The sequence below is a fragment of the Streptomyces sp. SID12488 genome (assembly GCF_010548275.1).
Lineage (GTDB): Bacteria > Actinomycetota > Actinomycetes > Streptomycetales > Streptomycetaceae > Streptomyces.
Genome location: NZ_JAAGLT010000014.1, coordinates 112,665 through 169,952, shown reverse-complemented (window position 1 = coordinate 169,952; position 57,288 = coordinate 112,665). Strand labels below are relative to the sequence as shown.

The 57,288-nt window shown below is 70.1% G+C and carries 49 protein-coding genes and 5 pseudogenes (2 of these 54 running past the window's edge); 22 read left to right on the top strand and 32 right to left on the bottom strand.

The genetic code is table 11. From position 1 onward, the window contains the following. Window positions 1-125, bottom strand: the start of a protein-coding gene (locus G3I56_RS22295) for a MarR family transcriptional regulator (protein ID WP_164411584.1). The gene continues 346 nt to the left of window position 1, outside the view; only the first 125 of its 471 coding nucleotides appear in the window; it begins with the start codon at window positions 123-125; its stop codon lies beyond the left edge, outside the window. 93 nt (window positions 126-218) lie between these two features. Here G3I56_RS22295 and G3I56_RS22290 point away from each other — a divergent pair, with 93 nt between their 5' ends. Both G3I56_RS22290 and mltG read left to right on the top strand, forming a co-directional pair. Then, on the top strand, window positions 219-2,021 hold the full coding sequence (locus tag G3I56_RS22290; RefSeq protein WP_164411582.1) for an ABC transporter ATP-binding protein: 1,803 nt from the start codon (window positions 219-221) through the stop codon (window positions 2,019-2,021). Window positions 2,022-2,086: 65 nt separating this feature from the next. After that, the gene (gene mltG / locus G3I56_RS22285) at window positions 2,087-2,983 is read left to right on the top strand and encodes an endolytic transglycosylase MltG (RefSeq protein ID WP_164411580.1); all 897 of its coding nucleotides are present in this window, start codon (window positions 2,087-2,089) and stop codon (window positions 2,981-2,983) included. A 29-nt stretch (window positions 2,984-3,012) separates the two neighbouring features. Here mltG and G3I56_RS22280 read toward each other — a convergent pair whose 3' ends face one another. The 4 genes and pseudogenes from G3I56_RS22280 to G3I56_RS22265 form a co-directional block, all read right to left on the bottom strand. Next, a complete protein-coding gene (locus tag G3I56_RS22280; RefSeq protein WP_164411578.1) occupies window positions 3,013-4,110 on the bottom strand; it encodes an NAD(P)-binding domain-containing protein in 1,098 nt (365 codons plus the stop codon). A 169-nt stretch (window positions 4,111-4,279) separates the two neighbouring features. Then, window positions 4,280-4,811: pseudogene (locus G3I56_RS22275) on the bottom strand (LLM class flavin-dependent oxidoreductase); the annotation flags it as partial. A 31-nt stretch (window positions 4,812-4,842) separates the two neighbouring features. Continuing rightward, window positions 4,843-5,880, bottom strand: a complete 1,038-nt coding sequence (locus G3I56_RS22270; protein ID WP_164411576.1) for an ABC transporter substrate-binding protein — start codon at window positions 5,878-5,880, stop codon at window positions 4,843-4,845. A 73-nt stretch (window positions 5,881-5,953) separates the two neighbouring features. Further along, entirely contained in the window at window positions 5,954-6,691 is a 738-nt protein-coding gene (locus G3I56_RS22265; protein WP_164411665.1) for an ABC transporter ATP-binding protein, read from the bottom strand. A gap of 700 nt (window positions 6,692-7,391) precedes the next feature. On the opposite strand from G3I56_RS22265, the pseudogene G3I56_RS22255 reads away from it, so the two are divergent. Together G3I56_RS22255 and G3I56_RS22250 are read left to right on the top strand one after the other, a co-directional pair. Continuing rightward, a pseudogene (locus G3I56_RS22255) lies at window positions 7,392-7,815 on the top strand (YjbQ family protein). Between the two features lie 945 nt (window positions 7,816-8,760). Next, entirely contained in the window at window positions 8,761-9,162 is a 402-nt protein-coding gene (locus G3I56_RS22250; RefSeq protein WP_164411574.1) for an AfsA-related hotdog domain-containing protein, read from the top strand. 33 nt (window positions 9,163-9,195) lie between these two features. On the opposite strand, the gene G3I56_RS22245 is transcribed toward G3I56_RS22250, so the two are convergent. After that, entirely contained in the window at window positions 9,196-10,200 is a 1,005-nt protein-coding gene (locus G3I56_RS22245) for a LysR family transcriptional regulator (RefSeq protein WP_164411572.1), read from the bottom strand. Between the two features lie 149 nt (window positions 10,201-10,349). On the opposite strand from G3I56_RS22245, the gene G3I56_RS22240 reads away from it, so the two are divergent. The 3 genes and pseudogenes from G3I56_RS22240 to G3I56_RS22235 all read left to right on the top strand — a co-directional run bounded on the left by G3I56_RS22240 (window position 10,350) and on the right by G3I56_RS22235 (window position 12,003). Continuing rightward, window positions 10,350-11,327: a DMT family transporter gene (locus G3I56_RS22240; protein WP_343240024.1), complete on the top strand. Its 978-nt coding sequence runs from the start codon at window positions 10,350-10,352 to the stop codon at window positions 11,325-11,327. 172 nt (window positions 11,328-11,499) lie between these two features. Further along, window positions 11,500-11,622: pseudogene (locus G3I56_RS45100) on the top strand (cyclase family protein); the annotation flags it as partial. Next, on the top strand, window positions 11,623-12,003 hold the full coding sequence (locus tag G3I56_RS22235) for a hypothetical protein (RefSeq protein WP_343240028.1): 381 nt from the start codon (window positions 11,623-11,625) through the stop codon (window positions 12,001-12,003). A 170-nt stretch (window positions 12,004-12,173) separates the two neighbouring features. Here the strand turns inward: G3I56_RS22235 and G3I56_RS22230 are convergent. From G3I56_RS22230 to G3I56_RS44005, 4 genes and pseudogenes are all read right to left on the bottom strand, one after another. After that, a pseudogene (locus G3I56_RS22230) lies at window positions 12,174-12,700 on the bottom strand (HAMP domain-containing sensor histidine kinase); the annotation flags it as partial. A 112-nt stretch (window positions 12,701-12,812) separates the two neighbouring features. Then, the gene (locus G3I56_RS22225; RefSeq protein WP_164411570.1) at window positions 12,813-13,136 is read right to left on the bottom strand and encodes a hypothetical protein; all 324 of its coding nucleotides are present in this window, start codon (window positions 13,134-13,136) and stop codon (window positions 12,813-12,815) included. 407 nt (window positions 13,137-13,543) lie between these two features. After that, the gene (locus tag G3I56_RS22220) at window positions 13,544-15,502 is read right to left on the bottom strand and encodes an SMI1/KNR4 family protein (RefSeq protein ID WP_164411568.1); all 1,959 of its coding nucleotides are present in this window, start codon (window positions 15,500-15,502) and stop codon (window positions 13,544-13,546) included. 80 nt (window positions 15,503-15,582) lie between these two features. Continuing rightward, window positions 15,583-15,845 (bottom strand): annotated as a pseudogene (locus tag G3I56_RS44005) (IS5/IS1182 family transposase); the annotation flags it as partial. A gap of 17 nt (window positions 15,846-15,862) precedes the next feature. Between G3I56_RS44005 and G3I56_RS22215 the strand changes: the two are divergent. Next, complete coding sequence (locus tag G3I56_RS22215) at window positions 15,863-16,138, top strand: hypothetical protein (protein ID WP_239135020.1); 276 nt, start codon at window positions 15,863-15,865, stop codon at window positions 16,136-16,138. A gap of 9 nt (window positions 16,139-16,147) precedes the next feature. Here G3I56_RS22215 and G3I56_RS22210 read toward each other — a convergent pair whose 3' ends face one another. The 3 genes from G3I56_RS22210 to G3I56_RS22200 are packed head-to-tail and all read right to left on the bottom strand — an operon-like array spanning window position 16,148 to window position 19,366. After that, window positions 16,148-17,170 (bottom strand): PD40 domain-containing protein, encoded by a 1,023-nt coding sequence (locus G3I56_RS22210; RefSeq protein ID WP_164411566.1) that lies wholly within the window; start codon window positions 17,168-17,170, stop codon window positions 16,148-16,150. A gap of 31 nt (window positions 17,171-17,201) precedes the next feature. Further along, a complete protein-coding gene (locus G3I56_RS22205) occupies window positions 17,202-18,473 on the bottom strand; it encodes an MFS transporter (protein WP_203690395.1) in 1,272 nt (423 codons plus the stop codon). 26 nt (window positions 18,474-18,499) lie between these two features. Then, entirely contained in the window at window positions 18,500-19,366 is an 867-nt protein-coding gene (locus tag G3I56_RS22200; protein WP_164411564.1) for a glycosyltransferase family A protein, read from the bottom strand. 286 nt (window positions 19,367-19,652) lie between these two features. On the opposite strand from G3I56_RS22200, the gene G3I56_RS22195 reads away from it, so the two are divergent. The 8 genes from G3I56_RS22195 (at window position 19,653) to G3I56_RS22160 (ending at window position 30,950) form a co-directional block, all read left to right on the top strand. Then, a complete protein-coding gene (locus G3I56_RS22195; protein WP_164411562.1) occupies window positions 19,653-21,092 on the top strand; it encodes a sugar transferase in 1,440 nt (479 codons plus the stop codon). 23 nt (window positions 21,093-21,115) lie between these two features. After that, window positions 21,116-22,171, top strand: a complete 1,056-nt coding sequence (locus tag G3I56_RS22190) for a Gfo/Idh/MocA family oxidoreductase (RefSeq protein WP_343240023.1) — start codon at window positions 21,116-21,118, stop codon at window positions 22,169-22,171. Window positions 22,172-22,200: 29 nt separating this feature from the next. Next, window positions 22,201-23,196, top strand: a complete 996-nt coding sequence (locus G3I56_RS22185; RefSeq protein ID WP_164411560.1) for an NAD-dependent epimerase/dehydratase family protein — start codon at window positions 22,201-22,203, stop codon at window positions 23,194-23,196. Next, window positions 23,193-24,332, top strand: coding sequence for a DegT/DnrJ/EryC1/StrS family aminotransferase (locus G3I56_RS22180; protein WP_164411559.1), 1,140 nt, complete (start codon window positions 23,193-23,195; stop codon window positions 24,330-24,332). The genes G3I56_RS22185 and G3I56_RS22180 overlap by 4 nt, the downstream gene beginning before the upstream one ends. After that, a complete protein-coding gene (locus G3I56_RS22175) occupies window positions 24,329-25,033 on the top strand; it encodes an acetyltransferase (protein WP_164411558.1) in 705 nt (234 codons plus the stop codon). Before G3I56_RS22180 ends, G3I56_RS22175 begins: the two co-directional genes overlap by 4 nt. Next, complete coding sequence (locus tag G3I56_RS22170) at window positions 25,030-26,148, top strand: DegT/DnrJ/EryC1/StrS family aminotransferase (RefSeq protein WP_164411557.1); 1,119 nt, start codon at window positions 25,030-25,032, stop codon at window positions 26,146-26,148. Before G3I56_RS22175 ends, G3I56_RS22170 begins: the two co-directional genes overlap by 4 nt. A 77-nt stretch (window positions 26,149-26,225) precedes the next feature. Next, the gene (locus tag G3I56_RS44775) at window positions 26,226-29,828 is read left to right on the top strand and encodes a DUF4082 domain-containing protein (RefSeq protein ID WP_164411556.1); all 3,603 of its coding nucleotides are present in this window, start codon (window positions 26,226-26,228) and stop codon (window positions 29,826-29,828) included. A gap of 75 nt (window positions 29,829-29,903) precedes the next feature. Beyond that, on the top strand, window positions 29,904-30,950 hold the full coding sequence (locus tag G3I56_RS22160) for a glycosyltransferase (protein WP_164411555.1): 1,047 nt from the start codon (window positions 29,904-29,906) through the stop codon (window positions 30,948-30,950). Between the two features lie 62 nt (window positions 30,951-31,012). On the opposite strand, the gene G3I56_RS22155 is transcribed toward G3I56_RS22160, so the two are convergent. Continuing rightward, window positions 31,013-31,684 carry a hypothetical protein gene (locus G3I56_RS22155; protein WP_164411553.1) on the bottom strand — a complete coding sequence of 224 codons (672 nt, stop codon included), beginning with the start codon at window positions 31,682-31,684 and terminating at the stop codon, window positions 31,013-31,015. 125 nt (window positions 31,685-31,809) lie between these two features. Here G3I56_RS22155 and G3I56_RS22150 point away from each other — a divergent pair, with 125 nt between their 5' ends. Together G3I56_RS22150 and G3I56_RS22145 are read left to right on the top strand one after the other, a co-directional pair. After that, window positions 31,810-33,867, top strand: coding sequence for an O-antigen ligase family protein (locus G3I56_RS22150; protein ID WP_164411551.1), 2,058 nt, complete (start codon window positions 31,810-31,812; stop codon window positions 33,865-33,867). Further along, window positions 33,864-34,772 (top strand): glycosyltransferase family 2 protein, encoded by a 909-nt coding sequence (locus G3I56_RS22145; RefSeq protein ID WP_164411549.1) that lies wholly within the window; start codon window positions 33,864-33,866, stop codon window positions 34,770-34,772. The genes G3I56_RS22150 and G3I56_RS22145 overlap by 4 nt, the downstream gene beginning before the upstream one ends. Window positions 34,773-34,844: 72 nt before the next feature. Here the strand turns inward: G3I56_RS22145 and G3I56_RS22140 are convergent, their stop codons facing one another. The 11 genes from G3I56_RS22140 to G3I56_RS22090 form a co-directional block, all read right to left on the bottom strand. After that, the gene (locus G3I56_RS22140) at window positions 34,845-35,828 is read right to left on the bottom strand and encodes a class I SAM-dependent methyltransferase (protein ID WP_164411547.1); all 984 of its coding nucleotides are present in this window, start codon (window positions 35,826-35,828) and stop codon (window positions 34,845-34,847) included. Further along, window positions 35,822-36,499 carry a class I SAM-dependent methyltransferase gene (locus tag G3I56_RS22135; protein ID WP_164411545.1) on the bottom strand — a complete coding sequence of 226 codons (678 nt, stop codon included), beginning with the start codon at window positions 36,497-36,499 and terminating at the stop codon, window positions 35,822-35,824. Before G3I56_RS22135 ends, G3I56_RS22140 begins: the two co-directional genes overlap by 7 nt. A gap of 127 nt (window positions 36,500-36,626) precedes the next feature. After that, window positions 36,627-37,424 carry a glycosyltransferase family 2 protein gene (locus G3I56_RS22130; RefSeq protein WP_164411543.1) on the bottom strand — a complete coding sequence of 266 codons (798 nt, stop codon included), beginning with the start codon at window positions 37,422-37,424 and terminating at the stop codon, window positions 36,627-36,629. Next, window positions 37,421-38,569, bottom strand: coding sequence for a hypothetical protein (locus G3I56_RS22125; RefSeq protein ID WP_203690391.1), 1,149 nt, complete (start codon window positions 38,567-38,569; stop codon window positions 37,421-37,423). Before G3I56_RS22125 ends, G3I56_RS22130 begins: the two co-directional genes overlap by 4 nt. A 5-nt stretch (window positions 38,570-38,574) precedes the next feature. Continuing rightward, window positions 38,575-40,128 carry a lipopolysaccharide biosynthesis protein gene (locus G3I56_RS22120; RefSeq protein WP_164411539.1) on the bottom strand — a complete coding sequence of 518 codons (1,554 nt, stop codon included), beginning with the start codon at window positions 40,126-40,128 and terminating at the stop codon, window positions 38,575-38,577. Then, window positions 40,091-40,972, bottom strand: a complete 882-nt coding sequence (locus G3I56_RS22115; RefSeq protein ID WP_164411537.1) for a chain length determinant protein — start codon at window positions 40,970-40,972, stop codon at window positions 40,091-40,093. Before G3I56_RS22115 ends, G3I56_RS22120 begins: the two co-directional genes overlap by 38 nt. Before the next feature lie 51 nt (window positions 40,973-41,023). Continuing rightward, a complete protein-coding gene (gene wecB, locus G3I56_RS22110; RefSeq protein WP_164411535.1) occupies window positions 41,024-42,157 on the bottom strand; it encodes a UDP-N-acetylglucosamine 2-epimerase (non-hydrolyzing) in 1,134 nt (377 codons plus the stop codon). Window positions 42,158-42,160: 3 nt separating this feature from the next. Beyond that, a complete protein-coding gene (locus tag G3I56_RS22105; protein WP_164411533.1) occupies window positions 42,161-43,420 on the bottom strand; it encodes a nucleotide sugar dehydrogenase in 1,260 nt (419 codons plus the stop codon). Beyond that, on the bottom strand, window positions 43,420-44,190 hold the full coding sequence (locus G3I56_RS22100; RefSeq protein ID WP_164411531.1) for a WecB/TagA/CpsF family glycosyltransferase: 771 nt from the start codon (window positions 44,188-44,190) through the stop codon (window positions 43,420-43,422). The genes G3I56_RS22105 and G3I56_RS22100 overlap by 1 nt, the downstream gene beginning before the upstream one ends. Further along, window positions 44,187-45,353 carry a hypothetical protein gene (locus G3I56_RS22095; protein WP_164411529.1) on the bottom strand — a complete coding sequence of 389 codons (1,167 nt, stop codon included), beginning with the start codon at window positions 45,351-45,353 and terminating at the stop codon, window positions 44,187-44,189. Before G3I56_RS22095 ends, G3I56_RS22100 begins: the two co-directional genes overlap by 4 nt. A gap of 311 nt (window positions 45,354-45,664) precedes the next feature. Beyond that, window positions 45,665-46,264, bottom strand: coding sequence for an acyltransferase (locus tag G3I56_RS22090; protein WP_164411527.1), 600 nt, complete (start codon window positions 46,262-46,264; stop codon window positions 45,665-45,667). Between the two features lie 303 nt (window positions 46,265-46,567). Here G3I56_RS22090 and G3I56_RS22085 point away from each other — a divergent pair, with 303 nt between their 5' ends. Both G3I56_RS22085 and G3I56_RS22080 read left to right on the top strand, forming a co-directional pair. Beyond that, window positions 46,568-47,794, top strand: coding sequence for an FAD-dependent oxidoreductase (locus tag G3I56_RS22085; RefSeq protein WP_343240022.1), 1,227 nt, complete (start codon window positions 46,568-46,570; stop codon window positions 47,792-47,794). Between the two features lie 69 nt (window positions 47,795-47,863). Continuing rightward, window positions 47,864-49,264, top strand: coding sequence for a cytochrome P450 (locus G3I56_RS22080; RefSeq protein WP_164411525.1), 1,401 nt, complete (start codon window positions 47,864-47,866; stop codon window positions 49,262-49,264). Window positions 49,265-49,392: 128 nt separating this feature from the next. On the opposite strand, the gene G3I56_RS22075 is transcribed toward G3I56_RS22080, so the two are convergent. From G3I56_RS22075 to G3I56_RS22050, 6 genes are read right to left on the bottom strand one after another with little or no spacing between them, the layout of a single operon-like run. Further along, a complete protein-coding gene (locus tag G3I56_RS22075; RefSeq protein ID WP_164411523.1) occupies window positions 49,393-50,274 on the bottom strand; it encodes an SDR family oxidoreductase in 882 nt (293 codons plus the stop codon). Next, a complete protein-coding gene (locus G3I56_RS22070) occupies window positions 50,271-50,480 on the bottom strand; it encodes a hypothetical protein (protein ID WP_164411520.1) in 210 nt (69 codons plus the stop codon). The genes G3I56_RS22075 and G3I56_RS22070 overlap by 4 nt, the downstream gene beginning before the upstream one ends. After that, window positions 50,477-51,529: an acyl-CoA dehydrogenase family protein gene (locus tag G3I56_RS22065; protein WP_164411519.1), complete on the bottom strand. Its 1,053-nt coding sequence runs from the start codon at window positions 51,527-51,529 to the stop codon at window positions 50,477-50,479. The genes G3I56_RS22070 and G3I56_RS22065 overlap by 4 nt, the downstream gene beginning before the upstream one ends. A gap of 9 nt (window positions 51,530-51,538) precedes the next feature. After that, on the bottom strand, window positions 51,539-52,669 hold the full coding sequence (locus G3I56_RS22060) for an acyl-CoA dehydrogenase family protein (RefSeq protein ID WP_164411517.1): 1,131 nt from the start codon (window positions 52,667-52,669) through the stop codon (window positions 51,539-51,541). A gap of 3 nt (window positions 52,670-52,672) precedes the next feature. Then, entirely contained in the window at window positions 52,673-53,437 is a 765-nt protein-coding gene (locus G3I56_RS22055) for an enoyl-CoA hydratase family protein (RefSeq protein WP_164411515.1), read from the bottom strand. A gap of 56 nt (window positions 53,438-53,493) precedes the next feature. Further along, window positions 53,494-54,585, bottom strand: coding sequence for a nitronate monooxygenase (locus tag G3I56_RS22050; RefSeq protein ID WP_164411513.1), 1,092 nt, complete (start codon window positions 54,583-54,585; stop codon window positions 53,494-53,496). Between the two features lie 146 nt (window positions 54,586-54,731). On the opposite strand from G3I56_RS22050, the gene G3I56_RS22045 reads away from it, so the two are divergent. Then, complete coding sequence (locus tag G3I56_RS22045) at window positions 54,732-55,610, top strand: CoA transferase subunit A (protein WP_164411511.1); 879 nt, start codon at window positions 54,732-54,734, stop codon at window positions 55,608-55,610. Further along, a complete protein-coding gene (locus G3I56_RS22040; protein ID WP_164411509.1) occupies window positions 55,607-56,371 on the top strand; it encodes a CoA-transferase in 765 nt (254 codons plus the stop codon). The genes G3I56_RS22045 and G3I56_RS22040 overlap by 4 nt, the downstream gene beginning before the upstream one ends. Window positions 56,372-56,515: 144 nt before the next feature. On the opposite strand, the gene G3I56_RS22035 is transcribed toward G3I56_RS22040, so the two are convergent. After that, window positions 56,516-57,288, bottom strand: the final stretch of a protein-coding gene (locus G3I56_RS22035) for a glycoside hydrolase 43 family protein (protein ID WP_164411508.1). Its footprint extends 832 nt past the window's final position; the window shows 773 of its 1,605 coding nt (coding positions 833-1,605); its start codon lies off the right edge, out of view — the gene reads right to left on this strand; the stop codon is at window positions 56,516-56,518.

Genomic DNA, 57,288 nt, shown 5'->3' with positions numbered 1-57,288 from the left:
CGGGACTGGGCCGGGGTGATGCCGACTCCGCGCTCTTCCAGCTGATGTTTGTGGCTGCGGTGCAGACGGCGGGTCAGACTCAGCAACTGGTCGGCGAGCGGACCGTCGGCGTCGGGGGAACTCATACGGGAACAATATCAGGATGCGATTCATTGTGAGTATAGGTAACAATGAGCTATGCTCCGCAAGTCGTCACAGCGAGTCTCCCGAAGGAGCCCATGAAACCCGACCGCCAACCCGCCTGGACCCCGTCCGCCGACTCGGCGGACCAGCCGCGCCAGGTCCGCCGCATCCTGAAACTCTTCCGCCCCTACCGCGGTCGGCTCGCCGTCGTCGGCCTGCTCGTCGCCGCGGCGTCCCTCGTCTCGGTCGCGACGCCCTTCCTCCTGAAGGAGATCCTCGACGTCGCGATCCCCGAGGGCCGCACCGGACTGCTCAGCCTGCTCGCCCTCGGCATGATCGTCAGCGCGGTCCTCGGCGGCGTCCTCGGTGTGCTGCAGACGCTCATCTCCACGACCGTCGGCCAGCGCGTCATGCACGACCTGCGTACCGCCGTATACGGCCGGCTGCAGAACATGTCGCTCGCTTTCTTCACCCGTACCCGCACGGGTGAGGTCCAGTCGCGCATCGCCAACGACATCGGCGGTATGCAGGCCACCGTCACCTCCACCGCGACCTCCCTGGTCTCCAACTTCACCAGCGTCGTCGCCACGATCGTCGCGATGGTAGCCCTCGACTGGCGCCTGACCGTCGTCTCGCTGCTCCTGCTGCCTGTGTTCGTCTGGATCAGCCGCCGTGTCGGAAACGAACGCAAGCGGATCACCACTCAGCGACAGAAGCAGATGGCCGCGATGGCCGCCACGGTCACCGAGTCGCTGTCGGTCAGCGGCATCCTGCTCGGCCGCACGATGGGCCGCTCCGATTCGCTCACGCAGTCCTTCGCCGCGGAGTCCGAAAGCCTGGTCGACCTCGAAGTGCGCGCCAGCATGGCCGGCCGCTGGCGGATGGCCGTCATCGGCATCGTCATGTCCGCCATGCCCGCCGTCATCTACTGGGCTGCGGGTCTCGCCTTCCAGTTCGGCGGCCCGACCGTCTCGATCGGCACACTCGTCGCCTTCGTCTCGCTCCAGCAGGGACTGTTCCGGCCTGCCGTCAGCCTGCTGAGCACCGGCGTCCAGATCCAGGCCTCGCTCGCGCTCTTCCAGCGCATCTTCGAGTATCTCGACCTGCCCATCGACATCACCGAGCCGGAGAACCCGGTCCACCTCGACACAATCAAGGGTGAAGTCCGGCTGGAGGACGTCGAGTTCCGCTACGACGACAAGAGCCGCCCGATCCTCGACGGCGTCGACATCACCGTCCCGGCGGGCGGCAGCCTGGCGATCGTCGGCCCCACCGGCGCCGGCAAGTCCACGCTGGGCCACCTCGTGCCCCGCCTGTACGACGTGACGGGCGGCCGGGTCACCATCGACGGCGTCGACGTCCGCAACCTCGACTTCGACACGCTCGCCCGTGCGGTCGGCGTCGTCTCCCAGGAGACGTACCTCTTCCACGCCACGGTCGCCGACAACCTGCGCTTCGCCAAACCGGACGCCACCGACGAGGAACTGCACGCTGCGGCGCGGGCGGCCCAGATCCACGACCACATCTCGTCCCTGGCCGACGGGTACGACACGGTCGTCGGCGAGCGTGGCCACCGCTTCTCCGGCGGCGAGAAACAGCGACTCGCCATCGCCCGTACGATTCTGCGCGACCCGCCGGTCCTCATCCTGGACGAAGCGACCAGCGCCCTGGACACGCGCACCGAACACGCCGTCCAGGAAGCCATCGACGCCCTGTCGGCCAACCGCACCACGCTCACCATCGCTCACCGGCTGTCCACCGTCCGGGGCGCCGACCAGATCGTGGTCCTGGACTCCGGACGCGCGGTCGAACGGGGTACCCACGAGGAACTGCTGCGGAAGGACGGGCGGTACGCGGCCCTTGTGCGCAGGGATGCCCAGCTGGAGCCGACCGGGTGACATATGCGGTCGGACAAGATGAAAATATGTCGGGTTTGTGAGGTTTTGCAGGTTACCGTGCCCGCATGCAGATGAACACTCCGTCACGGAGAACGATTCGCCTGACGCGCCGTGGCCGGGCCGTCCTCATCGCGACCGGTGCGGTTGTCGCGGCCACCGCCGTGGCGGTGCCGCTGCTGAGCGTCGACAGCGAAGGGGACCCCCGGCCGACCTCCCTCCTGATCCTGGAGGGCTGGCGCTCCATCCAGGTGTACGAAGCGGTCGACAAGGCCCTCGCCCTGCCGGCCGGGAGCACGAAGAAGTCGCTCGGCAAGGCCCGGCTGAAACTCCCCGCCGACGCCGAGGGCAACCCCGAGGGCTATCTCTTCCCGGCGACCTATCCGCTGAAGGAGAAGGCCACCCCGGAATCCCTGCTGTCGTTCATGGTCGACACCGCCAACCAGAAGTTCGGCGGTCCACCGGTCACCGCCGGGGCGCAGCGCAACGCCATGAACGTCTACCAGGCCGTCACCATCGCGAGCATCGTCCAGGCCGAGGCCGCCGGCAAGCAGGACATGGGGAAGGTGGCCCGGGTCGTCTTCAACCGGCTCGAACGCGGGATGCCGCTGCAGATGGACTCGACCATCAACTACGCGCTGAACAGGTCCACGCTGAAGACGACGACCGACGACACCCGTCTGAACAGCCCGTACAACTCCTACCAGCGCATGGGCCTGCCGCCCACGCCGATCGCCAACCCCGGCGAGGAGGCGATGCGCGCCGCCATCAACCCGACCCCGGGTGACTGGTTGTACTTCGTCACGGTGAAGCCCGGCGACACACGCTTCACGGCGGACTACGCCGAACATCAGCGCAACGTCGCCGAGTTCAACCAGAACCAGAAGAACCAGAAAAACCAGAAGAACGCGAAGGACCAGCAGAGCCCGGCTCAGGGGCGGCAGAGCGGGCAGCCCGTCAAGTGACCTGACGGGCCACGCGGCCCTACGGGACGTCAGACAGCGGCCGGTTCCTGGTCGAGCAGCCGCCTGATGTCCCGTACGGCCGCCCGCCCGGCCCGGTTGGCGCCGATCGTGCTCGCGGAGGGTCCATAGCCGACCAGATGGACGCGCGGATCGGCGACCGCGCGCGTCCCCTCGACGCGGATGCCGCCGCCGGGCTCGCGCAGCCTGAGGGGCGCGAGATGGTCGATCGCGGCCCGGAATCCGGTCGCCCAGAGGATCACCTCTGCGTCGACGCGCTCGCCGTCGGCCCACTCGACCCCGTCCGGGGTGATCCGGTCGAACATGGGCCGCGGGTCGAGGACTCCGTCGGCCAGTGCCTGCCGGATCGCGTCGTTGAGGGGCAGGCCGGTGACCGAGACGACACTCTTCGGCGGCAGCCCCTGGCGTACCCGCTCCTCGACGAGGGCGACGGCCTCCCGCCCGAACTCCTCGGTGAAGGGCCCCTCGCGGAAGACCGGCGGTCGCCGGGTCACCCACGTGGTTCCGGCGGCGTACGGAGCGATCTCCATCAGATGCTGGGTACCGGACGCGCCCCCGCCCACCACGACCACCCGCTGCCCGGCGAACTCCTCGGGCCCGGGGTACTGAGCGGTGTGCAACTGCCGCCCCCGGAAGGTCTCCTGGCCCGGATAGCGCGGCCAGAACGGCCGGTCCCAGGTACCGGTGGCGTTGATCAGCGCCCGCGCGGACCAGTCACCGTCCGAGGTCTCGACGAGCAGCCGCCCGTCTCCGTCGCCCTCGCGCACCGCCCGCACCTCCACCGGACGGCGCACCCTCAGGTCGAACGTGCGCTCGTACGTGTCGAAGTACTTGCCGATGACCTCGGCGGACGGCCGTGCAGGATCGGCGTTCGTGAGCTCCATGCCGGGCAGCGCGTGCATCCCGTGGACCTTGCCGTACGTGAGCGTCGGCCAGCGGAACTGCCAGGCACCACCGGGGTGCGGGGCGTGATCGAGCACGACGAAGTCGCGCTCCGGCACGAAGCCGGTGCGCTGCAGGTGATAGGCGCCGGCCAGACCGGCCTGGCCGGCGCCTATGACGACGACATCGACTTCTCGTACGCCATCGCGTGTCCCGGTATCGTTCACGCTTCTACTAACCGGGGGAGGGGCGAGGATCTTCCCGCGACGGTCGTCGCGCGTACAGTGACCGCTCGCCACCAGCGGCGACGAACCCCCGGTCGCCCTCGGCGTGCGCTCCAGCAGCCCGTGAGCCGTCAGCTCGGGAATGACGCCCTCGCCGAACCAGCTCGCCTCCGACCGATCCTGCGGCGGGGGAAGCCCCGCCGAAGAAGAGTGGTGACACCGGGTCCGGCGGCAGCGCCGTCAGCCCGTCCTGGATCTGGGGGTGGACACCGTCGAAGTCGTACAGCTGACCGCGCCACGCCTGTAGTACGACGGACAGGAACTCGTCGGTACGGGCATACCACCGGTCGTGGTCGAGGTGGTCGCGGAAGCGCCCCTGCTCGGAGGAGTCGCCACCGGTGACGACGATCAGCAGCAACCGCCCGCGGGTGACGCGCTGGTAGGTCGCCGCCATCTGGGCGGCGGGCGCCGGTGAGATCACACCGAGCCCGATCGCCACCGGAACTTCAGCCGACCGGTGTGCTGGGCGAGTGCCATGGTCGTCAGCCATGCGTCGTCGCACCAGGTACCGGTCGGCATCCGCACGTCTTCGAAGCCCAACTGCTCGGCGGTCCTACGCCCTTGACAGCGCGGTTCGCGCCGACGGTGCTGGAGGCGTAAGCGTGCCGGTCCACGGGGGTGCGGCCGTCGCCGCCCGTAGCCAGGGGCCAGGGGAGACGGACGGTCGTCGCGCGCTCAGGACTCCTTGCTGGGCCGCGGGGCGGTGGTGGACGGGGGCAGGTCGTCGTTGAAGCGCCGGTCCACGTACTTCGCGAAGTCGACCTTGTTCGGGATGAGTTTGAGGCTGGTGAAGGTGTCCGCGATTCTCTGCTCCGAGGCGACGAGCGCGTCGTCGATCGCCACCGGGACACGGGTCGCGTTGGACCGGTTCACCGACGCGAGCGCCACGTCGTACGGCAGCCCGGTGTCCTTCGCCCACTCCTTGGCCCATGTGCCGGGATGTGCGTACACCCAGTCCTGAGCCCGCCGCAGCCGCTCCACGAAGTCCTTGATGGCAGCCGCCTTCTTGCTGTCTCCCAGAGCGGAGGGCGCCGCCACCTGGAAGTTGAGCCCGTTGACCACGCCCTCGCCGTCGGCCAGGACGCTCCCCTGCCCGCCCTTGAGTACCTGGGAGGTGTACGGGTCCCACACCACCCACGCGTCGACGCTGCCGCTGGTGTACGCGGCCAGCGCGTCGGCCGGCTGGAGGTACTTGACCTTGATGTCGTCGAGGGTGAGCCCGGCCTGTTTGAGGGAGGCGATCAACTGGTAGTGCGCGGACGAACCCTGGGCCACGGCAACGGACTTGCCCTTGAGGTCGGCGGCCTTCTTCAGCTTCGAGTCCTTGGGGACAAGGATGGCCTCGCCCTGGGATCCGCCGCGCAGGGCGCCCACCACGGTGACTCTGGAACCGGCGCCGGCCGCGAAGACCGGCGGGGTGTTGCCGACGCTGCCGATGTCGACCGCCTTGGCGTTGACGGCTTCGAGGAGGGGTGGGCCGGAGGTGAAGCTGGACCACTTGATTTTGTAGTCAAGGTTCTTGAGTTCTCCGGCGGCCCGCAGCACGGCCTCCGAACCGCCCTTCTGGTCACCGACGTTGAGTGTCAGGGATCCCTTGCCGTCGGTACCGCTGCCGAAGCCGATGGAGGAGTCGGCGGCCGAGTTCCCGCGGCAGGCCGAGGCGAGAACGGCGAGGGGGAGGAGCAGAGCGGCGGGGACGAGGTGTCGTCGCATGGTCGTTCGTTCCGATCGTTTCTGTGCGGCCGAGGGGGTGAACCAGGGTGCGGGGGAGGGGAGTTGTGAGGGCTCAGGCGGCTTCGGCGGCGGTGTCGACGCCCAGGCGCTCCAGGATTCCGGCGCGCAGTTCGGCGAAGCGCGGGTCGGTGATGTCACGCGGGCGGTCCAGGTGGACCTTCGTCTCGTACGCGATGACGCCCTCGTCCATCACGAGGACGCGGTCGGCGAGCAGCACTGCCTCCTCGACGTCGTGCGTCACCAACAGGACTGCGCAGCCCCGGCGTTGCCAGAGTTCGCCGACCAGCCGCTGGGCCTTGATGCGGGTGAGCGCGTCCAGCGCGCCGAACGGCTCGTCGAGCAGCAGGAGATCGGGCTCGCGTACCAACGCCCTTGCCAGCGAGGCGCGTTGGGCCTCACCGCCGGAGAGGGTCTTGGGCCAGGCGTCGGAACGCTGGCTGAGGCCGACCTCGGTGAGCGCCTTCTCCGCGACCTCGCGTCCGGGGTTGCCGGGCAGCCCGAGCAGGACGTTGCGCCACACCTTCTTCCACGGCATCAGCCGGGGTGCCTGGAAGGCGACGGCCTTGCGGCGCGGCACGAGGACAGTGCCGGTGATGTCGCGGTCGAGACCGGCGAGGATACGCAGCAGCGTGGACTTGCCACAGCCGCTGCGGCCGAGCAGGGCCACGAACTCGCCCGTCTGGACGTCGAGTTGGAGGTTGTCGATGACGGCATGGCCGTCGAAGGACCGGGTCAGCCCGTCGACCCGTACGGCTGGTGAGGTCACCGTCCGGTGAACGTGGGTCGCCATTGCAACAGCAGCCTTTCGAGGGAGCGGACGACGAAGTCGGCCAGCAGGCCGAGGTGAGCCGTCGGCGATCAGATCGCTGCCGACCTGGGCGATCCGCCCGGGTGAGGCGAGGATGTCGGCCGTCAACGCGCCTGTACTGCTAAGGAGTTGCCAGAGCGCGAGGAGCAGCAGCGGGCCCGAGCTGCGGCGCAGCCAACGGGGGACGCGGGTGCGGCGCGTGGAGCTGGGGACGATGGGTTCGAGGTCGGGGAGGGCGCGCTCGTGGGTGTCGCCGGAGGCGGCTTCGGACATACCAGGACCGGATTTAGGTGGTATGTCGGGCTTGGGGGAGCTGGGTGGGGCATGGCTGATGCTCATGAGTGCTCAACGAGGAGGAGAGCGACCGGGGAGGGGATGCACCTCGGCGCCGCCGCGTCCGAAACGGATCAGGGCAGATCGCGGACGTGCGGGTGGGGCGGTGCTCAGGCGGGCGTGCGAGGAGCGGAAAAGGGCGTCAGCAGCCGCGGCGATACGCGGCGGAGGCCACCCGCAGCAGGTCGATGTGACCGCGCGTGGTGAGCATGGCTGAACGCAACATGCCGCTGAAAGTAGCCAGGTGACGCGACCACGGTCAATGGTGTCTCGCGGAATGGACTGCTCGTATCAAGGGATGGAAACCGGACCAGGAGCGGATCCCGGTGGCCGGGTGATGATGGGGCACATGTCCAACGTCTTCACCACGCGCGTCCTGAACATCGCCTCCGGCACCGAGGAGGCGGTCGTCGACCTCACCCGCGACTGCGAGACCTTCCTGCGGGAGGTGGCGGGCGGCCGGGACGGCCTCCTCAACGTCTTCGTCCCGCACGCCACCGCCGGAGTCGCGGTCATCGAAACGGGGGCGGGCAGCGACCGCGACCTCCTCGCCGCGCTGCACACCCTGCTCCCCTCCGACGACCGGTGGCGGCACCGTCACGGCACCCCCGGCCACGGCCGCGACCACGTAGTCCCGGCCATCGTCCCCCCCGCACGCAACGCTGCCGGTTCTGGGCGGGCGACTGGAGTTGGGGACATGGCAGTCGGTCTGCCTGGTGGATACGAACACCCAGAACACGGACCGTCTGGTCCGGTTGAGCTTCCTCGGTTAGGTGTCCTGGCGGAACCGTGCGGGCAAAGTCCGGCCGCACCGAATGGGGCAAGGAGCGGGGCCGGGGAGCTGTTCCCCCGGGTTTGGCGCGCCTGCAGAATCCCGCGGTAGGTCTGTCAGCAGTTTCATGGTCGACCGGCTGCATGCCGACGACCGGGAAGCCTGGAGGGAGCGAGTTCCGGCGTGGCTCAGGGCAGCGGACTCATAATCCGTCGGCCGTGGGTTCGAGTCCCACCCGCCCCACCATGCACCCCTGTGACCTGCGGAAACGTCTCATCAGGCGTTCGGATTCAGGAGTTTGGGCTGCGGGGCTGAATCTGCTGCTCGTGAGTTCGACTCCGTTGCCGTCAGCGATAGTTGAGGTCACTCTGACCTGCGCGGACGTATCAGCCCACGGCTGGAGGATGGCGTCGTTGGTGGGCTGTGCGAGCGTCTGGACGTCGAATTCTGGACGCTGGCTGGACGCGAGGATCCGGAAGTGGTGTCGCCTGGTGACCCCTGGGTGTCGGGAGACGGCCCAGGCCGCAGCGGACTGACCGCCAGGCGGCCGGGTCGGTCAGAAGTTCGGTGCCCGTCGGCACCGCGCGAGCTTTACTGCCTGAGGTCGATCGTGCGGACCGGCTGCCCTGTTCGCCTACCGGGTGCCGCTCGGCCACCAGCTGCTGTGGAAGGACTTCAGCTGGGTCGTCGACCCCGAGGCCATGCACGCCGACGGCGGTCCGGTCGAGCTCGACCTGCGCATCAGCTGCCGCGACGTGAAGTACCGCCGCGACCGCGCCGCCGCGATATCCATGACGGTCGACGTCGAACGCGCGGGCCGCCTCATGGCCACCGCCCGTTCGAGCTTCTCCAAACAGGACCGTGCGAGATATGGGCGGCTGCGTGGCGGCTACGCCGACGCGGCCACCGCCACCGCCCGCGCCGTACCCTGCCTCCCCCGGCCGGGGTGGAGGCCTTCGGCCGCGACCGCTTCGAGGACGTGGTGCCGGCTGCCACCGACCGGCCCGGCCGCTGGCAGCTGCGGATGGACACGACGCATCCCATCCTCTTCGATCACGTCTTCGACCACGCCCCGGGCATGCTGCTCCTGGAGGCCGCCCGCCAGGCGGCCCTGGCCGCGGCCCGCCCCCGGCGGACGGCCGTGACCGGCATGAACTCCGTCTTCGTCAAGTACGCCGAACTGGACGCGCCCTGCTGGCTGGAGACCGAGCGCAGCGTGGACGGCGGCAAGGTCAGGGTCGTCGCGCGGCAGCACGACAGGGAGATCTTCTCCAGCACCGTCCCTCTGTCCGACGCCCCCGTCACGTCCGCCACCCCGGCTGCAGCCTCCGCGCCCGTGTTCGTCTGACATGCGCCGCCACCGCCGACCCGTCGCCCCCGCTCATCGCGACCGGGACACATCGGCCGGACCGGCGGTGGCAGGCTCGCGCCGCACATCGGACCGCCCGCCCGAGCCGGCTGCATCGATTGTGCTGGCTGCGGCACCTGTGCCGACCGTGCCGGCCGCCTCCCGCAGTGCGTCCACCAGGCCGCGCAGCGCGGGCTGCTCCGGTGCGGTGCGGCGGGACGCAGCGGAGATGACGCGCACCGGCTCGGGATTGCGGACCTCGCGCACGACCACGCCCGGGTGCGGGGTACGCAGCCCCAGCCGAGGCATGAGACCGATACCGAGGCCGGCCGCCACGAAGCCCTGTGCGGTCGCGTAGTCCTCGGTCTGGATGGCGAAGTCGGGGCTGAAGCCCGCCGCCGCACAGGAGTCGAGCACCGGTTCGAGACAGGGTCCTGGCGGCTCGCTGCCCACCCACTGTTCGCCGGCGAGCTCGTTCAGGTTGATCACCTGCCGCTCGGCGAGCGGGTGGTCGGCGGGCAGTACGGCGGCGTACGGGTCGTCCAGGAGATGGACGAGACGGATGGAGCCGTCGCCGGTCCTGTCCCGGGCCTGTACGACCACGGCCAGGTCGGCCCGCCCTTTGACCACCTCGTGGAACGGGTCCTCGGGGTCGGCGAGTTCGAGGTCGATCCGTACGCCGGGGTGTTCGAGCCGGAGCCGGGCCAGCGCGGGCGCGACCAGCGTGGAGCCCGCCGTGGCGAAGTAGCGGACCGAGAGGCGGCCGGTCCGCCCGGCCCGCAGATCGGCCAGGGCCGTCTCCGCCTGGGAGACGGCCGCGCTGATCAGACCCGCGTGCTCGGTGAGCAGCAGACCCGCAGCGGTGGGCCTGACCCCCCGGCCGACCCGCTCCAGGAGCGCCGTACCCGCCTGTTTCTCCAGAGCCGCCACCTGCTGGCTGACGGCAGAAGGGGTGTAACCCAGATGGGCCGCGGCAGCCGTCACCGTGCCGCTGGTGACCACCGCGCGCAGGACCTGGAGGCGCCTCACATCAAGCATGCAGTACAGCTTAACAAAAGGTGTAGAACCATTTGCTTGTCCTCAAAGCTTGGCTGGGGCACCTTCATAACAGGGATGCCGGACCAAGCCAGCCACGGACCAGACACAGATCCAGACACAGATCCAGACACAGATACGGAGACACCATCGTGAACGGTGGCAGTACGCAGAGTCTGAGGGGTGCGGCACGAGTGGCCGTGCTCGCCCTGCTGTGGGGATCGACCTTCCTGTGGATCGAACTGGCGCTACGGGGACTGTCCCCGCTCCAGGTCACACTCGCCCGCTGTGTGCTGGGTGCAGTCGTGCTCACCGGCGCGCTGTACGCCACCGGGCGGCGCCTGCCGACCGGCCGCACGGTCTGGCGGCACATCGTCATCGCCGCCTTCTTCTGCAACGCCCTGCCGTTCGCCCTCTTCAGCATCGGCCAGCAGACCGTCGACTCGGGCCTGGCCGGCGTACTGAACGCGACGACCCCGTTCTTCTCCCTCGCCCTCGGGCTCGCCCTGGGCACCGAGCGCGGTCTGCGCCCGGTCCGGCTGGCCGGGCTGCTGCTCGGCTTCGGCGGGGTCGTGGTCATCTTCGCGCCCTGGGAGCGGTCGGGCTCGCTCGGCTGGGGCGCCCTCGCGATCCTCGGCGCCGCGGCCAGCTACGCCGTCGCCTTCGTCTACATGGGCCGCACCCTGGTCGGGCGGGGCATCCCGACCCTCTCCCTCTCCGCCGCCCAGCTGGTCGCGGCGACCGGGCTGACCGCCATGGCCGTGCCGGTCGGCGGCCTGGACGCGATCCACCTCAGCACGACGGCCCTGGTCGCGGTCCTGGTCCTCGGGGTCTTCAGCACCGGCGTCACCTTCCACCTCACCTACCGGATCATCGCGGCCGAGGGCGCCACCCAGGCCGCCGTGGTCGGCTACCTGCTGCCCGTGGTCTCCGTGGCGCTCGGTGCGGTCTTCCTGGGCGAGAGCGTCGGCCTCAGGGTCGCGGCCGGCATGGCCGTCGTCCTCGTCGGCGTCGGCCTGACCCGCCGCAAGGGCGCCCTGAAGCCGGCGCTGGCCGTCGAGGAGCCCGGGTCCGCACCCGCAGTTGAGGAGCCGGGGTCCGCACCCGCCGTGATGGCACCCGCACGATGACTCCTTCCGCTCCCGACCCACAACCCGGGCTCCTTGAGCCCGGGTTGTGGGCTGCGTACCGCGAACTGGCAGCCAAGACCGTCCGTACGGACCTCACCCACGCCTTCCACCCCGGCCAGCCGCACTTCCCGGGCTTCCCCGGCGAAGGCCGCGAGACTCTCTTCGGCACCGAATGCGGCGACGGATTCACCGTGCACCGCCACACGTTGATGGGCCGGTCTGGGGCACCCATGTCGACCCGCCCTCGCACTTCGTGGCCGGCGGGCGCACCCTGGACTTGATTCCGGTTGAGGAGATGATCCTCCCGCTGTTGGTCCTCGACATCACGGGGCGGGTCGAGGCCGACGCGGACGCCGTGCCCACCCTCGACGAGGCGGGCATCAGCCGTACGCCGGGCTGGTCGCCGGACGTTCTGCGGTACCTGTTCGGGGTCGCGGACGTCACCGCGATCGGCCACGAGCAGACCGACACGGACCCCGGCCTGGCCGGCTCCAGGGGGGGGGCGACTACAGCCTTGAGCTGTACGTCCTTCAGCGGGACGGCTGGCAGATCGAACTCCTGGCCAAACCTGGACCGGGTCCCGGAGGCGGGCGCCCTGATCGTCGCGATCTGGCCGAAGCCGTACGGCGGCTCGGCCTTCCCGGCAAGAGTGTTCGCCCTGCACCCGGCACCCTGAAACGGCCATGTACGCCTGAATCGGTCTCGTATGTACGGCAGTTGAGCCAGCCGCGAACGGGCATGGCAAGCTTGCCATGCCCGCAGGACGGGAGCCTCCTGCCGTCGGGAGTGCGGTACCCCCGGTGCCTCCGTCCGGTCGAACGACTGCCCGTGAAGCGGCAGTTGGTCAGAGGGCAGCCGAACCACCGCGTCGAGCCCACCCGTCGCCGCCGCCCGCAGCGCCACGTCCCCGCCGCTCGCGTGCGCGAGACGCTGTACGAGGGCGAGGCCCAGGCCCGTACCGCCCATGGGGGCGTCGGGCGCGCGCCAGAAGCGGTCGAAGGCCCGGCCACGCTGCTCGGCCGTCATGCCCGGACCCTCGTCCGTGACATGCAGATCGGCCCAACGCACCACGTACGGGCGGCGCGTGGGCGGCGCCATCCGCAGTTCGAGGGAGACGGTACTGCCGGGCGGTGAGGCCCGCAGCGCATTGGAGAGCAGGTTGTCCAGGATCTGCTCGACAGCCCGGGCACGGCGAGTACCACCCCCACGCCACTGCCGCTCCCGCCGAACAGCACGAGCGAAAAGCCGAGCCGGTCGAACAACGGCGCCCAGGTGGCATGCCGTTCCGCGCAGACAGCGCCCACGTCGACAGGGCCGGGCGTGGCCGCGTCCTCCTCAAGGCGGGCCATCGCCAGCAGCCCTTCGACCATCCGGCGGCAGGCGTGAACCCACAACATCGACTTGCGCGCCTGGGCTCGGATTTGCACATCGGCTGCGCGTCCTCAGCCGACAGTGCGCATCGAGTCGCGGATCCTGCACAGGGGCTTACGAGGTCGTGGCCTGCGGGACATTGCGGATCGTGGCGAGCAGTGCGACTCCGGCATCGTCAGTGTTGTGGGTGGCGCGGATCAGTCCGAGGACTTGTCGGGCGACGCCGTCGTCGTCCCGGTTGCCGCGGTGGCGGGCCCAGTGGAGCAGGGTCTGCGCGTACAGGGTCATCAACCGATCGTCGAGTGTGCTGGCGATCGGGGCGGGACGGCGCAGGTCAGTGAGTACGGACATCGTGGCGTCGGGGACCTGGCCGACGGACGCGATCCAGTCGAGGGCGAAGCTGGCCGCGACGAATTCGAGGGTGACCGGTGGAGGCACGCTCGTCCGGATCTGCCCCCAGCCGAGTCGCGTCTGGCGGGGTGTCTGATCTGTTGTGGGATGACGTCGAGTACTTCTTCGACCTTGATGAAATGGGGTCGCTGCCGGACGTGGGTGTCCCTGACGCCTCGGTGGAGGACTGGCAGGCGGTCCTCGACCTGATCAGCGCGAGCGGCTGGGGGTGCCAGTACTCCGAGGGTGAGGTCGTTATGTCATGTGGTCGAAGCTGCAGGCAGCTCACGCCGTCGAGTCGCATGTTCAGGTCCGACGATGCGAACCTTGGCTCTTTCCAGCCCATGGGCACAAAGGGGCTACGACGGAACCCTGGGGAGTTCGTCCTCCGACATCCCAGGGCTACGTCCTTTCGGCTCTCATCGCACTGAGGACTTGCGCAGTCCGGCCGGTCTCTACCTGCTCTTCGGCCCGTCCTCTCCCGTCTGCCGGCCGTCCGCTGGGCGCGCGGCTGCCTGGTGCATGCGGATCACCGCGTACGTCTCGCCGTCCATCGGCGGCCGTGTCCATGAACGGGTGGTGAATGTGTGCAGCCGCCCGTTCACGATGGCATGACGCGGCAGACACGCACCGAACTCCCCGGCCACCGCTTCCAGCAGCGACCGCTCCACCTCGGCCCCGTCTTCCAGAGTGTCGAAGAATCGGTTCGGATCCAGCGCCTGCGGTACCTCTCCGCTCTGCCGGATCTCTCCGTCCGCGTACGTGAATGCGTACTGCTCGGTTCCGTCTCGTGCCACCGAAAGGTGGAAGAACGGGTCCCCGTGCCATGTCCTCAGGCCGCTCCACACCACCACCGCGCGGGTGCCCTCGCTGGCGGCCGCGGCCGGAGAGACGAACCGCCGCCGGTCGAACGGGGCGGAATCGCCGTCGAAGACGAAGCTCCAACCGGCGCCGGCCCGGCCGACCGCCATGAGCGCCCTGTCGTCGTAGGACGAGAACTCCCCCGGGTTGTGCAGCGATCTGTGCCGCGCCTCCCAAAAGGTCATGGGTTCGTTCAGCACGGTGCCGTCTCCACCTCCCTCCGTGAGACGTCCGGGCAGCTCCTCCGGCTCCACCCCTTCCACCAGGACGAACCGGTAGGACGTGCGGTTGTTGCCCGGGTCCGCCTCCGCGAGCCACGCCAGATTGCCAAGGTCGAGCCCGGCCGTCGGCGTGGGTGCCTCGCCGGCCTGCCCTCCCCTTGGAGTGGACAACATCTCGCGGCCCCGCTCCGGGGTCAGCAGCGGTCCGAGCACGGGGTCGGCCACCCATCCCAGCGGCGCCAGATGGTCTGGACCCAGCGGCTCCCACAGGGGCAGGGCATTTATCAGCGTCCGCCACGCCCCGTCGGAGTCTCCCCACCGCGCCAGCTCGCGCGCCCGCTCGACCGCTTCCCCGAACGGTCCGGCCGCCGTGTACCGGTACGTGCCGCTCCTCACCTGGTCCAGCGTCGCGTAAGCCAGTGACACCAGCTCGTCGTCGGCGCCCCGCAGATGGAACATCAGCGTGGAGTCGTCCCGGTACGAGTGCGCCGCGTGCTCGGCAACCAGTGGCGGCAACAGCTCGGGCGCGTACTGCGGGTCCGTCACCAAGCCGTCGTAGTACACCATGGAGGTCTGTCCGAGCAGACGGCGTATCTGGTCACCCAGCCCGGCGGCCCGAGACCTGCCGTACTCCTTGCCCTCGTCCAGCGCCTTCCCGGCCCGTTCCCAGCCGCCGCGCAGTGCCTCCAGCCGGGCCTCCTCCACCAGGGTGTCCAGCCTGAGCGTCGTGTCGTTGGCGAACACTGGCTCCCCGTCGCTCCGGTTCGCCTGCAGGCTGTGGAACTCCCGGTACATGTCCTGCATGAACTCAAAAAAGTTCGCGTGCCGCTCGGGCGGCGCGGCCCGCCAGCTCGCCCACGTGTACACGGCCCACTCACCGTCCTCGTCCACGTCCTCGGGATCCATGAGGACGTGGGTGATGTCGGACTCGACGTCTAGCTGGAGCCCGCGCCGCCAGACGTCCGCCTCCCGCCGCTCCTCGGGCCCGCAGTCCTCGTCCAGGTACTCCTCGAACATGACCGCGAGCCCTGACTCGTCGTTGTGCCAGCGCGCGCTCTTGGTCCCCGCCAGCAGCCACACGAACCCGCCCGCGTGCCGCCAGCCGTTGCTGACCTTGAGGAACTCCCGGTACGACGGAGGCATCCGTCGGCCGAGGCGCTCCTCCAAGGATGCGATCCGCTCCTCGGACGCGGGCGGGAATCCCAGCCACCGCGCTTGGCGGGCGGTCTCGTCGTCCTCGCCTTGCGTCTCGCCGGCCGGCAGGGAATCTGCCCACTCCCCGCTCCACCTGAGCAGGAAGGACCGCCAGTCGAATGCCGTGGTGTCCGTCATGCGCTCGATGCTGCCACCCACCACTGACATTGCTCCGCTGCGTGCTGCCGCCTGTCGGGACCCTCGCGTAGCGACCTGATGCGCGAGGAGTCGACCACACACTGGGACCAGTCCAGCCGGGGGCCGCGTTCAGCTCGGCCGGTAGCACCTAGTGCAGGCGACGCCGTACGCCGGTCTCGTTCCGGCCCCGTAGCCAGCACGTCATGCCCGAGCCGAAACCGCACAGCACTTCCCGGTCCGGCAACAGGGATACCAGAACCTGCCGCACGTTGCGGTAGCTAGGGCTCCACACGTCCCGCAGTTCATCCGACACGATCCAAGGCGACGTCCCTACACCGGCAATCGCGCGCGGCCAGGTCCATGAGCTGCCCGCACGCGCGGGTCGTCCAGGGAACCGGAAGGCTGGACGCGCGCGCTCGCCCGTGGCGTGTTGCCCACAACGAATTCATCAGCACCAGTGGCGAGTTCGACGCCGTGGCCGACTTCGACCGCATCCTGCGCAGCCCCTACGACCACGAGCGGATCCTGCCGTTCTTCGACAACGGCGATCACCTGCACCCCAACGACACCGGCATGCAGGCGATGGCCGACGCGGTGCGGCTGCGAGACCTCGCCTGCGATCGCGGCGCCCTTTGAGCCAGCCGTCTACAGCGGCGCCGGGGACGAAGCCCCCGCGATCAGCAGGCGGGGGCTTCCCGTGCCGTTCGCGGGTACGGTCCACAGGTCGCTGCTGCCGACCTTGCCGTCGGTGGGGAGGGCGTAGGCGACGGTGTTGTTGTCGAGCCAGGTGGCCTGGTCGTCGACGCTGTGGCGTTCGGCGAGCGCCGTCTCCTTCAGGGTGCCCAGGTCGAGGACGTACTCGTGCCAGAGGGCGGTACGGGACAGGACCCGCTTCTTGAAGGCGACGCGCGTCCCGTCGGGGGAGAGCGAGGGGCACTCCACGTTCTCGAGCAGGGTGGTGACCTTGCGCCCGGAGAGCGAACCGCGGACCAGGTAGGTCTTGTTGCCGGTGTTGAGGGTGGCGTAGAAGGTGTCGTCGTCGGAGGCGAAGGTGACGCCCCAGAAGTTGACGTCCGAGGCGCGGTAGGGCTTGCCGTCGAGGACGATGGAGAACGTCTCCAGGCTGGGCGTCAGCTTCATCGTGCGGGTGTCCAGGATCGACGTGCGGGTGGAGAAGAAGGCGGAAGCGTAGGACTCGCCGGAGACGAAGACGGTCCAGGCGACGAAGCGGCCGTCGGGCGAGACCCGGGCCCGGCTGGGGGCACCCGCGAGCGGATAGGTGCGCAGGGTGCGGAGGTTGGCGTCCAGGAGCAGGGCGCGGTTGCTCTGCTTGAGGACGCCGGGGACGGACTGAAGGCAGATGCCGGTGCCGGCCGCCGCGTAGAAACGCGCGCACTTCAGGTCGGAGGCGGTCCGGCCGGCCCCGGGGTCGGTGGACGGGACCGAGGCGACCGCGGTGCGGTGCGGGCCGGCGGCGGCGTTGACGAACGTCAGGCGGCTCTTCTGGTCGAGCGTCAGCCTGCCCGTGCTGACGGCGGGGCCGCCCGGCTGCGACCGGTTCGCCCGGTCCGCGCGGTCGGCGGCGTGCAGGACCACGCCGGTTGCCACGCCCGCGAGGATCAGCACCCCTGTGACGAGTATGAGCAAGCGGCGGCGCAGCGATGTCATGTGGATCCCTGGGGCTTTGTGGCTGTGGTGGTCATCGGGTTTCGCCGCTCGGCCGCAGCAACATGCCCGCGACGGCCGCGCAGCACAGCAGACCGACCGCCGATCCGGCCAGCGCGGGGCCGTCGCCCCACACCGTCCAGGCGGCGCCGAAGGCCAGCGAGCAGCAGAACCGGGCCAGCGCCTGGCTGGTCCCCACGATGGCGAGGCCGCTGGCGCGCAGCTGCTCGGGCACGATGTCGGCGAGGGCGGCCGGGAGTACGCCGTCGGTGGCCGCGTAGAAAACGCCGTGCAGGGCGAGCACGAGGAAGGGCAGGGCCGGCGTGGCCGGGGCCCACAGCAGAAGGGCGTAGCCGGTGAGCAGACTGGCGTGCCCGGCGAGGAACACGGTGCGCCGCCCGATCCGGTCGGCCAGCGCGCCGAAGGGCACGGCCAGCAGCAGGAACACCGCGGCGGTACCCAGCGGCAGCAGCGGGAACCACTCGTCGGCGATACCCGCGCGTCGTTGCAGCAGCAGGTAGACGAAGGCGTCGCTGACCGTGGTCAGGCCGAGCAGCGCGGCGCAGATCGCGAGCGCCCGCAGCCGCGGCAGCCGCAGCAGTGCCAGCGCCTCGCGTACGCGCACGGGCGGCTTGTTGTCCGTCGCGCCCACTTCGTCCGGCGGCGCGCTCTGCCGTCTGCCCGGCACGAACAGCACCAGCACGAGCACGCCGAGCACGGCGACGCACGCGCTCACGCCGAACACGGCGTCGTAACCGTCGGTCGCCGCGCGCAGGATGAAGAAGGCGGCCAGTGGGCCGAGCATCGCGCCCGTGGTGTCCATCGCCCGGTGCACGCCGAAGGCGCGGCCCTGCCTCTCGGACGGTGTGGACAGGGAGATCATCGCGTCGCGCGGGGCGGTGCGCAGGCCCTTGCCGGTCCGGTCGAGGGCGAGGACCGTGCCGAGTGCGCCGATGCTGCTCACGAGCAGGAGCAGCGGCTTGCACAGCGCGGACAGGCCGTACCCGAGCCCGGCCATCAGCTTGTGGTTGCGCACCCGGTCGGCGAGGTGGCCGCCGGTGAGCTGCACCAGCGCGCTGACGCCGTTGTAGACACCGTCGAGGGTGCCGAACACCAGCGGGGTGAAACCGAGCGTGGTGACGAGGTAGAGCGGCAGAACGGCGGTGACCATCTCCGAGGAGATGTCGGTTATCAGGCTGACCGAGCCCAGCACGAGCACGACCGGGGCGACCTTGTGCCCCGGGCCGCGTCTTCGGCCCTGCTCGGTGTCCGCCTGTCCGGGGGCGGAACGGTCGGTGAGATACATGATCGAGAACTCCAGGTGCGGTGCGATCAGTTCTGCCGGCTGCTCTCGTCCCGTAGCCAGGTACCGAAGTCCTGAGCCCGGATGGCCTTTCTGGATGCCCGCCGGGCGGCGACCGCCGCCGCGAGGAAGACTACGACACTCGGGAAGAGCTTCGGATCCCTGCGGACCAGGGCTTTCAGATCTGCCACGCTCGTGCGCGCGGAGGCCTCTTCCGGTGCCTGATGCTGCTCCACCTGGGCGGTGGACACGGCGGCCCGGACCCGCCGTTTCATCAAGTCCCCCCAGGTGCGCGGGGGGTGGACCACGACACGGGCCCCGCCGACCACCAGCCGCTCCTCGGGAGCGAACGCCAGGGACGCGGCGAGGTCGTCCGCCATCAGCGGGGGCAGCGCGGCGATCCGGGCGTGCCCGGCCTTGGAGACCGCGATGACGCCCCGGCCGAACAGTCCCTCGCGTACGGCGGGGAGGCGCTGCCACACCCGGTAGTAGGCGCGCACCCGCCGGCCGCAGCCGGTCAGCGGGATCTGCCGCTCGGGGGCGGTGGCCAGGATGTCCGAGGTGTCGTCGTTCAGCGGCGCGACCAGTGCCAGTACGTCCGCGCCTGTGATCACGACGTCGGCGTCCACGTAGATGCGGGGGAAGCCGCGCGCGTGGTCGTCTCCCGCGCGCAGGGCGGCGTGTTTCGACGGGGTGGGGATCTCGACCACGCGGACGCGCGGTCCGTGAGCGTTCGCGATCCGTGCGGTGTCGTCCGTGCAGCCGTTGCATACGACCACGACGTCGATCTCGCCGTCGGTGGAGTCGGTGGAGTCGGCGGACTCGGCCATCAGCGAATCGAGGAGTCGGCCGATGACTTGCGCCTCGTTGTGGGCCGGGATCACGATGCTCGTCACGTGGGCAGTATGCCGTCAGTGTCACTAATGCGATGTGTGTTTCGTTCAACCGTTCCCGTCATTGCGTTCCGTGGTCTAGATTGAGTGCCGCCGGACCGGTTTGGGTGGGGAACTGTCCTTGACTTCGTGTCAACGGTGCGGCTTTTGTGCGAATTTGAACTTTTCAGGAAAAGCATGCTGGGGGGCATGAAGCGGTTGGGGAACCGCTGACGCTCCCTCGTTTTCCAGTGTCGCTGTGTGGAGGGCACTTCGATCGGGGGGTAGCCGCGCATGTGGTGGGGGGAGCATGGCCATTGAGGTCACGCATGAGCAACTGGTTGTGGAACGCAGGACTCCGGATGCTCGCCGAAGACGTTGGGATCGCAAATACCGGATCGCTCTGTTGGTCGCGGACGGCTTCGCGGCCGTTGCCGCGGCCCTTCTGATCCACGCGGTGTACGGCCGCTGGGCGGTGGCCCTGGTGCTGCCCCCGATGTGGATCGTGGCCATGGTCGCCCATCGCTCCTACGACCGCACCGCCCTGGGTCTGGGAACCGAGGAGTATCGACGGGTACTTCGTGGAGCTCTCGGGCTGCCGGCGATAGCTGCGGTCGCGCACTACCTGTTCGCGCACGACGAAGGACTTCTCCATGACATGATCATGGCCACGGTGCCGGCTGTCGTGATCGCCCTCCCGGGCCGTTACGCACTCCGCCGCCGACTGCACCGAAGATGGGCGCGCGGCCGGGACAGGAGCGCGACGCTCCTGGTCGGGCCGTCACGCGGCATCGTGGAGCTGGTCGCCGTACTGCGCCGAGGCGGCTCACAGGAACTGCACGTCGCCGGAGTGTGCCTGAGCGATCCGAAGAACCGGTCGGAGATCCACAAGCTGGGTCTCCCCGTCCTCGGCGGCGTCGGCGACATGGACGACGTGGTCCGGGTCATGGGCATCAGCACCGTGGTGGCACTGCCGATCCCCGAGGCCGATGCTTCCGTCCTGCGGCGGATGTCCTGGACGGCGGCCGTGCAGGGCGTCGACTTCCTGCTGGCCCCCGTACTGACCGACGTGTCCGCCTCCAGGCTGGCGGTACGCCCCACCAACGGGGTGCCGCTGGTCCGGATACAGGCGCCGAATCTCACCCGGATCTCCCGGCTGCCCAAGGAACTGCTCGACCGGTCGCTCGCGGCGGCACTCCTGATGCTCCTCGCACTGCCCATGCTGCTGATCGCCCTGATCGTCCGGCTGGACAGCTCCGGGTCGACGCTGTTCAGGCAGCAGCGGGTGGGCCGGTACGGCGACCACTTCACCATGTTCAAGTTCCGCACCATGCGGCCGGACTCGGAGGCCCTCCGGGCGGAACTGGAACACCTGAACGAGAACAGCGACGGTCTGCTGTTCAAGGTGAAGGAGGACCCACGTATCACCCGGTTCGGCTCGGTGCTGCGCCGCACGTCGATCGACGAACTGCCGCAGCTGATCAACGTGGTCAGCGGCCACATGTCGCTCGTCGGCCCCCGTCCGCCGCTGCCCGAGGAGGTGGAGGAGTACACGCCGGAGGTAAAGCGCCGGCTGCTCGTCAAGCCCGGCCTCACCGGGCTGTGGCAGGTCAGTGGACGCTCCGACCTGCCCTGGGACGAGGCGGTCCGGCTCGATCTCGGATACGTGGACAACTGGTCGATGGGTCTCGACCTGGAGATTCTGGCGCGCACCGGGTCCGCGGTGGTGCGCGGAACGGGGGCCTACTGATGGACCGACGGAAGAGGAACCAAGTGACGCAGGGCACGGAGCCGTTGGGGATCGCGGTCGTCGGGGCCGGCTACTGGGGACCCAACCTCGTACGCAACTTCCAGGCCAGCGAGCAGTTCAGGCTGCGCTGGCTGTGCGACCTCGACGTGGACCGCGCCCAGCGGGTCCTCGGCGGCTACTCGACCGTCCAGGCCACCTCGGACTACGCGGCCGTCCTCGCCGATCCGACCGTCGACGCCATCGCCGTGGCCACGCCCGCCGGGACCCACCTCGACATCGCCCTGGCCGCCCTGCGCGCCGGCAAGCACGTCCTCGTGGAGAAGCCGCTGGCGGCGACCTACGCCGACGGGGTGCGCCTGGTGACCGAGGCGGAAGAGCGCGGTCTCACCCTGATGTGCGACCACACCTACTGCTACACGCCCGCCGTGGGCCGCATCCGGGAGCTGGTCCGCTCCGGCGAACTCGGCGAGATCCACTTCGTCGACTCGGTCCGGATCAACCTCGGGCTGGTCCAGAAGGACATCGACGTGATGTGGGATCTCGCCCCGCACGACCTGTCGATCCTCGACTTCATCCTCCCCGACAACGTCGAACCGGTCGCCGTCGCCGCCCACGGGGCCGACCCGATCGGTGCGGGACAGGCCTGCGTGGCCTATCTGACGCTCCAGCTCAACACGGGGGCCATCGCCCACGTGCACGTCAACTGGCTGTCGCCGACCAAGGTCCGCACCACCATGGTGGGCGGCGCCAAACGGACCCTGGTCTGGGACGACCTCAACCCCCTCCAGCGCGTGGCGGTCTACGACCGTGGAGTGGACCTGGCCGCGCCTCAGGAGATCGGCGCCGACGAGCGCCGGGACATGCTCGTGTCGTACCGCTCCGGCGACATGGTCGCGCCCGCCATCGGCGAGAAGGAGGCGCTGCGCAGCATGGTCGACGAGTTCGGCGACTCGATCAGACAGCGCCGGGCCCCGCTCACCGACGGCCGCGCGGGCCTGCGGGTGCTGGACATCCTCGAGGCGGCGTCCCGGAGTCTCGAATTCAAGGGCGCGGTCGTCGGACTGCGTGCCGGGCGTTGACGTTCCCATTCACTGAGAAGGCAGGGCAGTTGAGCAGCGTACGAGGCAAGAAGATCCTGGTCACCGGGGGAGCGGGCACCATCGGCTCCAATCTCGTCGACCTCCTGGCCGAGGGCGGCGCCCGCGAGATCGTGGTGCTGGACAACTTCGTGCGCGGGCGGCGGGCCAACCTCGCCAAGGCCATGCCCAGCGGTGTCGTGGAGGTCGTCGAGGGCGACATCCGCGACGCCGCCACCGTACGGAAGGTCACCGAGGGCGCAGACCTGGTGTTCCATCTCGCCGCGATACGCATCACCCAGTGCGCGCAGGAACCCCGGCTGGCCAACGAGGTCATGGTCGACGGCACCTTCAACGTCCTGGAGGCGGCGGCCGAGGCCGGGGTGGGCAAGGTGATCGCCTCGTCCTCGGCGTCCGTCTATGGCATGGCAGAGGCCTTCCCGACGACCGAGCGCCACCACGCGTACAACAACGACACGTTCTACGGCGCGGCGAAGGCCTTCAACGAGGGCATGCTGCGCAGCTTCCACGCCATGTACGGACTGGACTACGTGGCGCTGCGCTACTTCAACGTCTACGGCCCCCGGATGGACATCCACGGCCTCTACACCGAGGTGCTCATCCGCTGGATGGAGCGCATCGAGGCGGGCGAGCCGCCGCTGATCCTCGGCGACGGCACGCAGACCATGGACTTCGTCGACGTCCGGGACATCGCCAGAGCCAATGTGCTGGCCGCCGAGTCGGACCTCACCGACGAGGTGTTCAACGTCGCCAGCGGTACGGAGACCTCGTTGCGCGAACTCGCCGACGGTCTGCTGGAGGCCATGGGCGCGTCGGACCTGGAGCCGGAGCACGGACCCGCCCGCTCGGTGAACAGCGTGGTCCGGCGGCTCGCGGACACCACCCAGGCCGCCGAGCGGCTCGGCTTCACGGCGCGGATCGACATGCGTACCGGGCTCAGGGACCTGGTGGAGTGGTGGCGTGCCGAGCGCGTCGCCGACGCCGCCGCAGCGGAGGCCGCCAAGTGAGCACCGACCGCATCCCGGTGATGATCCCCTGGCTCGGCGAGGAGGAGGCCAAGGCCGCCTCCGACGCCGTGCTGTCGGGGTGGGTCGCCCAGGGTCCCCGGGTCGCCGCCTTCGAGAAGGCCTTCGCCGAGCGGGTGGGCGCCGAGCACGGTATCGCCGTCAGCTCCTGCACCACCGCCCTGCACCTGGCGCTCGTCGCGCTCGGCATCGGCCCCGGAGACGAGGTCGTGGTCCCGTCGCTGTCGTTCATCGCCACCGCCAACGCCGTACGGTACGTGGGCGCCGAGCCCGTGTTCGCCGACGTCGACCCCGCCACCGGCAACCTGACGGTGGCCACCGTGGACGCGGTCCGCTTCCCCCGCACCAAGGCGGTCCTCGTCGTCCACCAGGGCGGCGTACCGGCCGATGTGCACAGCCTGCGCGCCGCCTGCGCCGAGTGGGAACTGCCGCTCGTCGAGGACGCGGCCTGCGCCATCGGCTCGACCGTCGGCGGCAAGCCCGTCGGACAGGGCGCGCTGATCGCCGCCTGGTCCTTCCACCCCCGCAAGCTCGTCACCACCGGCGAGGGCGGCATGATCACCACCGACGACGCCGAGTGGGCGGCACGCCTGCGCCGGCTGCGCGAGCACGGGATGAACGCCTCGGCGGCCGAACGCCATTCGAGCAGCAAGCCGGTCCTGGAGAGCTACCTCGAGGTCGGCTACAACTACCGGATGACGGACGTCCAGGCCGCGATCGGCCTGGTCCAGCTCGGCAAACTCGACGCGATGATCGCCCGCCGCCGCGAACTGGCGGCCCGCTACGACGCGTTGCTGCGGGACGTCCCCGGACTCACCCCCGTACGCGACCCCGAGCACGGGCAGAGCAACTTCCAGTCCTACTGGGTGCTGCTGGACGAGGGCTTCCCCGTCGGCCGGGACGATCTGCTCGCCGCACTCGCCGAGGCCGGCATCTCAGCCCGGCGCGGGATCATGGCCTCGCACCTCGAACCCGCCTACGAGGGTCACCCCGGTGTGCCGTTGCCGGTCACCGAGCGGATCAGCAGCGACTCGCTGATCCTGCCGCTGTTCCACACGCTGACCGAGGCGCAGCAGGACCGTGTCGTGGCGGCGCTGCGCGAACAGGCCCGAAGATGAGCGGACTGCTGATCATCGGCGCGGGCGGCTTCGCCCGGGAGACCGCACAGGCCGTACGGGACGCGGATGACATCGAGCTGCTCGGGCACCTCGACGACAACTCCGCTCTGCACGGCACCGAGGTGGACGGAGTGCCCGTACTCGGCGGCTGCGACATGGTCCACGACCTGCCCGAGGCGCGGGTCGTCATCTGTGTGGGCAACCCCCGGGACTACGCGGCCCGTGCCCGCCTGGTCCGCAGGCTCGGCCTGCCCACGGACCGCTACGCCACCGTGATCCACCCGACGGCGTCGGTGTCGCGGACCTCGGAGGTCGGGCCGGGCTCGGTGCTGCTCGCGCACTGCGTCCTGACCGCCGCCGTGCGAGTGGGCGCGCATGTCGCGGTGATGCCGCAGGCCGTCCTCACCCATGACGACGTGGTCGAGGACTTCGCCACGATCACCTCCGGCGTCCGGCTGGGCGGGGGAGTACGGCTGGAGCGGGGCGCCTATGTGGGCTCCGGGGCCCTGGTCAGGGAGGGCACGGTGATCGGCGCCTGGTCGCTGATCGGGATGGGCAGCGCCGTGCTCGGTGATGTGCCGCCGGGCGAGGTCTGGGTGGGGAGCCCGGCCCGGCGGCTGCGCGAGGCGGCGGCGCCCGCACTGGACGAACTCGCGACACGAACAACAGCACGAACAACAGTGGGGGGACCGCTGAGATGAACCAGATACCGCTTGTGGACCTGAAAGCGGCCCACGAGGAAGTCGCCGACGAGGTACGGGCCGGATTCGAACGGATCCTGGCCGACACCGCGTTCATCGGCGGCGACGAGGTGCGGGCCTTCGAGCGCGAGTACGCCGACTTCGGCGGCGTCGCGCACTGCGTGGGCGTCGCCAACGGCACCGACGCCGTCGAACTCGCCCTGCGTGCGAGCGGGGTGGGGCCCGGCGACGAGGTCGTCATACCCGCCAACACCTTCATCGCCACCGCGGGCGCGGTGGCCCGGATCGGCGCCCGGCCCGTCCTGGCCGACTGCCTGCCCGACACCTACCTCCTCGACCCGCAGGCCGCGCTGGACGCGATCGGCCCGGCCACCCGCGCGGTGGTGCCGGTGCACCTGTACGGCCAGATGGCCGAGGTCACGGGACTGACCGAACGCCTCCCCGACCACGTACGGGTCGTCGAGGACGCCGCCCAGTGCCAGGGCGCCACCCGCGACGGCCGGTCACCGGGCAGCGGCGGGATCGCTGCGACCAGCTTCTACCCGGGCAAGAACCTCGGCGCCTACGGCGACGGGGGCGCGGTGCTCACCGACGACGAGGAGAGGGCCGGCCTGGTCCGCGCGATCGCCAACCACGGCGGCGTCGCCAAGTACCGCCACGACGTACCCGGGTTCAACAGCCGTCTGGACGGGCTGCAGGCCGTCGTCCTGCGGGCGAAGCTGGCCCGGCTGGCGGACGGCAACGCGGCCCGGCGGGCCGCCGCGGCCCGCTACGACACACTGCTCGCCGACCTGGCGTCCGCCGGGCGGGTCGTGCTCCCCACGACGGACGTCGGCAACGTCCACGTATGGCACCTGTACGTCGTCCAGGTCTCCGGCACCGACCGCGACGACATCGTCGGCAAGCTCAACGCGGAAGGCATCGGTGCGGGCGTGCACTACCCCGCCCCCGTCCATCTCACCGAGGCGTACCGGCATCTCGGCCACGCCCGCGGCGACTTCCCCCACGCCGAGAAGGCGGCGGACCGCATCCTGTCGCTGCCGCTCTTCCCCCAAATAAGCCCCGATCAGCAGCAGCGCGTCGTGGACACGCTCGCCAGGGCGCTCCACAGCTGATCGGCCCCCACATTCACGCTCCACCCCGACTCCACGGGTCGGTCCTGCACAGTGCACAGCACCGCTGAGAGGTACACATGAACAGATGGAGCAGACGGATCCGGGGCGGGCGCCTCGCCGTCGTAGCAGCATTGGTATGGGCGGTGCTCCCGCAGGCCCTGCCCGCACAGGCGGCATCCGATCCCTGCGGATCGGCTTCGAACGCGATCGTCTGCGAGAACTCCAAGACGGGCAGCCCCATGTCCGACTGGTACTCGCCCAACGCCTACGGTGGCATCAAGGGGTTCTCCACCAAGGAGAGCGTCCAGGCAGGTGACACCGTCCAGTTCAAGATCCAGTCGCCGGTCACGTACCACGTGGAGATCTACCGGCTGGGCTGGTACGGCGGCGACGGGGCGCGCCTGATATCGACCGCGGCCCAGGTGGCCGTGAACTATCCGGCCAACTACGGCTCCAACCCCGCCAGTTGCACCACCAAGAGCAGCACCGGCCTGGTCGACTGCGGCAACTGGCCCGTGACCGTGAACTGGGCGGTGCCCAGCGACGCGGTGTCCGGCCTGTACATCGCGAACCTGACGCAGAACGACGGAGACGGCGTCATGCCCTACCCGTTCGTCGTGCGCAAGGACTCCAGTACCTCGAACATCGTCGTGCAGACCAGCGACCAGACCTGGCAGGCCTACAACGACTACGGCGGCCAGGATCTCTACGGCGGCGCGGGACCCGCGCCGGACGGCCGCGCCTACGAGGTCAGCTACAACCGGCCGCTGGACATCGGCGGTGACAACGGCATCTACGGCTCCGAGTTCATGATGCTGTCCTGGCTGGAGCGCAACGGCTACGACGTCAGTTATCTGTCGGGCGTGGACGTGTCGACCAACGGCGCCACCCTGCTGCCGAAGCACAAGGTGTACCTGTCCTCCGGCCACGACGAGTACTGGACGCAGAACCAGTACTCCAACGTCCTGGCCGCCAGGAAGGCAGGCGTCCGGCAGGCCTTCTTCAGCGGCAACGAGGTCTTCTGGAAGACCCGGCTCGCCGCGAGCAACGACGGCACGAGCACGGCGAACCGGACCCTGGTCTGCTACAAGATGACCAAGATGGTGCAGGGCAACGGCATCGCCGACCCCAGCGGCACCTGGACCGGCACCTGGATGGACCCGACCAGCACCTCCTACGGCCAGACCTACCAGCCGCCGAACATCCTCACCGGCTCCATGTTCACGGTGAACGGCTCCCGCGACGACGCGATCACGGTCCCCGGCTCGTACGGCAAGAACCGGATCTGGCGCAACACCTCCATCGCCAACCTCACGTCGAGCCAGACGGCCACCTTCCCGACCGGCACCCTCGGCTACGAGTGGGACAGCGACCTCACCAACAGCACCAGACCCGCCGGAGCGATCGACGTGTCGTCCACGACAGTGGACATCACCGACGGCAAGTACCGCCTCGACTGGGGCAACATGTACGGCAACGGCACCGCGACGCACAATCTCGTCGAGTTCCGCGACCAGGACTCCGGTGCACTGGTGTTCGGGTCGGGGACCGTGCAGTGGTCGTGGGGTCTCACCAACCTCCCCACGTACGATCCCGCTGCCACGGTGGTCACCGTGGACGCCCGCATGCAGCAGGCGACGGTGAACATCCTCGCCGACATGGGCGTCCAGCCGCTGACCCTGCAGAGCAACCTCGTCTCCGCCACGGCCACCACCGACACCACCGGCCCGGCCGTCACCGTGACGAGCCCGGCCTCCGGGGTCACCGTCCCGGCGCTGAAGCCGGTCACGATCAGTGGCACCGCGAGTGACTCCGGCGGGGGTGTGGTTGCCCGCGTGGAGGTGTCCACCGACGGCGGGACGACCTGGAACGCCGCCACCGGACTGACGTCCTGGACCTACAGCTGGACGCCGACCGCCCCGGGCGCCGCGTCCATCAAGGTCCGCGCGGTCGACGACAGCGTCAACATCGGAGCCGTCAACACCCGCCCGGTGACCGTCGGTCCCCAGGCGTGCCCCTGCACCATCTGGCCCGCCACCGCGGTGCCCGGCACCCTCAACGCGGGCGACAACGGTCCGCTCGAGCTCGGCGTCAAGGTCCGTACCACGGTGGCCGGTTCGATCACCGGCGTCCGCTTCTACAAGTCCCCGGCCAACAGCGGCACCCACACCGGCAGCCTGTGGAGCGCCTCCGGCACCCGCCTGGCCACCGGTACCTTCACCAACGAGACGGCCTCCGGCTGGCAGCAGCTGAACTTCGCCACCCCGGTGACCGTCAAGGCCAACACCACCTACGTCGCCTCGTACTTCGCCCCCAACGGCGGATACTCCTACGACGGCGGCTACTTCTCCGGCAGCGCGGCCGGCCTGGCCCCGCTCACGGCACTCCAGTCGGGCACCGACGGCGGCAACGGCGTCTACCGCTACAGCTCGACCAGCGCCTTCCCGTCCTCGGCGTCCTCGGGCAGCAACTACTGGGTGGACGTGGTGCTGGACACCTCGACGGCCAGTACGACCCCGCCCGTCGTCACCTCGACCTCACCGACCTCGGGGGCGACCGGCGCGTCGATCACCGCACCGGTGTCGGCCGTCTTCGACCACGCCATCGACGCCGACACGCTGACGTTCACCCTGAAGGATCCGAACGGCAACACCGTGCCGGGCGCCGTCACGCTCCCCGCGTCGAACAAGGCGACCTTCACCCCGTCGACGGAACTGGAACTGCACACCACGTACACCGCGTCCGTCCGGGCCGAGGACCTGTGGGGCAACGCCATGACCGCCCCGGTGACGTGGTCGTTCACCACCAGCTCCACCCCGCCCGCGGTCACCTGCCCCTGCACGCTGTGGAACACCAGCACCGTGCCGGCCAGGACGGCCGTCACCGACGACCCCAACTCCCTCGAACTGGGCACCAGGTTCCAGTCCTCGGCGAGCGGCTGGGTCACCGGTGTCACCTTCTACAAGGGCGCCACCAACACCGGCACCCACACCGGCAGCCTCTGGTCCGCCGACGGCACGCTCCTCGCCTCCGGCACCTTCACCACGGAGTCCGCCTCCGGCTGGCAGACGATGACGTTCGCGACCCCGGTGGCGATCAGCGCCGACACCGCGTACGTCGTCTCCTACCACGCGCCGAACGGCAACTACGCGGTGGACGGCGGCTACTTCACGTCGGCCCACAAGTCCTATCCGCTGACCGCCACCGCCGACATCAGCACGGCCCACAACGGCCTGTACCGGTACGGCAGTGACGTGGCCTTCCCCAACGGCTCCTACGGATCCGCGAACTACTGGGTCGGTCCCGTCTTCACCGCCGACGACCCCTCCGCGTCGCTGACGTCGGGCACTTCCTCGGAGGTCGGCACCTCCGCGCTGGCGCGCACCGCCGACGCGGCGAACCCCCTGGTCGCCTCGCTGCCCAGCACGGCCAAGCTGTCCACGGTGAAGGCGACGGTGACCGTCCTGCCGGGCGCGAAGGCCGCTGCCGCCGGGAAACTCAAGGTCAAGGCCGTCCTCTCCTACAACCGGGCCACCCACAAGGTGTCCGTCCACCTGTCCACCCCGCTGCCGGACGGCACGCGGTTCAAGATCACGGTCACGGCCCGGGACAAGCAGAACCACACGGTGACGTCCCGGGTCTGGTCCCTCACCAGCAAGACCGTCCACAAGAAGAACTGACCGATCACAACCCACCGACGGTGGCCTCCCGCACAGTCGCGGGAGGCCACCGTCGGGGATTGGCTTACCCAACAGATGAGTACCGTCAGCGTTGTCATCCCCTGCTACAAGTACGGCCATTTCCTGGCCGACTGCGTGAGCAGTGTCCTGGACGAGCAGGACGGTGTCGACGTCCGGGTACTCATCATCGACGACGCCTCTCCCGACGACTCGGCGGAGACCGCGCTCAAGCTGGCCGCCGCCGACCCGCGCATCCAGGTCCGCGTCCACGAAAGCAACAAGGGACACATCGCCACCTACAACGAGGGCCTCCTCGAGTGGGCCGACGGTGACTACGTCGCACTCCTCTCCGCAGACGACCGGCTGGTCCCCGGCGCACTGGTACGCGCCGCCGCCCTGCTGGACGCCCATCCGGAGGCGGGGTTCGCCTACGGCCGGCCCCTGCGCTTCCAGCACGGCGGCCCGCTGCCCAAGGCCCGTACGAGCGGCACCGGTTCGACCGTCTACCCCGGGCACTGGTGGCTGGACCGCCGGTTCCGCGAAGGCACCGGCTGCATCACCTCGCCCGAGGTCGTCGTCCGCACCAGCCTGCAGCGCGAGGTGGGCGGCTACGACCCCACGCTTCCCCACGCCGGCGACATCGAGATGTGGATGCGGCTCGCCGCCCGCGCCGACGTCGGCTACGTACGCGGGGCCGACCAGGCCTTCTACCGCGTGCACGGCAACAACATGTCCACCACCGACTTCGGCGGTCAGCTCGACGACCTCCGCCAACGCCTCGTCGCCTACGACTCCGTACTCGCCAAGTGCGCCGACCAGCTGCCCCAGGCCGACCGGCTCGCGGAGGCGGTGCACACCCGCCTCGCACGCTTCGCACTGCGCCGCGCCTACCGCGCGTACGACCGGGGGCGTACCGAGATCGTCCCGGTCGACGAACTCGTGGCCTTCGCGGAGGAGTGCCTCCCGGAGTACGAGGCGCTGCCCGAGTACCGCGCGCTGCGGCTCAGACAGCGGATCGGAGCGAAGACGATGCCGTATCTGCAGCTGCTGGTGTGGTCGGCCGTGGCCGAACGCGGGCGGGAGTGGCTGTGGTGGGAGTCCTGGAAGCGCCGCGGCATCTGATGGCCATGCTCACCCGGAGGACCGCGGGCGGCTGCCGCGGCGCGCTGCGCCCGCTTCGGGGCTCAGCCCGCCACCGGAATCCCGCCGATCCGCGGGTGCGGATCCGGCGAGGTTTCCTTCCTGCTCCTGCGACGCAGCGCGTACTGGTCGAACCACAGTGCGCTCAGGAGCGCGGCGGTCACGCCCAGCAGTGCCGTACCGGCCACCGCGCGGCTCTTGTTGCCCAGTACCTGGGCGGCGCTCGGGGCGACCAGGACGGAGGCGTTGATCCGCGCCGCCGCCGAGATCCCCTGCGCCTCCTGGATGTCCGCCACATGCCCGGAGTACACGTCGATGATCCTGCGGACCGCTGTGTCGGCCTCGACCGGGTCGGACGCCCGCGCCTGGACCTGCAACGAGGGGATCAGATAGGCGGGCGTGGCGCTGGTACCGCTGTTGCGCGGGATCAACTGGTACGTCCCGTGGACGCCTGCCGACTTCAGCTCCTTGCTCCCGGCCGGCGATTCGAGCTGCTGGATGACCCCGTACGAGAGCGTGGCGAGCGGCGGTTGCAGATTCGTCAGCTGGTTGGGCTGGTTGCCCGTCACCGGCGGCTTGAGGACGACCACCGCCGAACTCACATACCGCGGCGCGGGGCGGATCACCGGATAGGCCCCGGCGGCCGTCAGCAGGAGCGCGAGGACAAGCACGTACCAGCGGCGGAGCAGCGCTTCGGCGACGTCACGGGGCGACACGGGGATTCCTTCCGTCGGCAACGATCCTCGCAGGCGCGCGGGCGGATCGCCACCAGATCACGAGGCCTATGCTGTGCCGGAGCCCGGACGTCCGGTCACGCGGCACCGGGCCGGGGGGAGAGATCATGAGCCTTGGCGACATCTGGGCGATCATGTGCAGGCGTTGGTACTTCATGGTGCCCCTCACCCTGCTCAGCCTGTTCGCGGGCGGCTATCTGTACCGGACGATCCCGGTGTCCTACGAGTCGCAGAGTTCCGTCACGCTCCTCGACTCCACCGCGGTCGCCGATCTGGCGCCGACCTTCGGCAACCCCATATCGAACGCGGGCGGTTCCCTGGTCGTCACGGCCGACGTGCTGATCAGGACGCTCCAGTCGAGCGACTCGGCCAAGGAACTGCACTCCCGCGGCGTCACCGACCGGTACACGGCCGGTTTCGCGCCGGAGGCCGACAGCCCACTGCTCACCCTGAGCGTCACCGGCACCGACCGGGCGAAGGTGCTGCGGGAGACCGCCACCCTCACCAAGTTCACCGCGGAGCAGCTGAAGGCCCTGCAGGCCGCCTCCAAGGTGCCGGCGAAGTACTCCGTGCAGGCCACGCCGGTCGTGCTGCCGCAGACACCGGTATCCCAGTCGAAGGCCCGCTACCAGAACATCGCGTCCGTCCTCATCATCGGGATCGTCAGCGCGTTCCTGCTGTCCATCCTGGCCGAGGGCATCGCGGTGGTCCGCCGCCGGGGACGCGCCACGGCCGGATACGTTCCCCGGCGCCATCGCGCCCAGCCTCCCGAGAAGGAGCCCAGGGGCCTGCTGGTACGGAAGCTCGACGCCACGACGATCCTCACCGGTTATCTGGCGCTGGCCTTCTTCGTCCCGTCCAACCTCACCCTGCCCGCGCTGGGCGGCGTCGGCACCCCGGCCAACGTCTTCGCCCTGCTGGGGCTTCTCTGGTACCTCGCGACCTGGCTCGGCGGCCGTATCCGTCCCGCCGAGGGAACCAGGCTGCCGCGCGTGGCGATGTGCCTGCTCGCCATGGCGGTGCTGCTGTCGTACCTCGCGGACGCGAGCCGCGACAGCTCGCACGAGGAGGTCCTCGGAGCCGACCGGGGGCTCATCGGGCTCGGAGTGTGGGTGGCGCTGGTGGTGCTGACCTCGGCCGGTATCCAGGAGCGCAGCCGGCTGGAGACCCTGATGCGCAGGCTCGTCGTCCTGGGCACGGTGGTCGCCCTGATCGGCTACTACGACTTCTTCGCGGCGACCAACATCGCCGACTCCATCCACATCCCCGGTCTGCAGTCGAGCACGGCGGGAATCAGCGCCATGGACCGCGGCTCGTTCACCCGGCCGCGCTCGACCACGGCCCATCCGCTGGAGTTCGGCGGGATGCTGGCCATCCTCGTTCCCTTCGCCGTCCACCAGGCGTTCGATCCGGTACGCCGTCACGCCGGCGCCCTGCGCCGCTGGGCGCCGGTGGCGATCATGGCGGGTGCGCTTCCGCTGACGGTTTCCAGGACGTCCATCATCGGCGCCGCCATCGTGATCCTGGTCATGGTGCCCCGCTGGAAGCCGGAGCGTCGCTGGGCCGCGATCGGGATCGTCGTGACCTCGGTGGCCGTCTTCAAGGTGATCATTCCCGGGCTGATCGGAACCATCACCAACCTGTTCGCCACCTTCTTCGCCGGCTCCGACAGCAGCACTCAGGCGCGCACCGTGAAGTACAGCGCGATCGTCCCCTACCTCAACGAACATCCCTGGTTCGGCCGTGGATTCGGCACCTTCACCCCGGACCTGTACTTCTTCACCGACAACCAGTACATGCTCACCCTCGCCGAGATGGGCATCGTGGGACTCGTCGCCCTGCTCGCCCTGTTCGTCACCGGGATCCACACCGGCGGTGCCATCCGCCGGCTCGCCCGCAACGACTCGGACCGGGAACTCGGACAGGCCTTCCTCGCCTCGGCCCTGGTCGCCCTGGTCATCAGCGCCACCTTCGACGCGCTCAGCTTCCCCATGTACGCCGGGATGTTCTTCCTGACCCTGGGCGCCGGCGGCAGCTACCTCGGCTTCATCCGCCGCGAGGCAGCCGAGGCCGAAGCCGAGGCATCGGCAGCGGACACCGTGACGGTTCCCGGCCCCCGTAAGGCATCCGACGCCCAGCTCCCCCAACTCGCGGAGTCCCGATGAGTCCCGTCGCCGTCATCGTCGTCACCTGGAACAGCGCCTCGGTGCTCCCCGGGTTCCTCGCCGCGCTTCCCGACGGCATGGCCGGCCTCGACTGGCGGCTCGTCGTCGCCGACAACGACTCCGCCGACGACACCGTCGAGGTTCTCCGGACACTGGCCCCCGACGCCACCGTCGTCCAGACCGGGCGCAACGCCGGGTACGCGGCCGGGGTCAACGCGGCGCTGGGTGCGGCCGGTGAGCACGGGACCGTCCTCATCTGCAACCCCGACATCCGGATGCGGGAGGGCTGCGCCAAACGCCTTGTCGACAGTCTCGGCGAAGGTGTGGGCATCGCCGTACCCCTGCTGTACGAAGAAGGCAGCGACACGCCCCACCGCTCGCTGCGCCGCGAGTCGAGTGTGACCCGGGCGCTCGGCGAGGCCCTCATCGGTAACACCAGAGCCGGACGCTTCCCGCGCCTGAGCGAGCTCGTCACCGACCCCGCCGCGTACCGGCGGCCCACGCGCGCGGACTGGGCGACCGGTGCACTCATGGCCATCTCGGAGGAGTGCCTGGCCGCCTGCGGCCTGTGGGACGAGTCCTTCTTCCTCTACTCGGAGGAGACCGAGTACTGCCTGCGCGCACGGGACCGCGGATACGCCACCCAGCTGGAGCCGACAGCCGAGGCCGTTCACCTGGGCGGCGACTCCCAGGTGTCACCCCGCCTGTGGACCCTCCTCACCCTCAACCGGGTCCGCCTGTACCGCCAACGCCACGGGGCCCTCCCCACGGCAGCCTTCCGAACGGCCGTCCTCCTCCGCGAAACATCACGGGCGGCGCTGGGCCGCCCGGCCGCCCGCGCGGCAGCAACCGCACTGGCCAGACCGGGCGCCCTACGCAAAACACCGGGCCCTGAAACGCCTTAAAGGGGCGCGGGGAACTGCGCGACAAGCCACGATGGCGCCGCAGAAGGCCGACAACACACAGCGGCACCCCCCTTAGCCAGTACTCCGAGGCCGGCAAACCATGGCAACGAAATCGTGCCCCACGTCGGGGAGGACCGCGTCCTCCGCGGCAAAGCACCGTTCCAGCAGCGCCAGCGTCTCAGGCTCCTGGTCAAGGAAGTTGTGCGCGATCCCCGAGAACGCGATGTGCAACACCGTACCCCCGTACGGCCGTTCCTCGACGACGTCGAACTCGCGCCGCAGGCCGGGCAGCAGCGCCGCCGCGTCGACCGCCTCCGAGGGATCGTCCAGCACCATCGACAGCCTGCTGGGCCGTACGACACGGTGTTTGATCCTGCCGTCGGCCAGGCGCCGACGCCCTTCGGGCAACCGGGCCAGGAGGTCGTTCGCCGCCGCCAGTTGGCCGTCGGTCCACTGGAACCGGGTGGGGCCGACGAACTCGTCGACCACGAACGTCCCGCCGGGCTCGATCAGTTGGGAGAGCCGGGGCAGGGTCTCGTCGAGGTCGTCGAAGTGGTGCAGCGACTGCAGGCCCAGTAACACGTCGAAGCGTTCCCCGTCGGCGGCCATCCGGTTGACGTCACTGACCCGGAAGCGCAGTACGTCGGCGAGGCCGTGCTCGGCGGCGGCGCGGGTGGCGAAGTCGATCCGCGGCTGGGCCACGTCCACACCCTCCAGGAGGCCGAACGCGCCGGTCCTGGCCCAGAGGAGTTCGTTGCCGCCGGTGCCGCACCCCAACGACAGGCCACGCAGATCGGTGCGCGGCGCGAAGTGCTCGGCTGCCACGTACTCGGGAAAGGAGGTGTCGGGGTCACCGGTCATCAGCAGGTTCCAGCGTTCGACGACCGCCGGTATCGCCCACCATTCGGTCAGCGACGGGTCGACCCGGGACCAGTGCTGGACCACCCGTGCACCGCCCCGCACCCGTAACTTGGCCAGCACCGGGTCGAGTTCCCATCGCCGTACCTTGCGCAGTAATCGGTCCGCGTCATGTCTGTTGATCAGGTTGTTCAGCATACGGGCTCCGTTCTGACGGCTATGAGTGACTTCGGGGCACCGAGCACCCGCTCGCTGAGGAGCACCGATCCGGGGAACAGATAGCGCATTTCGGTGCGGGTCAGCAGCTCGATGTTGATCACCGCGTCCATCGCCGACTCGGGACTGTCGGGACGGCTGTGGACAAGCGGCCAGCGGCGGACGAGACGTGCCCTGGCGGCGAGCGGCAGGAACTGGAAGCCGGGCGCCACGAAGTGGGGCTCGACGGGGAAGTACCGGTACGGCGTCTGGATCCAGTGCAGCGGCGCCAGTGACTCGACGGCCGAGACGAACTTCCGACGCTGGCTGTGGCCGCCCACGTGCTCGATGGTCGAGTTGGAGAACACCAGGTCGTAGCCGCCCTTGGTGCTGAGTTCGGCGGCGACTGCCTCGTCGGTGACGTCGGCGACCTCGGCGGTGATCCAGTCGGGGAGCTCGGCGGGATGCTCCGCCAGATTGATCAGGTGGACGTGCTTGGCCCGCACGGGCGCGCGCAGCCACATGTCGGCTGTCCCGCCCAGGTCCACGACGCTCATGTTCTCGATGCCGGGGAAGCATCGCCGAAACCGCTCCCAGCGGGCGATGCGCATGCGTTCGCCCAGCGAGCCGGGCGCGTCGACGAACTTGTTCCTGAGGGCGCGGGAGCGGGGCATGGGATCAACCACCTGTGTTCGGTACGGGAGAAGAAACAGCGGGAGAGAGCAGCGGGACAGGAACTGCGGGGGAGGAGCAGCGGGGGAGGAGCAACGGTCGGCGTAGCAGGGCGGCTTCATCCGGACGTCACCACCGGGTGTAGAAGCTGGCCGGGTTCACCAGATAGCGGACGGTGGGGTGTGGCACATGGAGCACCCGGTGACCGCGGGCGTACCGGTGGATCAGCTCCCAGTCCTCCCGGGGCATCACCTCCGGTGTCCGGTGCAGGCGGCTGAAGTGCAGGGAGCGATTGCGGCGGCCGACGAAGGCGTTGGTGTCCAGGAAGGACTCGCGGGCGGCCCGGCGCCGGTCGTAGGGCACCGAAAGGACATCCCGCTCGCTTCCGTCGGCCAGGACGCGGCGCAGCGCCGTGTAGACGCCGTCGGGCCCGTCGGGGGACTCCAGGACCGCCAACGCCCGTTCCAGATGGTCGGGTTCCCACAGGTTGTCGTCGTCCAGGAACGCCACGTACCGCGAGCTGCTGAGGCGGATGCCCACGTTGCGCACGACTCCCGCCACGCCGGTGTTGCGTGCCAGCGAGACGGCGAACAGTCTTGGGTCGTCGGGGAGTTCGGGCAGTCCGGCGCCGTCGTCGACCACGATCACGACCTGGTCGCGAACGGTCTGGTCCAGGGCCGAGCGCACCGCGGCGCGCAGTGCCTCGGGACGCCGGTGGGTGGCGATGACCGTGGCGACCAGCGCCGAGGGCGGCGACGGCAGGCCGGCGGCGAGGCGCCGGGTCTCGGCGTCCTCGATCCGGCGCAGCCGCATGGCGCTGGGGGCCAGCAGGAGCTTGTTCCTGACCTCGAAGAGCACCAGCCAGCCGAACAACGCCTTGAGCAGTGTCCAGGGCACCCGTGCGACACGGCGCACGACGCCGCTCATGACGACGGCTCCGGCTGGACGAGGCGGCCGTCGGACATCCGGTTGTTGCTCCACACGTTTCCGGCGCCGCCCGCGTTCCAGTGGGCGACCACGCCGTAGCCGCCGGACCCGGGGTGGTACTCCGTCGAGAAGATGTTGTTCGTGACCCTGATCCCGGTGGCGCCCGTGTCACCGCCGTACAGGGCGTACGCGCCGCCTGCTATCCAGTTGTCGTCCACGGTGACGTTGCGGACCACACCGGTGTCCGCGAACAGCCCGATGCTGCCCGAGGCACCCTGCTTGAGGCTGGTCGGGTTCAGCAGGGTGTTGTGGCGGATGATCAGGTGGCCGGTGTTGCCGCCGCCGCTGATCACCGTGTTGGTGTGCTGCCACTCGCCGCCGAGGTTGATGAACGGCTCGATGTCGTGCACGTAGTTGTCGTGCAGGTTCCCCTGCCCCATGGACAGGGCGTCGCCGTACACCGAGACGTCGCACCAGCCGACCTCGATGGAGCTGCCCCCCATGTTCGACACCGCGTAGTCCACGCCCCCGTTGTCGGGCCCCTTGCCGGGTACGGCTGTGATGGTGGAGTGCAGGACCTTCAGGCCGCTGAAACCGGGGCGCAGGTTGATGCCCCACCAACTGTCCGAGGTGACTTTGGTGTCGATGACGGTGACGTTGTTCGCGTAGATGTCGAGCGTGCCGGTGATGTCCTGGCCCCGGATGACGAGCCCGTTGGTACGGACGGCCCAGTACCCGGTCTTGTGGGGCTTGAGGGCGATCCGCGGTCCGGTGGTGTCGGCGTCGGGGAAGCCACAGGCGCCGGGCGAGGCACAGTTGGTCCTGGCCGCCGGGGCGCCTGACGCACTGCCGGTGCCTGGCGTCGCGGTCGGCTTCCGGGACGGGGTGGGCCTGGCAGTCGGGCTGGGCTTCTTCGTCGGGGACGGCGAGGCGGTCGGACTGCTCGTCGCCTCGCCGACAGTGGCCGGTGGATCCGGGCTCGGTGACGCCGGGGACCCGCTCGCACGGCAGGTCGGTCCGTCGTCCGGGCAGTCCTGCGACACGTTCCGGTCCGGTCCCGAGCCCGAGCAGGCCGCGCCGAGGACCGCCAGCAACGCCGCGAGCAGCAGTCCCACGAGCGAGTTCCGGCTGATGCGCCGTGACATCAGGTTCACCTCATGTCCTCTTCGGGAGGCCGGACCGGTGCGGAGGACCGGTGTCGGCCGTGGTGGGGCCGGTCGTCGCGGCCGACGCCGCGCAGGAAGTCGCGGCTGGGCAGGACGCACAGCGTGTAGCCGGCCAGGGCGATGGTGCTGATGGCGAGAAGCGCGAGTCGGCCGTCGCCGAACAACCGCTGCAGGCCGAGGACGATCGCGGCCATCACGGCCCCGCCGAAGAAGGGCCACGCGCAGGCCCTGGCGACCCGGCCGAAACCGATGCCGCCACGGTGCAGGGCGACCAGGAACACGGGCACCACCAGGCCGCCGGCTACCAGGACATGGGCCTGGGAGACGCCGACGATGCCGTTGAGACGGGCGGCGACGAGAAGCACCGGGACCAGGGCCGCGAGCCACAGGCCCTGAACCAGGAAGAGCGACCGGCGCTGTCCGATCGCCACCAGACAGTCGTAGGCGAGTTCGCTGCCGATGCGGATCAGGCCGAGGACCATCAGCCAGGGCAGCGCCGCGGCGGCGGGACCCCACCGGTCTCCGTAGATCGTCACGATGGCCGGCTCCGCGAGGCAGGCCAGCAGGACGCACAGCGGGACGGTGCCGGTGATCACCACGCCCAGGGCACGGCTGAAGCCCTCGGCGAGCGCCTTCGGCGAGTCGGCCAGTCGGGAGAAGCCGGCGAAGGAGACCCGGCGGGCGGCCTCGGAGATGATCCGCACGGGCCAGCCGGACATGTTGAAGGCGAGCACGTAGAAGCCCAGCGACACACTGCCCAGCGTCGCGCCCACCACCATGGTGTCGACGTTGACCACCGCGAGGGCCAGCATGCTCGCCCCCGCCAGCGGCAGTCCGAACCTGAGCAGCGCCCGGGCCTGGTCGGGGTCCCAGCCGAACTTCAGGGTGCCGGGTGCCGCCAGCCCGCAGCCGATCAGTGTGACGACGTTCCCCGCCACGGCTCCCCAGGCGAAGCTCATCGCGCCCCAGCCCTCGAAGGCCAGGAGCAGCGTCACCGAGGTGCTGACCACGAAGTTGAGCGCGTCGACGATCATCCGCTTGCCCTGGGCGAACTCCCTGGTGAGGAAGCCGGCGGGCACCTGCGCCACTCCGTCGATCACCACGCACAGGCACATCACCCGCAGTACGTTCGCCGCGTCCGGCGAGCCGAGCAGGCCCGCCACCGTCGGCGCCGCCGCGAACAGAGCCACGTACAGCAGGCCGCTGGAGATGGCGCTGAGGGTCAGCACGGTCGGCGCGAACCGCCGGGCGTCGCCCTCCCAGCGCACGATGGCCAGGCCCACGCCCAGCTCGTTCGCGGACAGCAGGACCAGCAGCACCGTCTGGGCGATTCCGTAGACGCCCCACTCCGCCGGTCCGAGGGCGAAGCGCGCCAGCAGGATGCCGGTCGCGAAGTTGCCCAGCCGCATGACGACGGTGTTGATCAGGCTCCAGCGGGCAGCCGAACGGACCTTCCCGCCCAGGGAGGGGGCAGCGGCCGGAGCGGGGGTGTCGCTGGGTTCAGCGGTCCCGCTGTCCGGTGTGCGAACGCTGTCCATGAGTCGACTCCTCGTCGAGCGGCTCGGCGGCGGGTGCCACGACCGTGGCGGCCCGCCCCGCTCTCGGCTCCGCGGCAGGCCTGTTGGCGGACCGCGCCCAGGCGGGCGGGGTGCGCAGAGCGATCGTCTGTTCCGCGACCGACTCCTCGGCCGTCGGCCGGGGGGCGGTGACACGGGTGTCGGCCGCCGGTGCCGGTTCGGGTGCCTCGACCGGCTGCGGGGCTTCCTCCGGGGTCGCCGCCGGGTGCTTTCGGCGGCGCGCCTCCACGTAGAAGACGGCGATCAGGCTCAGCACCAGGCCACCGCCCCCTGCCATGATCATGTACTCGAGCCGGGTCTTGGTCTGCGCCGCCGGCGGCTGCGGGACCACGATCGTCGTCATCCGGATCATGGCTCGTGGTTCGACCGACTGCTGTTCCTGGAACTGCTTGAGCCGCTCCGCCGCGTACGTGGTCAGAATGCGGTCCGAGGCCAGGACCGCGGCCCTGCCGGTGCCGGTGACCGTGAGCCACATGAGCGGCCCCTGGGCGTTGTCGGCGATCTTGGCCTCGAAGGTACCGGTGGCACCACGGGACTTGAGCTCCCGGACGGAGTCGTCCGAGTTCAGGTTGCGGGCCAGGCTGTCGGCCATGCCGGTGAGCGAGGTCTGCGTACTGAGGAAGGGGTTGCCGTCGTAGGCGGCGGTGGCCTTCGTGGAGTTCAGGAGTTGCACCGTGCTCTGCGACTGATAGGTGACCGGGACCAGCAGCACCACGGCTGCCACCAGACCGGCGGTCAGCAGCAGCCCGGGCAGCAGGACGTACCAGCGCCTGCGCGTGACCCGGAAGATCTCAGCGAGATCCATGGTGGTCCCCCCTTGCGGCCAAATGTTCCACGAGCATGTGTTTCAAGCGGATCATATGGGGAACGTGCGGTCGGTGGTTCCCGGCAGGTCGGTCGGTCTCTGCCGGGTGTTCGCGGTGCCCCCCTCCAGCAGCACATCGGCGATCCGGTCACTCGCGCGGCCGTCCCACAGTTCGGGCCTGCGCGGTGCGGGCGGAGCGTCCAGCACCCGGTTCACGGTGGACACGATCCGCGCCGGATCCCGGCCGGCCAGCACGTTGGTGCCCTGCTCGACGGTGATGGGGCGCTCGGTGTTGTCCCGCAGGGTCACGCACGGCACGCCCAGCGCGGTGGTCTCCTCCTGGATGCCGCCGGAGTCCGTCAGCACGATGCGGGCGGAGTCCTGCAGGGCGATGAAGTCCAGGTATCCGGCGGGCGGTACGAGCCGGATGCCGCCCGGCACCCCGATGGCGGCCAGCCGCTCCGCGGCCCGCGGATGCACGGGCAGCACGAGCGGGAGGCGGCCGGCGACCTCGCCCAGTGCCTTCAACAGGCCGGTGAGGACCTCGGGATCGTCCACGTTGGCCGGCCGGTGCAGCGTGACCAGGCCGTACTCGCCCTTGGTCAGGCCGTATTCGTCCAGGACGGTCGAGGCCCTGGCCCGCTCCAGGTTGGCCAGCAAAGTGTCGATCATGACGTTGCCGACCAGGTGGATCTGGTCGTCCCGGTACCCCTCCGCGCGCAGGTTGTCGACGGCGTCGGGCGACGGGGCCAGCAGATAGTCGCTGACCCGGTCGGTGGCGACGCGGTTGACCTCCTCCGGCATGCTCCAGTCGCGGCTGCGCAGGCCGGCCTCGACGTGGGCCAGCAGCGGCCCGGCCTTCGCGGTGACCAGGGCGCAGGCCAGGGTGGAGTTGATGTCGCCGACCACCACGACGATGTCCGGGGACACCTCGTCGAGGAGTGGTTCGAACGCGGTCATCACGCGCCCGGTCTGCTCGGCGTGGCTGCCGGAGCCGACCCCGAGGAAGCGGTCGGGCGGACGGATGCCGAGGTCGGCGAAGAACACGTCGTTCATGGCCGGGTCGTAGTGCTGGCCGGTGTGGACCAGGATCACCTCGGCGCCCCGGCGTTCCAGGGCGTCCATCACGGGTTTGATCTTCATGTAGTTGGGGCGCGCCCCGGCGACGCAGACGACTCGCGTCATGGTTCAGAGCACCTCGATCGTGGGTCCCGCCGACAGCCGGCGACGGCAGTCGAGGACAAAGGGGGCGTGTTCGGTGATGAGTTCGTAGTCGAAGCTGTCGTGGTCGGTGAGCAGGACCACCACGTCGGCAGCCGCCAGCTCCTCCGGGGTCGGCTCGACCCGTACCAGTCGGCTGTCCACCGGCAGACTCTCGACCACGTGCGGGTCCGCCGCCCTGACCTGGGCCCCCATGTCGAGCAGGAGCTGGGAGATGCGCAGGGCAGGCGACTCGCGGGCGTCGCTGGTGTTCTTCTTGTACGCCAGACCGAGCAGCAGGACACGCGAGCCGTTCACCGAACGACGTCTGTCGTTGAACAGGTCACTGATGCGGCGCGTCACGTACTCGGGCATGTGGTTGTTGATGTCGTTGGCCAGCTCCACGAAGCGGAAGCTCTGGCCGAGTTCGCGCTGCACCCGCCAGGACAGGTACGAGGGGTCGATCGGCAGGCAGTGGCCGCCGACACCCGGTCCGGGCGTGAACTTCATGAAGCCGAAGGGCTTGGTGGAGGCCGCGTCGATGGCCTGCCAGACGTCGATGTCCAGGTGGTGGGCGAACATCGCGATCTCGTTGACCAGCGCGATGTTCACATGCCGGAAGGTGTTCTCCAGCAGCTTGGCGAGTTCGGCCTCCTTGGGTGAACTCACCGGCACGGTGGTGTCGACCAGCTGCGCGTAGAAGTCCTGAACGGCCTTGAGCGAGGCCTCGTTGACCCCGGACACCACCTTCGGGGTCTCCTTGAAGCCCCAGACGGCGTTGCCGGGGTCGATCCGCTCCGGGCTGTACCCGAGGTGGAAGTCGGCGCCCGCGGCGAGACCCGAGCCGTCCTCCAGGATCGGCGCGAACAGCTCCTGGGTGGTGCCGGGATAGGTCGTCGACTCCAGGATGACGGTGGCTCCCGGGCGCAGGTACCGGGCGAGGGTGACCGCCGACTCCCTGATGTAGCGGAGGTCGGGGGTGCCCTCGTGCAGCGGGGTCGGGACCGTCACCACGGCGATGTCGAAACCGCCGCAGTCGCGGGCCGACTCGCTCGGCCGGTACGAGCCGTTGTCCAGTGCGGCACGGATCCGCTCGGAGGAGACGTCCTCGACGAAGGACTCACCGGCCGCGAGGGTCTTGATCCGCCGGGAGTCGACGTCGTAGCCGATCACCTCGTGTCCGACCTCGGCGGCTCGGATGGCCAGCGGCAGGCCGACGTATCCCTGTCCGACCACGACTACGCGCATCAGTTGCTCCTGTTCGCGGAGGCGGGTGACGGGGTGAGCCGGACGAGCTCCCGCGCCGTCATGAGGACGAAGGCAGCATTGGTGGTGAGGTAGCGCCGGCCGAGGCGGCGGGGTTCCTGCAGTGCGCGGTAGAGCCACTCGACTCCCAGCCGCTGCCAGGTCTCGGGGGCCCGCTTGGTGACCCCGGCCAGGATGTCGAAGGAGCCGCCGACTCCGTGCACGACGCGGGCGCCGGTGCGTTCGCCGTAGGCGGCGGTGAAGATCTCCTTCTTCGGCGAGGTCATGCCGAGGAACAGCATCTGGGCGCCGCTGTCGGCGATCGCGCCGGCGATGGATTCCTGCTGGGAGTCGTCGAAGTAGCCGTTGCGGCTGCCGGCCACCTTCAGGCCGGGGAAGCGGTCGGCCACCCGGCGCAGCATCTCCTCCAGCACCTCTTCCTTGGCGCCCAGGAAGTACACGGAGATGCCCGCCGTCTCGGCCTCGGCCAGCAGCCGCATGAACAGGTCGATGCCGGCCACCCGTTCGGGCAGCGGGGCGCGCAGTACCCGGCCGGCCCAGACGACGGCCTGTCCGTCGGCGACGACGAGATCGCAGCCGGCCACCGCGTCGGCGAGCCGCGGATCGCGCCGCATGTTCACCAGCTTCGCGGCGTTGACCACCCCGATCTCCAGCTGTCTTCCGTCACGGACCGCTTCGAGGCAGGCCTCCACGGTCTCGTCCATGGTCAGCGGGTCCAACTCGACCCCGAACAGGGTCTGGCGCGCGCTCATATTCGTCCCCCCAGCCAGGCGTGCAGCATCCAGCCGAATTCGTACGGCCGGCATTCGCGGTCCACGGAGACCGGGCGGTACACCCGGTCCAGGGACTTCAGCCGGAGGTTCGGAGCGACTCGGGTGCCGAGTCCTCGGGCGGCGCGTACCGCCTTCTTCGGGTCGCCCCGGTAGACCTTGCGCCAGGTGACGCCGAGTCCGTCGAGGATCATCGGCTCCTCGCTGCCTGGATGGGCGGCCAGTTCGGGCACGTCCGTCATCCAGCGCAGACCCTTGCGGATCGACGCGCCGAAGTTGCTGCCGCCCGCGTCGGTCAGATCGAACAGGGCGGTCGGCGCCATCGCGTGCTGGTGGACGCTGTAGACCGGGTAGCCCTCCACGACACCGCCGGTGCGCGCGTCGTAGTGCCACCACCACTGCCCACCGTCGCCCTGCAGTTCACAGATGCGCGCCGCGCACGCCTCGGAGGCGGCCAGCGCCTCCGGATCGCCGTCGCCGCTGGCGTGCGCGCGGGCCAGGGCCTGGAGCGGATACGTCTGGTCGGCGAAGCAGGTCACGTGCGACCGGTACCAGGGCACCAGGCCGGGCCCGGTGGCGTGGGGGAACAGTGGGCTGTCCCCGATCCGGGCCCGCAGAAGGCGGTCCCGGGCTGCGGTGAAACGTCTCTCCACATCGACCGTGCTTCGAGCCGCCGCGAGGGCGGACAGCACCCATGCCGCCTCGACGGTGTACTGCGGCCGGCCCTCGTCGTCCAGGGCGTCCACGTGCGCGAGGGCGTCGGACAGCTTGGGGTGGTCGGTCTCGGCGGCGGCCCACGCGATCAGCGCCGCGTCACCGAGGTTGGTCACCGCGGGCAGCGACTGCACCAGCAGCCCCGTGAACTCCTGCACCGTATGACCGCCGAGCACGGCGCGCTGGCGGTCCTCGGGGAGGTACCGGGCGCCCAGCGCGGTGATGGCCGCGTACCGGGTGCTGGTCCCGCGCCGCTCCAAGGTCCAGGAACCGCCGGGGGCTTCCCGCCCGATCATGGTGAAGACGAAGGTCTCACCGCCGGGAAGCAGCATCGACGGCAGCCCCGACTCGGCGACCGTGAGCAGCCGTTGGGCGAGCACGAGCAGCGCTGGTTCCTCACGACCGAGCGCTGCCAGACGTGTGGTGGTCATGTTTTGGGCACACCAACCCCCCTGTGGGTCCTGTGGTGAACAGACTGGTGACCGCTGCGGCACGGAATGGGCACACGGCGGAATCAAACGTCAGACATCGGACATCAGACGTCAGGAATCAGACATCAGGCATCACGTGTCGGACGTAAGGCGTCGGAGCGGTTGTCGCTCCTCGCTTTCGGCACAGGCGTATCCACCCGGTAACCCCCCCTGGGCACTGGTCAGTGTGCTCATTGTGCTTGGTCTGCATACTTCGCACACATGTTATGCCTGTAGATGTTCGAAGATTTGCGTTTTGTGGGACATGGAAGTTACGCGTGCTCGACGAGCTCGCCGTCCTTCTCCTGGTACAGCGCGCCCGTGTCGGGGCACTCCCATACGCCCGACTCGCCTTCGCGCTCGGTGAGTCGGGCGCCCGCCCGGCCGACCCAGCCGATCCGCCGCGCGGGGACGCCGGCCACGAGCGCGAAGTCCGGCACGTCCCGGGTCACCACGGCGCCCGCCGCGACGAGCGCCCAACGGCCGATGCGCACCGGTGCCACGCACACCGAGCGGGCCCCCACCGACGCGCCCTCGTCGACGACCACCGCCACGGCCTCCCAGTCGCCGCCGCGCTTGAGCCGGCCCTCCGGGTCCACCGAGCGGGGGAAGTGGTCGTTGGTGAAGACCGCCGCCGGGCCGACGAACACCCCGTCGCCGAGGACCGCGGGTTCGTAGACCAGCGCGTAGTTCTGGAGCTTCACGTTGTCGCCGATTCGCACCCCTGGGCCGACATACGCTCCCCGGCCCACGATGCACCCACTGCCCAGCCGGGCGTCCTCCCGTATCTGCGCCAGATCCCAGACCGTGGTCCCGTCGCCGATCGTGGCCGTCTCGTCGACCTGGGCGGTCGGCTGGATCCTGGAACTCACCTGGTGGAACCTTTCTTCATCGGGACAACAGCAGTGGTTTCACCAGATCACCATACTTACGCCGGATCAAGAGGTGACGGTGGCCTGCTTGCCCGCACGCGGGCCGGCGCGATGTTCCGGCGGACCCGGCCTGGAGGGGTGGTTGACGGCCAAAACGAGGCATCCGCGCGGTCGCTTCACAGAATTCACACCGAAGTTCTTCAGCTCTTTAAGTTTCAAGCGCTACGCTCGACGGCAGTCGAGTGGCCGACGGCGCCCACACGCCCCGGCACTCGCTCCCCCCACAGGCACAGGAGACTCGGCGTGCGTGACGGCGACGTAGTAGTGATCGGCGGCGGCTATGCCGGCGTGCGGCTGGCGAAACGACTGGACGAGACGGCGAACGTCACGCTGGTGGACCGCAAGGAGGTCTTCTTCCACCGTATTGCCTCCCTACGGGCCGGCGTGCACCCGGAATGGACGGTCACTCCGTTCATTCCGTACGACCGACTGCTGAGGAACGGCCGGATGGCTGTGGGCAAGGTGGTCGGTGTCGACACCGCCGAGCGGCAGGTGGTGCTGGCCACGGGGGAGCGCCTCCCGTACGACGTGGTGGTGATCGCCACCGGCGCCGACTACCCGGAACCGGCCCGCTTCACCGGCACCACCGTCGAGGAGGCGGCCCAGTCGTTCGCCGGGCACCAGCGGAACATCGCCGCCGCGGAGCATGTCCTCGTCGTCGGAGGCGGGCCCTCCGGCGTCGAACTCAGCGCCGAGATCCGCCTGGCCCGGCCGGACGCCCGGGTCACCCTTGCCCACTCCGGGCCGACACTGCTCCATGCCACGGGCAGCGAACGGGCCGGGAACAGGGCCCGTTCCTGGCTGGAAGCCCACGACGTGGAGGTCCGGCTCGACTCCTTCATGTCACCCGGCAACGACTTCGGGACCTACCGCGACGCCCACGGCAACGTCATCGACGCCGACCTTTCCTTCTGGGCCACGGGCACCACCCCCAACACCTTCTGGCTGCGCATGGCCGGGCACAGCGACTGGCTGAACCCCTCCGGCCATGTGAGGGTCGACCGGACGCTCCGGGTCGAGGGCTGGCCGGACGTGTTCGCGGTCGGCGATGTGAACGACGTCAGCGAACTCAAGATCACGCCCGTCGCGCTCGCCCAGGCGGACCTCGCCTTCCACAACATCCGTGCCTACCTCCAGGGTTCGGGCAAGCACCGCAGGCAGCCGCGCTTCTATCGTCCGATCCACCGCACCCCGCTCGTCGTACCGTTCGGCGCCGCCGACGGAGTGACCATGGTGCCCGTGCCCGGCGGAGAGACCGCGGTCCTCGGGGGCCGCACCGCCACCATGGCCAAGGCCAAGACCCTCATGACCCCCTACATGAGGCGCCAACTCGGATACACGGCCGCCTGCCCCCCCCCCCGCGTGGAGACCGCGTGGAGGCGGCGCGGCGGTCATGTGGAAGCCGTCTCCACCGGATCCTCAACTGTGGCTTGTGCCCCCGTTGTTACTCCGCCGTACGCCCTGCGGTAGGGTCCCTCCGTTTCCAACTACCGGCTGAACGTAAGCCGGTACGGGGAGTGTTGGAGGGGCGGCGCGACGATGAAATCCCAGTGGGGCGACGGCGGATCCGTGGACCTGGACGACACGCGGTTGGAGGAGATGTCCCCTGAACCGTTGCTGACCAGGGACTACGAGACGCGTCCCGCGCTCGTGTACGAACGGCTGCGGCAGCGGCACGGCCCGGTCGCGCCGGTCGACCTGCTGGGCGTGCCCGCCTGGCTGGTTCTGGGCTACCGGGAGTCGCTCCAGGTCCTGCAGGACGACGACGGCTGGCCGAAGGGGCTGGAGAACTGGCGGGCCCGCTCGGAGGGCCGGGTACCCGCCGACTGGCCGCTCGGACCGTCCCTGGAAGTCAACCATGTGCTGATCCAGGGCGGCCCCGGATACCGGCCGTTGCGGGCCGCGTGGGACGTGGCGCTGAAACCGTTCCAGGACCCGGGCCACCCTCAGGCGAGGCGGCTGAAGAGGGCCGTCACCGAGTACGCCGACGAACTGATCAGCCTGATGGGCCAGGGCGGCAGCACGGGCCTGGCGGATCTGTCCGCCCAGTTCTCCCGGCCCCTGCCGCTGATGGTGGCCAGCCGTCTGCTCGGCTTCCCCGGTTCACAGGGCGACGACGCGCTGATGGACATGTGGCGGGTACTGGACGCGGGCCCGGACGCGGAGCCCGCCCTTGAGCGGCTGCTGGCGACGCTGGCCGAACTGGCGGCGCTGAAACTGGACAAGCCCGGGGACGACTTCCCGTCGTACCTGATAGCCGCGCACCCCGAACTCTCGCTCGACGAACTGGCCCGCGAGCTGTTCATGCTGCTGGGCATGACCTCCGACCACGTCGGCATCCTCATCTCCAACACGGTGGTCGAGGTCATCTCCGGCGAGGGCGGCGTGCGGGCCAGCCTGTCGGCCGGGATGGTCAGGGAGACCATGAACCGGGTGGTCATGCGCAAGCCGCCGCTCGTCAACTTCGTGCCCCGCTTCGCGGCCAAGGACATGGCCCTGGGCAAGTACACGATCCGCGCGGGCGACCCGGTGTGGGTCTCCTCCGCAGCGGCGCACGCCGACCCCCTCTTCGCCGAGAACGTGTGCCCGAGCACCACGGTCAGCACCCGGGCGCATCTGTCGTGGGGTGCCGGCCCGCGCCAGTGCCCGGCGCGCGAGCTCGCGTCGACGGTCGCGTCGGTCGGAGTGGGCCGGCTCTTCGAGCGGTTCTCGCACCTGGAACTCGCCCTGCCCGTCGACCAACTGCCCTGGCGCTCCTCGCCGTTCATGCGCGGCCTGCGATCACTGCCGGTCCGGTACGAACTCGCCCCGGTGCCCGAGCGACGCTTGGCGTACGACCCGGTGACGCAGTCCGCCGAGACGGAACTGCCGGACCCGTCGGCTCGGCAGCGCTCCTCGCTGTGGCGCTATCTCACGGGGCTGATCCGCACCGGCCGCTGACGCAACCACCGCCTCCGGCCGCCCTGTTGGGCGCGACGAGGTTTCGCGTGACCCTGGCTCGGTGGCTCGGCCACCGGCGACTGACCGTGTCCGCGTCGGGGCGCCGGTTCGGGTCTGCCGGGCGCTGATCAGGCGCCGTACACCGGCGCGGGGGAAGGCGCTTCGGTGAGCAGTCCGTGTACCGCCGGGCCGATCTCGGCGGGGGTCCAGCGGCGGTCGCGTACCCGCTGGGGTCCGTGCTGCCAGCCGTCGGCGAGGCCGATCATGCCGCCCTCGACCTCGAAGACGCGGCCGGTGACGCCGCCCGACCCGGCCGACGCCAGCCACACCACCAGCGGCGAGACGTTGCCGGGGTGCGGGGCGTCGAAGCCGGACTCCGGTGCGCGCATCTTCTCGGCGAACGCCTCGACGCCCTCGGTCATCGGGGTTCGGGCGGAAGGGGCGATCGCGTTCACGGTCACGCCGTACCGGGCCAGTTCGGCGGCGGCGATCACGGTGAGCGCCGCGATGCCCGCCTTCGCGGCGCCGTAGTTGCCCTGCCCGACGCTGCCCGACAACCCGGCACCCGAACTGGTGTTGACGACCCGGGCGTCGACCGGCCGGCCCTGCTTGCTCTGTTCCCGCCAGTACGCGGCAGCGTGCCGCAGCGGCGCCGCATGCCCCTTGAGGTCGACCTTCAGGACCAGGTCCCAGTCCGCCTCGGTCATGGACACCAGCATTCGGTCGCGGTTGATGCCCGCGTTGTTCACCAGGGCGTGCAGCGCGCCGAACTCTGTGACGGCCCGCCCGATCAGCCGCTCCGCGTACCCCCAGTCACTGACATCGCCCAGATCGGCGACAGCGGTGCCACCGGCGGCCCCGATCTCCTCGGCCACCGCTTTCGCGGCCTCGCCCAGGTCGTTGACCACGACCCGGGCCCCCTCGGCCGCCAGCGCGAGAGCGTGCTCGCGCCCCAGGCCCTGCCCCCCTCCGGTGACGACGACGACCCGGTCCCGACAGATTCCGCTCACGTGGCTGCTCCTTCGCTGACGATGTCCGGACCGGCCGCAACCGTGCCGCCGTTGGCCCTGGTCTCCTCGGTCACCGCGTTCACGGTTCTGCCCGGGTCGTTGACCACGACCCGGATCCTCTCGCCGGGCGGCGCGAGGGTGTCCTGGCGACCGCAGCCCTGCCCTGCTCCGGTGGCGACGACCCGGTCCGGAGGGATTCCGCTCACGTGGCTGCTCCTTCGCCGGCGATGTCCGCCGCCCCGGCGAGGCCCAGCCGCCGTGCGATGGACTCGCGGTGCTCCGTCGGCCCGCCCCAGTCCGCGCCCAGTGCCCAGGCCCGTTTGGCGTACAGATGGAGGTCGTACTCGGTGGTGTACCCCATGGCGCCATGGCACTGGATCGCCGTACGGGCCGCTTTCCGGGCCGCTTCCGAGGCGAGCACCTTGGCCATCGACGTCCGTACGGCGGTCTCCGGATCCCCGGCCGACTGCGCCCAGCCCGCCGCGAGGACCGCCGGCCGGGCGAACCGTACCGCCAACTCCACATCGGCCAGGGCGTGTTTGACCGCCTGGAACGAGCCGACCGGCACACCGAACTGGTGCCTCTCCCGGACATGGGCCACGGTCAGTTCGAGCATCCGGCCGGCCAGCCCGACCAGCAGGGCGGATGTGGCCAGCACCCCGCGCCGGTAGGCGACGGCCAGTTCGGCGGGCCCCTCGGCAAGCAACAGCCCCCCGCCCGCCCGGGCGTGGACCCGGGCCAGCCGCCGTGAGCCGTCCACCGATTCGACCGGCTCGGTCTCCACCTCGTCGCTTGTGTACAGGCGCAGCCCGTCACCCTGGAGTACGGCGATCAGGTCGGCGCGTGCGGCGAAGGGGACCGGGGCATCGGGGGTGAGGGACACGGTGAGCAGCGCCGATCCCCGCAGTACGGCCGGGAGTTGGGGCGCACCCGCGGCGGCGAGCAAGGGCGCGCCGACGGCCACGACCTCGGCGGCGGGTACTGGCAGGCCGCTGCGGCCGAGCGTCTCCATCAGCGCCGGCAGCGCGTTCTCGTCGAGACCAAGACCGAGACCGAGACTGTTGCCTTCGGCGTTCTCCGCTACCAGGGCGCCGGTGACACCGACGCCGGCCAGCGTGCGCCACACGGCGTCGACGCTCTCGGTGCGGCCACCCGGCCACCCGGCCCGGATCTGTTCGGCGCCGGCCTGCTTGGCCAGCACCTCGCCTGCGGCCTCGGCGAGAGCCGCGTCCCGTTCGGTTACGGCGAAGCGCATCGTTTCCGGTCACCTCCTCGGCAGGCCGAGCAGCCGCTCGGCGACGATGTTGCGCTGGATCTCGTTCGTGCCGGCGTAGATGGGGCCCGCCAGGGAGAAGAGGAAGCCCCGGCTCCAGGGCCCGTCGACCTCCGCCTCGGGCCCGAGGAGTTCGGCGGCCATCTCGTGCAGGGCGATGTCGAGCTGGGACCAGAACAGCTTGTTCAGGCTGGACTCGGCGCCGACCTGCCGCCCCTCGACGATCGAGGTGACCTGTTCCAGGGTGAACAACTCGTAGGCCTGGGCCTCGATCCACGACTGCACGACCCGGTCCCTATGCGCCCCCGGCCCCTCCTCCCGCGCCAGGTCGAGCAGCCGGTCGGCGGTGCGCAGGAAACGGCCGGGGGAGCGCAGGGTCAGCCCGCGCTCGGACCCGGTCGTCGCCATCGCCACCCGCCAGCCCTCCCCGACCCCGCCGAGCACGTCGGCGTCGGGCACGGATACGTCGTCGAGGAAGACCTCGGCGAACCCCTCATCGCCGTCGAGGCGTTCGAATCCGCGGACCGTGACTCCGGGCGCGTCCAGCGGAACAAGGAAGTACGTGAGGCCGCGGTGGCGCTCCGCCTCCGGGTCCGTACGGAAGAGACCGAACAGGTGGGTGCAGAAGGCGCCACGGGTCGTCCAGGTCTTCTGGCCGGTCAGGCGCCAGCCACCGGTCCCCTCGTCGCGGACCGCCCGGCTGCGGATAGCCGCGAGGTCGCTGCCCGCGCCGGGCTCGGACCAGCCCTGCGCCCACAGGTCCTGGGCGGCGGCCATCCTCGGCAGGATGCGCCGCTGCTGCTCCTGCGTACCGAACGCGAAGACGGTCGGGGCCAGCAGGAAGATGCCGTTCTGCGTGACCCGCGCGGGCGCCCCGGCCCGGTGGTACTCGTCCTCGAAGACCAGCCACTCCCACAGGGACGCGTCCCGGCCGCCGTACGCCTCCGGCCAGGACACGACCGACCAGCGGGCCTCGAACAGTGCACGCTCCCACTCCAGATGGGCGGCGAACCCCGCGCGGGTGTCACCGGACGGGAGAGGGCCGCGCGGCACGTTCGCCGCCAGCCACTCCCGCGCCTCCTGCCGGAACGCCTCCTCCTCCGGGCTCCAGGTGAGATCCACGGCTCACCCCTCCCCGTCCGTACGGCCGCCGAAGGTGTCGCGGACCTCGGCGGCGACGCCCGACAGGTTGATCTCGAAGGTGAAGCCCTGTTCGTAGCGGTAACTGCGCTTGACGTCCCACAGGTCGATGCCGTTGAAGGCTTCCTTGGCGGCGCGGATCACCATCGGGTTCTTCGCGGCGATGTCGGCGGCGACCTCCAGCGCGCGGTCCCGCAGCCGGTCGGCCGGGACGACGTCGAGCACCGAACCGAAGGCGTGCAACTCGGCGGCGGACGCGGTGGCGCAGGTGTACATCATGGCCCGGGCCCTGTGCTGCGGGACGAGACGTGACAGGTGCGTCGCGGCGCCCAGCGCGCCCCGTTCCACCTCGGGCAGCCCGAAGTAGGCGTCTTCGGCCGCGACGATCACGTCCGAGTTGCCGACCAGACCGATTCCGCCGCCCAGACAGAAGCCATGGACCGCGGTGACGACCGGCACCGCGCAGTCGTAGACCGCGGCGAACGCGGCGAAGCAGCCCCGGTTCACCCCGATGACGGCGGTGTGGCCGGGGTCGGCCTGCAACTCCTTGATGTCCACGCCCGCGTTGAAACCGCGGCCCTCGGCGCGCAGCAGCACGACCCGCACGTCCGGGTCGCGGCCCAACTGCTCCACCGTTGCCGCCAGTTGGTACCAGCCCGCCACCGGCAGGGCGTTGACCGGCGGGCAGTCGACGACGACCTCGGCGATACCGCGCCCGTCGACGGCGGCCTTGATGATTTCAGTGCCCATGGGCTCTCTCCCTGTATCGCGGGCCGGATCGCGGCGCGGCCGACCGTGGTCACCGCTCACTGCTTCGCTCCGGCGCTGGTCAGACGGGTGAGGACGGCGTCGGCCTCCGCGACGATGCGTTCGACGAGTTCGGCGCAGCTGGGCAGGTCGTCGATGACGCCGGCGACCTGGCCGGAGGCGAGGGTGCCCAGGTCCGTCCGGCCGTCGACCATGCTGGCGCGGAGCATCATCGGGGTGTTGGCCGCCATCACGATCTGGGACCAGCCCAGTTCATGGCCGCGGCGCATCGCCAGTCCCTCGCGGACCAGGTCGGACCACGAGGTGCCGGAGATCTTCCGGAACGCGACGGCGTGCCGCAGCGAACGGACCAGGCGCGCGGGCGCCCGTTCCCGCAGCAGCCGTTCCACCGCCTCGGTGCGCAGTACGCGCTGGGGGACGCCGTCGAGGAGCGGGGTGACGACGGTGTCGGTGACGCCCCGCCCGAGGTACTCGGCCTTGACCGAGTCGCGCACGGTGCTGTCGCTGGTCAGCAGGAACCGCGTGCCCATCGCGATGCCCACGGCACCCTGCGCGAGCGCGGCCACCAGTCCCCGCCCGTCGCGGAACCCGCCGGCCGCGATGACCGGGATGTCGACCGCGTCCACAACCTGCGGGAGCAGGATCGAGGTGGGTACGCCCCCGGTGTGGCCGCCGCCCTCGCTGCCCTGCACGACGACCGCGTCCACACCCCACGCCTGGACCTTCTCGGCGTGGCGGCGGGCGCCGATGGACGGGATGACGACCAGCCCGGAGTCCTTGAGCTTCCGGATGACGCGTTCCTGGGGCGCGAGTGCGAAGGACGCGATCCGCACGCCCTCGCGCACCAGCAGGTCACCGCGTTCCAGGACGTCGGGAGAGTCGCCGCGCATGTTCACCCCGAACGGCGCGTCGGTGCGTTCCCGAACGGCGCGGATGGCGTCCCGGGTCTCGTCGAGGGAGAGCGTCGCACTGGCCAGGACGCCGAGCCCGCCGGCCGCCGCGGTGGCCGCCGTCAGTTCGGGGCCGGACACATACCCCATGCCGGTCTGCACGATGGGGTAGCGGACGCCGACCAGGTCGCACAGCACGGTGTGCAGGGCGGGATGGACAGGGGCGATGGGGGCGCTCATACCGGGTCTCCTTCGCGCGCCGCTCGCCGGGGCGGGGACGAATCCAGGGCCCGGCTTCCGAGGGGTTGTCGGTCTGGTCAACGTAACCTAACAAGTGTTTGATAGGTAAGACTCCGTAAGGGTGAGAGCGTGGGAGGGATCAGTCCATGGGTGACAAGTCGATGTCCCTGGAGGACTTCGTGGGCACCGTCGAGTCGGGGATGACGATCGGTATCGGCGGGTGGGGATCGCGACGCAAGCCGATGGCACTTGTGCGGCAACTCCTGCGTTCCGACGTGCGCGATCTGACCGTCGTCACGTTCGGCGGCCCGGACGTGGGGCTGTTGTGCGCGGCGGGGAGGGTCCGCAAGCTCGTCTACGGTTTCGTGTCCCTGGACAGCATCGCCCTCGACCCGCACTTCCGCGCCGTACGGGAGCGGGGCGGTGTGGAGACCGCCGAGTACGACGAGGGCATGTTCGTCACCGGTCTGCGGGCCGCCGCGAGCCGACTGTCCTTCCTGCCCACGCGCGCGGGCCTCGGCTCCGACGTCCTCACGATGAACCCGGACCTGGTGACGATCGCCTCCCCGTACGCCGACGAGGAGTACGTCGCGATGCGGGCCCTGCGGCTCGATGTCGCGCTGGTGCACGTCAACCGGGCCGACCGGGCGGGCAACGCCCAGTATCTGGGACCGGACCCGTACTTCGACGACCTGTTCGCGATGGCCGCCGACCGCTGCTATGTGAGCACCGAGCGCATCGTGGAGCCGCAGGACCTGCTCGCCGCCGGGCCCGCGCAGTCACTGCTGATCAGCCGGCTCTTCGTCAACGGGGTCGTCGAGACACCCCGTGGCGCCCACTTCACCTCGTGCGATCCCGACTACGGGCGGGACGAGGCATTCCAAGCGCACTACGCGTCGGCGGCGCGGGACGCCGACTCCTGGCAGCTGTTCCGCAAGACCTTCCTCGACGGCGACGAACAGGCGTACCACGAGGCCGTCGCGGGGTTCCACGCAGACCGCGACGGACAGGAGGAGGGGCGATGAGGGAGATCACCCGGGCCGAGGTGTGCGCCGCGGCCTGCGCCGACGCATGGCGCGACGCCGGAGAGGTGCTCGCGCACACGGCCGGTGTGCTGCCCTCGGTCGGAGCACGGCTCGCCCGCCTGACGACCAGCCCGGACCTGGTGCTGACCGACGGCGAGGCCTACTTCATGAGCGATCCGCCGCCGCTCGGCAAAACCGCCGCGGACGGGGGCGTCGTCGAGGGCTGGGTGCCGTACCGGCGGGTCTTCGACATCGTCGCCAGCGGCCGTCGTCAGAGCATGATGGGGGCCAGCCAGATCGACCGCTACGGGAACCAGAACATCTCCCTCATCGGCGACTGGCGCCGTCCCACGCGGCAGCTCATCGGTGTGCGCGGCGCCCCGGGCAACACGGCCAATCACCGCACCGACTACTGGGTCGCCCGGCACAGCCCGAAGGTCTTCGTCGAGAAGGTCGACGTGGTCTGCGGTGTGGGCAACGACCGCGCGCGCGGCGCCAAGGGCCTCGGATTCCACGACCTCGGCGTGGTGATCACCAACCTCGCGGTTCTCGACTACGGCGACGACGGACGGCTGCGCGTACGCTCGCTTCATCCCGGCGTCACCGCGGACGAGGTCCACGCGAACACTGGCTTCGAACTCGACGCGACCGACGCCCCCGAGACCCGTCTGCCCGACGAGACCGAACTGCGGCTCATCCGCGAGGTCGTCGACCCGCGCGGCCTGCGCGAGCGCGAGGTGAGCCGGGGCGCCGGGTCGTAGGACCCGGCACCCCGGCTCGTCATCGGGACAGTCGGCCGGTCAGCAGTTCGAGTTGGTCTGGGTGAGCAGGCCGAGGCGCCACGGCAGGGTGTTGTAGTCGCCGGTGGCGCTGGGGTTCATGCCTGTCATGTGAGTGAGGTGCGGTCAGGGGGTGGACAGCTCGAAGCGGGCGATGTGGACCGAGCCGCCGAGCGCCTGGGTGGCGTGGTTGAAGAGGGCGAAGCGGTAACCCATGAAGAACTGCCAGCTGTTACCCATGGTGAAAGCAGGCCCCAGCCGGACGAAGTTGACGCCGTCGGTGCTGTAGGAGAACGTCCCCGGGCGCGACGACCCGGGCCGGATGTCGGCCGTGGCGCGCAGCCAGACCCGGCCCCCGGAGACCCCGGCGCTCGCGGCCTCGTACCCCGTGCCGGTGGTGTTCCAACTGCCGTCCATGGTCAGCCCGTTGACCATCACCACTCGGTTCGCGCCGCCGTCGCGCCTGACGCCGATCCACGCGGAGGAGTCACGCAGAAGCGCGAGTCCGGCGCGGTCGCCGTCCCGCATCGCCGAGAAGTCCAGCTGGACGGTGGCGGTCGAGGTGGGGCCCTGGATGCGGTGCGTGAGGGTGTTGCGGGCCCAGTACAGGTCGTTGGTGACGGTCGCGGTCCGCAGGGTCAGTCCGTTGCCGACCGACCACTTGGTGTTGTCCGGGTTGTGGTTCCACTCCCACTTCGGCTTGAGCGTCGTACCGTCGAACGTGTCGACGCCGATCATCGGGGTGACCTGCCGGGGCGGCGTCGGGACGACGGGACCGGGATACGACGCGCCCCACCTGTTGTTGACGAGCTGCACGACAGGCCAGCCGTCCGAGGTCCAGGTGACCGGCGCCAGCACGGGGACCCGGCCGCCGGGAAAGGCGTCCACGAAGGCCAGGT

Excerpts from the sequence above, each read along its gene's own strand:
- G3I56_RS22290 (WP_164411582.1), top strand. The coding sequence starts at position 219 with ATGAAACCCGACCGCCAACCCGCCTGGACCCCGTCCGCCGACTCGGCG.
- mltG (WP_164411580.1), top strand. The coding sequence starts at position 2,087 with ATGCAGATGAACACTCCGTCACGGAGAACGATTCGCCTGACGCGCCGT.
- G3I56_RS22270 (WP_164411576.1), bottom strand. The coding sequence starts at position 5,880 with ATGCGACGACACCTCGTCCCCGCCGCTCTGCTCCTCCCCCTCGCCGTT.
- G3I56_RS22265 (WP_164411665.1), bottom strand. The coding sequence starts at position 6,691 with ATGGCGACCCACGTTCACCGGACGGTGACCTCACCAGCCGTACGGGTC.
- G3I56_RS22245 (WP_164411572.1), bottom strand. The coding sequence starts at position 10,200 with ATGCTTGATGTGAGGCGCCTCCAGGTCCTGCGCGCGGTGGTCACCAGC.
- G3I56_RS22235 (WP_343240028.1), top strand. The coding sequence starts at position 11,623 with ATGATCCTCCCGCTGTTGGTCCTCGACATCACGGGGCGGGTCGAGGCC.
- G3I56_RS22220 (WP_164411568.1), bottom strand. The coding sequence starts at position 15,502 with ATGACGGACACCACGGCATTCGACTGGCGGTCCTTCCTGCTCAGGTGG.
- G3I56_RS22215 (WP_239135020.1), top strand. The coding sequence starts at position 15,863 with ATGAGCTGCCCGCACGCGCGGGTCGTCCAGGGAACCGGAAGGCTGGAC.
- G3I56_RS22210 (WP_164411566.1), bottom strand. The coding sequence starts at position 17,170 with ATGACATCGCTGCGCCGCCGCTTGCTCATACTCGTCACAGGGGTGCTG.
- G3I56_RS22205 (WP_203690395.1), bottom strand. The coding sequence starts at position 18,473 with ATGTATCTCACCGACCGTTCCGCCCCCGGACAGGCGGACACCGAGCAG.
- G3I56_RS22195 (WP_164411562.1), top strand. The coding sequence starts at position 19,653 with ATGGCCATTGAGGTCACGCATGAGCAACTGGTTGTGGAACGCAGGACT.
- G3I56_RS22175 (WP_164411558.1), top strand. The coding sequence starts at position 24,329 with ATGAGCGGACTGCTGATCATCGGCGCGGGCGGCTTCGCCCGGGAGACC.
- G3I56_RS22170 (WP_164411557.1), top strand. The coding sequence starts at position 25,030 with ATGAACCAGATACCGCTTGTGGACCTGAAAGCGGCCCACGAGGAAGTC.
- G3I56_RS44775 (WP_164411556.1), top strand. The coding sequence starts at position 26,226 with ATGAACAGATGGAGCAGACGGATCCGGGGCGGGCGCCTCGCCGTCGTA.
- G3I56_RS22160 (WP_164411555.1), top strand. The coding sequence starts at position 29,904 with ATGAGTACCGTCAGCGTTGTCATCCCCTGCTACAAGTACGGCCATTTC.
- G3I56_RS22150 (WP_164411551.1), top strand. The coding sequence starts at position 31,810 with ATGAGCCTTGGCGACATCTGGGCGATCATGTGCAGGCGTTGGTACTTC.
- G3I56_RS22145 (WP_164411549.1), top strand. The coding sequence starts at position 33,864 with ATGAGTCCCGTCGCCGTCATCGTCGTCACCTGGAACAGCGCCTCGGTG.
- G3I56_RS22140 (WP_164411547.1), bottom strand. The coding sequence starts at position 35,828 with ATGCTGAACAACCTGATCAACAGACATGACGCGGACCGATTACTGCGC.
- G3I56_RS22135 (WP_164411545.1), bottom strand. The coding sequence starts at position 36,499 with ATGCCCCGCTCCCGCGCCCTCAGGAACAAGTTCGTCGACGCGCCCGGC.
- G3I56_RS22130 (WP_164411543.1), bottom strand. The coding sequence starts at position 37,424 with ATGAGCGGCGTCGTGCGCCGTGTCGCACGGGTGCCCTGGACACTGCTC.
- G3I56_RS22125 (WP_203690391.1), bottom strand. The coding sequence starts at position 38,569 with ATGTCACGGCGCATCAGCCGGAACTCGCTCGTGGGACTGCTGCTCGCG.
- G3I56_RS22120 (WP_164411539.1), bottom strand. The coding sequence starts at position 40,128 with ATGGACAGCGTTCGCACACCGGACAGCGGGACCGCTGAACCCAGCGAC.
- G3I56_RS22115 (WP_164411537.1), bottom strand. The coding sequence starts at position 40,972 with ATGGATCTCGCTGAGATCTTCCGGGTCACGCGCAGGCGCTGGTACGTC.
- wecB (WP_164411535.1), bottom strand. The coding sequence starts at position 42,157 with ATGACGCGAGTCGTCTGCGTCGCCGGGGCGCGCCCCAACTACATGAAG.
- G3I56_RS22105 (WP_164411533.1), bottom strand. The coding sequence starts at position 43,420 with ATGCGCGTAGTCGTGGTCGGACAGGGATACGTCGGCCTGCCGCTGGCC.
- G3I56_RS22100 (WP_164411531.1), bottom strand. The coding sequence starts at position 44,190 with ATGAGCGCGCGCCAGACCCTGTTCGGGGTCGAGTTGGACCCGCTGACC.
- G3I56_RS22095 (WP_164411529.1), bottom strand. The coding sequence starts at position 45,353 with ATGACCACCACACGTCTGGCAGCGCTCGGTCGTGAGGAACCAGCGCTG.
- G3I56_RS22080 (WP_164411525.1), top strand. The coding sequence starts at position 47,864 with ATGAAATCCCAGTGGGGCGACGGCGGATCCGTGGACCTGGACGACACG.
- G3I56_RS22065 (WP_164411519.1), bottom strand. The coding sequence starts at position 51,529 with ATGCGCTTCGCCGTAACCGAACGGGACGCGGCTCTCGCCGAGGCCGCA.
- G3I56_RS22055 (WP_164411515.1), bottom strand. The coding sequence starts at position 53,437 with ATGGGCACTGAAATCATCAAGGCCGCCGTCGACGGGCGCGGTATCGCC.
- G3I56_RS22050 (WP_164411513.1), bottom strand. The coding sequence starts at position 54,585 with ATGAGCGCCCCCATCGCCCCTGTCCATCCCGCCCTGCACACCGTGCTG.
- G3I56_RS22045 (WP_164411511.1), top strand. The coding sequence starts at position 54,732 with ATGGGTGACAAGTCGATGTCCCTGGAGGACTTCGTGGGCACCGTCGAG.
- G3I56_RS22040 (WP_164411509.1), top strand. The coding sequence starts at position 55,607 with ATGAGGGAGATCACCCGGGCCGAGGTGTGCGCCGCGGCCTGCGCCGAC.